This window comes from Streptomyces sp. NPDC088194, from assembly GCF_040702025.1.
Taxonomy (GTDB): Bacteria; Actinomycetota; Actinomycetes; order Streptomycetales; family Streptomycetaceae; genus Actinacidiphila.
Genome location: NZ_JBFBIV010000012.1, coordinates 57,672 through 115,342 on the forward strand (window position 1 = coordinate 57,672; position 57,671 = coordinate 115,342).

A 57,671-nucleotide genomic window follows, 5' to 3' on the forward strand; every position below is an offset into this window, starting at 1 on the left:
ATGCGCGTCATCGACGGTATGCACCGGCTGAGGGCCGCACAGCTCCAAGGGCGCACGGAGATCGAGGCCCGGCTGCTGGACATCTCGGACGCGGAGGCGTTCCTGCGCGGCGTGGCCGCCAACGTCTCGCACGGCCTCCCCCTGACCCTGGCGGACCGCAAGTCCGCGGCACTGCGGATCATCGAGTTGCACCCCGAGTGGTCCGACCGCGCGATCGGCGGCGCGGCGGGTGTGTCGGACAAGACCGTCCGGGCACTGAGGCACCGTCACGCCGAGGACCTGCCGGCGCAGACCCGGCGGATCGGCCTGGACGGACGGGTCCGGCCGGTGGACGGTGCCGCCAGACGGCAGACCACCTCCGAACTCCTCAGCGCGCACCCCCAGGCGGCGCTGCGCCAGATCGCGAAGTGGGCGGGGGTCTCGCCCGGGACCGTCCGCCGGGTCCGCGACAGCATGGACCGCGGCAAGCCCGCGACGGTGCGCGGCCTCGTCCCGCTCCAGCCGCGCACACCGGCGCTCGCCGAGACAGGCAAGGAGACCGGTGGGCCGCGCACGGCGGCGCGCGCCGGTGCGGCGTCGGCCGATGTGCCGGCGAAGGACGCCGAGTCGATCCTTCAGGAGCTGCGGCAGGACCCGACGCTCAGGTACCGCGCCAGCGGCCGCGACCTGCTGCGGCTGCTCGGCCTGCGGCCCGCGCTCGCGCTGCGCCGCAAGGTGATCGAGACCATTCCCGAGCACCGTGTGACGGCCGTTGCCACGCTCTTCAGGATCTACGCGCAGGACTGGCTGGATCTCGCGGGCCTGCTGGAGACGTCGGTCCGGACCGAGCGCGAGCCCGTACAGCGGCCGGCGCGGTGATGCGGTCGTCCTGCGGTGTGCAGCCGCGGAAAAGCCGCACTTGCACACCGCATACTCCAACGCGCGGCACCGGCAGGGCATTTCAGGTCCTTCGGGCGCTTCGGGCCCGCCGGCCGGACGTCTCAGCTGATCTCGATGGCCATCGTCGGACACTCGTCGGCGGCGCTGCGGGCGGCCGCCTCCTGGTCCGGGGTGGGCCGCTGCGCCAGCAGCAGCACCCGCCCCTCGGCCGGGTCCTGGTCGAAGAGTTCGGGTGCGGCCGCGGCGCAGTAGCCGGAGCCGCAGCAGCGCTCCCGGAAGACCTCGATGCGCATGGGTCACCTCCTGGGTCGTCGGACGGATGTCGGGTCGGGCCGTTCAGGACCGCTGCGGTGCCGTCTCGGTGACCGAGACCAGTCGCCGGATCGGCGAGAAGACCACCAGCAGGAGCGGCAGCGGCATCAGCAGGGTCACGCCGAGGATCGTGCGGTGCGCGCCGATCGCCGAGCCGAGCACACCCGCGAGGATCGCGCCGAGCGGTGTCACTCCCGCGATGAGCGTGATGATCGCCGCGTTGGCCCGGCCGCGCAGCTCGTCGGGAACGGCCACCTGCCGCAGGGCGGCCAGGCAGATGTTCGACCCGACGAGCCCGAGCAGCGAGACGAACCAGAGGACCGTCAACCCGGCGATCAGCAGCGGCTGCGGGCCGTGCACGAGGCCGACGCACAGCAGCCCGGCCCGCAGGCACACCATGAAGCCGAGGAACGCCCGCCCGTACCCGAACCGTTCGACCAGCCGCGGCAGCAGGAGGCTGCCCACCACCCCGCCGACACTTCCCCCGGCGAAGACCAGGCCGATCCATCCGCCGCTCAGCCCCAGGTCCCGCGTCGCGTACAGGACGAAGAGCGTCAGCACGACCTGGGTCAGGAAGTTGGACAGTGCGGCGTTCACCGTCACCGGACGCAGATAGCGGTTGCCGAACACCGCCGTGACGCCCTCCCTGATCTCGCGTATCACCTGCCGGGGCGCCGGCCTGGCGGGGCTCGGCGATCCGGACGGGTCGGCGGACCTGCGGCGGATCAGCACGAGGCTGAGCGCCGAGCAGAAGTACGACAGCGCGTCGGCGGCCACGACGAACGGGATGCGCATCACGGCGATGGCCGCGCCGGCCACGCCCTTGCCGGTCAGGCTCAGCACGTTACGGGTCAGTTCCATCCGGCTGTTGGCCGCGATCAGCAGCGACTGCGGCAGCAGGCGCGGCAGGTACGCCCCGTAGGAGATGTCGAAGACGGTGCTGAGCACCCCGATGACGAACATGCAGACGTACATCACCTCCACGCGGAGCAGGCCGGCGTAGGCCAGCACCGGGATGGCGCCGACGGCCACACCGCGCCCGAGGTCCGAGACGATCAGCAGTCTGAGCGGGTTGACCCGGTCGACCAGCACCCCGACGAAAAGCGACAGCGGGAGGGCGGGCAGCGTCTGCAGGAACGTCAGCACGCTGATCTGCATGGTCGAGGCGCCGAGCGTGACCACCGCCACCAGGGGCAGCGCGACGCTGGAGATGCTGCTGCCCAGCGTGGAGATCGACTGCCCCGTCCAGAGCCTGAGGAAGTCGCTCTGCCCGCGCAGCGATTCGACCGCCGGCTTCTCCCGCTGGGCTTCCCCGGTGGCCATCACGCGGCCTGGTCGTCGGCGGCCAGGCGGATGGGAAGGCGCTTGAGGCCCTGCTGGAAGTAGGACGTGATGCGGGTCGGCTCCGCTGTCGGGTACGGGCGCAGGCCGCGGTCGATGAGCGAGTTGAGCAAGGTGCCCATCTCCAGCCGGGCCACGTTCGTGCCCACGCAGTAGTGCGAGCCGTTCCCGAAGCTCAGGTGCCGGTTCGGGTGCCGCGTGACGGTGAACAGGTGCGGGTCCTCGAACATGCTCTCGTCGCGGTTGGCCGAGTACAGCCAGACGCTGACCCGGTCGCCTTTCTTGATCGGCACCCCCGCGACCTCCGTGTCGGCGAGCGCGACCCGGGCGAGGTTCAGGGTCGGGGTCGTCCAGCGGAGGATCTCGTCGATCGCCGTCGGCATGATCGACCGGTCGTCGACCAACTGCCGGTACTGGTCGGGGTGTTCCATCAGCGCGAGCAGACCGCCGCCCATCGCGTTGCGGTCGGCCTGGAACCCGCCGAGCGTCAGCGCGAAGCAGTTGACCGCGATCTCCTCGTCGGAGAGCCCGCCGCCGGCGGCCTCGCCCTGCGCGACCCTGGTCACCAGGTCGTCGCGGGGGCTGCGCCGCCGCTGGAGGACGAGGTCGCCGAAGTACGCGAGCAGTTCGAGGTTCGCCTCCGAGGAACCCTTCCTGCTGGTGGTCGGAGCGACCAGGTTGAGGTCCTTGACGCCGTGCGAGACGTGCGTGAGGTTCGTGACGAGCCGCCAGTCCTCCCGCGGCACCCCCATGAGCCCGCAGGACACGGCGATCGGCAGCCGCTCGGCGACCTGCGCCATGAAGTCGAAGGACTCACCCGTCGCGACCTCGTCCACGATCTCCTCGACGATGTCGTGGATCATCGGGCGGATGCTCTCGACCGAACGGGCGGTCAGCGAGGGCGTGAACACCGACCGCAGCCGGGTGTGGACCGGCGGGTCGGTGGTGAACGTCATCAGTCCCGCGGTGGGGTCACGGGTCACCCGGGTCGGCAGGATGTTGCCGAATTCGGAACTGAAGATCTCCGGGTGCCGCAGCACGTGGACCACGTCGTGATAACGGGAGATCACCCAGAATCCGGTTCCGCCGTCAGGCGCCCGGTGCCAGTGCACCGGTGCTTTTCTGCGCAGTGTCGCGAATACTTGCAGCGCACGGGGAGTGGTGAACATGGTCGAATCCATGAGATCGATGTCCTTGACGTCCATCGTCGGCCCTCCGGTCCGTAGCGGCAGTCGGACATGGCGGTCTTCCGATCGGGTCCACGCAGCTCAACAGGTGCCGGGGACCGGGGCGGAGTGCCTCGCCGATGCCGAACAATGCCACGAACACCGCCGGGTTGTCGTGCTCGGAACGGACACCGGGCGGGCCCGCCCGGATTCCACCGCGAGCCGGCGGCACGACGGTTGACCCGGCGATCCGGTGCCACGAACATGGCTGAAGTTGTTTTCCGGGGTCGATGATTTCTGGAGGCGATTCATGTTCGATGCGAAGACCACAGAGTTCTATCTCGTGGTACGCAACGACGAGGAGCAGTATTCGATCTGGTGGAGTGATCGCGAATTGCCCGCGGGATGGCACTCCGTGGGCGATCCGGCTCCACGCGAGGAATGCCTGGCCCGCATCGACGAGCTGTGGACCGACATGCGGCCGCTCAGTCTGCGCCGCTGGATGAGCGAGCACCCCGACGACTGACCGCCCACGGGGCGACGAACGCGACGGAGCACCCGGTGAGCACCGGTTCCCGGTGCCGCCGCCCGCAGCCGACTGGAACCGTGAGACGGGAAGACCATGCGAAGCGCTGACGCGACCGACCGGTACGACACCCCCGATACGTCCGTCCTGTCCTGGGCGGTCGAACTGACCGGCCCGCTGGACTCCCAGGCCCTGCAACGCACCCTGCGGGTGACGTTGCGGAACCCGCCCGTGGGGCAGCCGGCCATGACCCGCACGCTGGACCTGAGGCACCTGCCGGCCGCCGAGCAGGACGACGCGGTCGACCGGGTCCGGCGCGAGGAGAGCGGCGCGCTCGCGGGAGTGGCCGCCGAGGCCCCGGCGCGGACGGCCGTGTGCGTCCTCGCGCCGGATCGCCACGTGCTCGTCGTGGCCGCGCCCGGGGCCTGGGCACCGCGCCGCGCGAGCGTGCTGCGGGACCTGTCGCGCCACTACCGTGGAGAGCCCGCGGCAGGCGGCCCCGGCCAGCCCGGCGTCCCCCCGGAGCGGCCGGCCGGCCCCGGGACGCCGCGCTCCGCGGAGCCGGGCGGTGACAGCGGCGCCGAACAGGTGCGCCGGTGGGCGGAGGCGTTCAAGGGCGCCGAACGGCTCGGCCTTCCGGCCGAGCACGCCGGCACGAACGCCGGACGCACGGACACCCGCATCGTGACCCGCCCTCTGGCGCCGGACGTCTCCGCCTCGCTCGGCCCGGCCGCGGCCCGGCTCGGTGTCGACGAACCGGCCCTGGTGCAGGCGGCGTTCGCGGCCTGGCTGCACCGGCACAGCGGGCAGCGCGACCTGCTGTTCGGTACCGGCCCGTACCGCTGCGACGCCGGTTCACCGCGGGCGGACGGGCCGCGCGGCGGCGCCCCGCTCGTCGTCGTGCCGGTCCGGCTCGCGCTGACCGCCTCCGCGACGCCCGCCCAACTCGCCGATCGGTGCCGGAACGCCGTCGAGGAAGGCGCGGCCCTCGCCTCGCACGCCGGCACGCCGTCGGCGGCCTACCGGGACGCCGTCGGCGACCTCGCCCCGCGGGCCGTCGTCTCCGTCGTGCCCGGCCACGACAAAGACCCCTGGGTCCCGGGCGTGGCGGTCACCACCCGGCTGCCCGAGTACCACGACATCGGCGCCGACCTCACCCTCACCGTGGAGCTGGGTGCGCGGGACGAGGTGGCCGGGCGGTCCGGCCCGCTCCTCGCCCTGGCGTACCGCCCCGGGTCCCTGCGGCCCGGACTCGCGGAGCTGCTGCTGGAACGCTTCGAGCAGGTGCTGCGCCAGTCGTCGGCCGACCCGGCCGGGGTCCGGGTGGGCGAGTTGAGCATCGTCACCGCGCGGGAGTCGGCGCTGCCGGAGGTGGCCAGAGGTCCGCTCCGGGACTACCGGAGAGGCACCGTGCCGGAACGGTTCGCCGAAGCGGCCGGGCGGTACGGCGACCGGATCGCCGTGGCGGACGACCACGGCGGGACGTTGACGTACGCGGAGCTGGACCGGCGCACGAACGCGCTCGCCGCGCACCTGGTCGCCATCGGTGTCCGCCCGGAGCACCGGTGCGCCATCGTGTACGAGCGGGGGGTCAACGCGATCGTGGCCGTGCTGGCGACGATCAAGGCGGGTGCCGCGTACCTGCCGGTGGACCCGGCCATGCCGGTCAACCGGATGGAGGCGCTCTTCCAGGACGCGGACGTGCGCACGGTCCTGACCCACTCTCGGCTCGCGGAGCGGCTGCCCGGCCGGGCCGCGCGGGTCGTCGCCCTCGACCTCGTCGGGCCCGACCTGCCCGCGGGGGCGGGCGCCGGCCCCCGGGTCCCGCTGTCCGCCGCCAACCTGGCCTACGTCATTCCGACTTCGGGCAGCACCGGCCGGCCCAAGGCGGTGATGATCGAGCACGCCGCCCTGACCCATTTCGTCGACATGGTGCAGGACTTCTTCGAGCTGTCCGCCGACGACCGCATCGCCCAGTGCGCGGCGCTGTGGTTCGACGTGTCGGTCTTCGAGATCTTCGCCGCCCTGCTGATCGGCGCGAGCGTGCACATCGCGGGTGACGACACCAAGCTCACGCCCGGCGCCCTCCAGACCGTGCTGCGCGAACGCCGGGCGACGGTGCTGATGACCACTCCCTCGCTGCTGGAGACCCTGGACCCGGACGGCCTGCCCGACCTGCGGGTGATGTCGGTGGGCGGCGAGCCGTTCTCGGCGGAGCTGACCGCGAGGTGGGCGCCCGGGCGGCGGTTCGTGAACGGCTACGGTCCGGCCGAGGCGACGGTCGAGGTCGTGGCGAAGGTCTGCGCGGGCACCGGGCAGGACGACCCGCCCATCGGCCGCCCGCTGGCCAACCACAGTGCGTACGTCCTCGACGAACGCATGTGTCCGGTACCGGTCGGTGTGGCGGGCGAGTTGTACCTCGGCGGCGCGGGCCTGGCCCGCGGCTATCTCGCCCAGCCGGGGCCGACCGCCGCGGCGTTCCTGCCCGATCCGTTCGGTGCGGCCGGTGGCGGGCGGCTGTACCGGACCGGGGACCTCGTCCGCCGGCTGCCCGACGGCGACCTGCTGTACGTCGGGCGCACCGACCGGCAGGTGAAGGTCCGCGGCATGCGGGTGGAGCTGGGCGAGGTCGAGCAGGCCATGTGCCGGCACCCGGAGGTCAGCCGTGCCTGTGCCGTCACGGTGACCACCCCCGCCGGGGACACCGAGATCGTCGGCTACGCCGAGGTGCGCGGCGGCGGCGCGGCGGCCGACGGCATCCGCGCCTTCACCGCGGACTGGCTTCCCCCGTACATGGTGCCGGGCACGCTCGTGGTGATGGACAGCCTCCCGGCGAACAGCAGCGGGAAGGTCGACATGGCCGCGCTGTCCGCGCTGCCGTTCCCGCCCGCCCGCACGGTGCCGGGGCAGCCCGAGGCGGCGCCGCTGCCGACGGCGACCCAGAAGGCGGTGGGCGAGATCGTCCGGGAGGTGCTGCGGGTGGAGGACGCGCCCGTGGACGAGGACCTCTTCGCGCTCGGCGGCAACAGCCTCCAGGTGCTCCGCATCCTGTCCCGGGTGCAGTCGGCGTTCGGTGTCACCCTCACGCCGCAGGAGTTCTTCGAGGAACCCACGGTGCTCGGTATCGCGGCGGCGGTGGACGGCCGGCCGGCCCATGCGTGACGAGGGCGGCGGGCGGGCGCCCGGCTCCCGTCCCCTCGACACCGGCCCCGTCGACGCCGGCCCCCTCGACTCCCACCCCCTCGACGCCGGACCCGTCGACACCGGCCCGCTGTCCCCGCAGCAGCGCCAGATCTGGCTCGCCGACCAGAACGCCCCGCCGACCGGCCTGTACAACGAGGGCTGCCTGCTGCGGCTGAGCGGCACTCTGCGGCCCGAGCACCTGCACCGGGCCCTGGTCGCGCTCGTCGGACGCCACCAGGCGCTGCGCACCACCTTCCCGCTCCAGGACGGCGAGCCGGTCCAGGCGGTCTGGCCGGCGCCCGCGGCGGCCCGGTACGCCGACCCCTGGGGCGACGACCTGGTCGATCTGAGCCATGTGCCGCCCGACGTACGGCTGGAGCGGGTGCTCGGGCTCGCCCGACAGCGCACCGAGGCCGCCGTCGACACCGCGCGCGGACCGCTGCTGCGCTGGACGCTGTTCCGGCTCGGCCCCGACGACCACGCCCTCGTGCTCGCGGTGCACCATCTCGTCTGCGACGGCTGGTCGCTGCGCCTGCTGCTGCGCGAACTGGTGGAGTGGTACGCCGCTTCGGCCCGGGGCGCGGCCCCGCCCCCGCTGCCCGACGCGCCGTCCTACCTCGCGTACGCCCGCCGGCAGCACCTGCTCGGGGCGACCGCCTGGCAGGACGAGCTGGACCGCCGCGCGGACGCGCTCGCCGGGGCGCCGACCCTCGCCGAACTGCCCGCCGACCGGCTGCGCCCCGCCGTCAAGGACTTCCGCGGCCGGCGCGACGCCTTCCCGATGGACGAGGAGACCCGTCAGGCGCTGACCCGGCTGGCAGCCGGCTGCGGGGGAAGCCGGCTGGCGGTACTCGCCGCGATGTCCGGCGCGCTGGTCTACCGCTGTACCGGCCGCGGCGACCTGCTGCTGGGCACCGCCACCGATCCGCGGCCGGAGCGGTTCTCCCGCACCGTCGGGCTGTTCGCCAACCTCGTCCCGGTACGGCTGCGGCCCGACGGCGGCAGCACGGTCGACCGCCTCCTCGACGCCGCCTGCGACGCCGTCTTCGACGCCATCGACGCCGGCGCGGTCCCGCTGGAGGCGCTGGCGGCGGCCCTGCGGCCGGCCTACGACCCGAGCCATCCCCCGCTGGTCCAGCTCGTCTGCACCATCTGGGACCGCGACTACGCCCACCTGTCCTGCGCGGACCTCGACTGGGACGTGCTGGAGGTCCCCAGGACGCGGGCCCGCTTCGACCTGATGATGGAACACGTCTTCGACGCCGGCGCGTGGACGGTGCACGTCGAGTACGACACCGGCCTGTTCGGTCCTGACACCGTCGCCCGGTTCGTCGCGCACCTCGCGCGCCTGATCCGCGGCGCCGCGAGCGCCCCCGGCCAGCCGCTCGCCTCGGTGGCGATGCTCCCTCCGCCGGAGGTGTCCACCGCCCTGGCCGCGGACGAGGTGGTCCTCGACCGCGACGGCAACGTGCTGCCCGTCGGCGCGTGCGGCGAGCTGCACCGGCTGGCCGCGGGCCCCGACGGCCGGCCGGCGCCGACCCCCGCCGGACGCACCGCACGCCGCCTGCCCGACGGGCGCGTCGAGACGCTCGGACCGCTCCGGCGCCGGATCAGGCTGGGCCAACTCGACGTTCAGCTGGACCAGTTGGAGGACGTGGTGCGCGGCCTGCCGGCGGTCAGGGACGCGGCGCTCACCGCGCCCCACGGCGAGGACCCGCGACCGGTCGCGTACGTGGTGACCGAGACGCCGGCCGGCGCCGCGGACCTGGCCGGCCTCCGGCGGGACCTCGCGGCGGCGCTGCCGCGGATGTGGGGTCCCTCCGAGGTGACCGTGCTGGCGCAGATCCCCCGCCGGCCGGACGGAACCGTCGACGAGGCCCGGCTGCCGGCCACGCCGCGCGGGACGGCCGGCCCGCCGCCGTACACCGGACTCGAACGCACCCTCACCGACGTGTGGAGCCTGCTCCTGCCCGGCAGGACGGTCGGGCCGCACGACGACTTCTTCGCCCTGGGCGGCGGGTCGATGGCGGCCGCGCAACTGGCCGTACGGCTCACCGAGGCGCTGGGCGTTCCCGTCGGCGTACGGGACGTCTTCCTCCACCCGACGGTGCACGACCTCGCCGCCGCCCTCACCGCGCGGCTGCGCGACCGCACCCAGGACGTGGCGGGTGCCGCCCCCACCGCGCCTGCCGGGCAGCGACCGGACCGCGAGCCGGCGTTGTCCGCCGCCCAGCAGCAGATCTGGGTCAACGAACGCCTCATGCTCGGCGCCGCCGACGACTTCAACAGCGCGTTCGCGCACCGGATACGCGGCCCGCTGGACGCCGTCGCACTGCACCGCGCCCTCCAGCGGACGATCGACCGGCACCCCGGTCTGCGCGCCAGGTTCGAGGCGGTCGACGACATCCCCCGCCAGCACTTCTGCGACACCGCCACGGTGGCGATGCCGCTGCTGTCGGTGGAGGACCTGCCCGCGGCGGAGCGCGCCGCGCAGGCGGTCCGGCTGGCCCGCGTCGACGCCGGCACGAGGTTCGAGACGGGAACCGCTCCGCTGGTCCGCGCCACGCTGATCCGGCTCGGCGCCGAGGACCACCTGCTGTCCTGCACGCTGCACCACCTCGTCACCGACGGCACGTCGATGGGCGTCGTCCACCACGACCTGGGCGAGTTCTACGCCGCCCAGCTCACCGGCCGCGAGCCCGCACCGGCCCCGGTCGGCGCCCACTACGCCGACTACGTACGGTGGGAGCGGGCCTGGCTGGCCGGCGAACGCGGCGCGGCGGCCACCGCGTTCTGGCGGAGCAACCTCGCCGGTGCCGCCGAGCTCCGCCTTCCCACCGCACCGGGCCGGAAGCGGGCCACGCTGTCGGTCGCCTCCTGCCGCCGCACGGTTCCCGCGCCGGTGGTGCGGCGCCTGGCCCGCCTCGCGCGGCGCTGCCGCGCCACGGTGTTCATGGCGGTCACCGCCGCGCTGACGACCGTGCTCGCCCGCTGGAGCGGGCAGCGGGACATCGTGCTGGGCACCCTGGTCGACAACCGCCCGACCGCGGAGGTGCAAGGGACGGTGGGCTGCTTCGCCGGCTTCGTTCCGCTGCGCGTCGACCACGACCCGGAGCTGGCCTTCCCGGACCTGCTGGCACGGACCCGCGATGTCTGCCTGGACGCCTACCAGCACCAGCACCTGCCCCTCGCCGACATCGTGCGGGCGGCCGGGGCCAGGCGCAGTTTCGACCGCATGCCCCTCTTCCAGGCCACGGTGCAGCAGGTCCGGCCGGAGCTCCAGGCGCTGTCCCTGGCCGGCTGCCGGACGGAGCCGGCGAAGGTCACGGCGGACGTGAGCCGCTTCGAACTCACGCTCTTCGTGCAGGAGACGGCCGGGGGGCTGGTCCTCGACCTGGAGTACGCCACCGACCTGTGGGACGAGGACACCGTCAGGGCCCGGCTCGACCGTCTCGTCACCGTCCTGGACGCCGGCAGCCGTTCAGACCGCTGAGGACACGGACCGGTCCTGGGCCATCCGGTACCGGGGCGGCGCCATCCGCACCGAGCGGAACCACTCCTCCAGCTTCCGCCGGTGGTGCGCCTGCTCGGCCGGCGCGGTCGACGGCGAGGCGTTGAACGCCATCAGGCGGCTCATGGTGGTGTGGAGATCGACCAGTTGCGCCATCGTCAGGCCCTTGCCGAGCAGGTACGGCACGGCCCAGAAGTCGTAGTTGTAGCCGGGCATCCACACCGAGCCGGTGACCTCCCGGAACACGGCGTCCGCCGCGTCCGCGGCGCGCCCGGAGTCCATCGTGGCGTGCGACCAGTCGTAGCCCTGACCGGTGATGCCGAAGGTCTCCGCCTGCTGGTGGATCGGCGAACGGTGGTTGTAGAACCACAATTCGGACCGGTAGAAGGTCGGCTGCGTCTCGTTGATGAAATCCACGGTGTTCCGGACCGTCTGCTCGGTCTCCCCGGGAAATCCGCAGATGAACGACGCGAACGTCGCTATCCCCCGCGCGTGCAACTGCTCCATGGCGAATCGGTACTGGTCGCCGCTGCTCGACTTGACCATGTTGCGCAGTACCGAGTCGTCACCGGTCTCGATACCGAGGAAGACCGCCCGGCAGCCGCTGCGCCACATCAGATCGAATATCTCGGTGTCGCGGGCGGCCGAGCAGCGGAAGAACGAATACCACTCGAACGGGAAGTCGTTCCTGATCATCATCCGGCACAGTTCCTTGAACCGGCCGATCGGCACGTTGAAGGTGTCGTCCACGAAGACCAGGTGCCGGGTGCCCAGATCCGCGAGCTGCCGCAGTTCCCGCTCGACGGTCTCCACGGAGGCGACGCTCAAGGCGCCGGCCCGCACCGGGAAGTCGCAGAAACTGCACTTGAACGCGCAGCTGCGGGCGGTGCGGGTCTGCACGGTCGCGCCCAGCTCGCTCCGGTCGCACAGACCCCAGTCGATCGCGCACGCGTCGAGGCTGTTGGCCTCCGGCCGCGTGCGGGTGAACCGGAAGCCGGTGTCGGCCCGGGTGTACAGGTTGGGGACGCCCGACGGCTCCGTGCCCTGCCGCACCGCGCTGACCAGGCGTCCCAGGGACTCCTCTCCCTGGGACTCCCTGATGTACGAGTCCGCGCCGACCCACTCGAAGACGGTCGTGAGGGCTTCGGCCGACAGATCGTTGGCCAGGTTGTCCACCAGCGGGCCGCCCACGACGACATGGGCCTCGGGGTACCGCTCCCGGACGAACCGGCAGATCTCGTGCACCGGCCACGGCATGAGGTAGAACGTCGTGGTGATGGCCACCACCTTCGGCCGGCGATGCTCCAGCACCTCCTCCAGCCGGGAGGTCTCCGGCCGGAACAGGCTGATGTACTCGGCGTCGAATCCCTGCCGGCGAAGGTAGCTGGTGAGATACACGGCGGCGAGATTGGGAACTTCGCCCACGTGGTAGTACGGATCGGCGCCGACCGGTTGGAAACGTTCCGCGTAGTGGTTGATGACATCCATCGGAGCCAGCCGCGCTCCGTCCACCAGGAGGTGCTCACGCATGAACACCCGGCGTTCCGGGGATTTCGGTTCCTGAGCCATCAACCGGTGCTCGTGGAACGAGAGCGGCGGGTCGTTGTAGCCGATCACCATGCAGTCGAGACTTGAGTTCATCGTCAACCTCACTCACATGCGTCCGGGTGCGCCGGGAACAAGGGAACATGCCGACGGACAAGGCGGATGCCGAAGAGACCCATCCCGAAAATCGGTCACAGGCAGGAATCATCATGACGCCTCAACCCACCATCGCCGAGTCGGACGAAATGAAACAGAGCAGGACTCCGGTGCACCGGCTGATCGAGACGCAGGCGCGGCGGACCCCCGACCGCCTCGCCTTCACCGACGCCTCGTCGGAGCTGACGTACCGCCAACTCGACCTGCGCGCCGACGCGCTCGCCCGGGTGCTGCGCGCGGGCGGCGTCCGCCGCGAGACACCGGTCGGGCTGTACCTGGACCGCTCGGCGGACTTGCTGGTCGCGCTCCTGGCGGTGTTCAAGTCCGCCGGCACCGCTCATCTGCTGGACCCCCGGTGGCCGCACCAGCGCACCACGGCACTCCTGGCGGCGACACCGCCCCGGGTCCTGCTGGCCCGTCCCGCCGCGCTCCCCCCGGCCGCCGCGACCGCCCGCTGCGAGGTCCTGCCGGTCGATCAGGCGGCCTCGGCGATCGGCGGGCCGGAGGACCGGGCCGTTCGCGTCCCGGTGCATCCGGACAATCTCGCCTACGTCGTGCACACGTCCGGATCGACCGGCGAGGCCAAGCCCACCGGGATCACCCACCGATCCGTCAGCCACTGCGTCGCGACCCACGCGGCCGGGCACCGCGTGCACGGCTCGGACCGGGCGAGCTGGCTGGCCTCCCCGGGCTCGTCAGCGGGCGTCGGCGAGTTGTGGCCCTACCTCGCGCGCGGAGCGAGCGTGCACACCACCGACGCCGCCGTCGTCGCCTCCCCCGCGGAACTGCGCGACTGGCTCATCACGACGGGGATCACCAAAGCGTTCCTCAACTCCCTGACCGCCCAGGAGCTCATGGCGCTGCCCTGGCCGTCGGAGACCCCGCTGAGCCTGGTGACGGTCGGCGGGGACCGGGTGGCGCGCTGGGCACCGCCGCACCTGCCGTACGAGACCGCGGTCTCCTACGGGTCGGCCGAGGCGAACGGCGTCACCAGCGGCCTCGTCCCGTGGACGCGCAGATGCACCTCCCACACCGCCGGCCACGCCCGCAGGTCCGCGCCGCCGCCGGTCGGCCGGAGCTGGCCGGACGTGCGGGTGATGGTGCTGGACGACTCGATGCGGCCGATGCCGACCGGCGGGGTCGGTGAACTGTTCGTGGCCGGACCCGAACTCACCCGGGGCTATCTGGACCGCCCCGCGCTCACCGCCGAGCGGTTGCTGCCGCATCCCCGGCCCGCCGTCCCCGGCGAGCGCGTCTACCGGACCGGGGACCTGGCCGTCCTGGACCGCGACGGCATGCTGCATCACCACGGCCGGACCGGGGACCTGGTGAAGGTGCGCGGCCACCGGGTGGAGCCGGGCCAGGTGCAGGCGGCCGTCCTGGAACACCCGGACGTCCGGGCCGCGGAGGTCGTCGGCGTCCCGGATCAGGACGGCCGGACCCAGTTGGTGGCCTACGTGGTGGCCGGCACGGACGGGCCCGGCACGACGGTGCCCGCCGGACTGCGGCGCTTCCTGCTGCGACGGCTGCCCGAACACGAGGTGCCCGCGGTGGTGATCGGCCTGGAGCGGCTGCCGCGCAACGCGAACGGCAAGGTGGACCGGCGGGCGCTGCCGGTTCCGGTCCTCCCGCCGGCCGGCCCGCCGGTGCCGGATGCCGGGCGGCCGGACGGCGCCGGGAGCGGCCTCCCGGCCGGCGACCCGGAGGAGGACGACGCGGCCGCACAGGTGCGGCGGATGTGGACGGCGCTGCTGCGGGTCGACAGCGCCTCGGCGTCCGACGACTTCATGCTGTCCGGCGGCACTTCCCTGCTCGCGGGGCGGCTCGTCGCCGCCGTCCGCGACGACCTCGGCGTACGACTGCGGCTGCGCGACTTCAAGCACCTGGAGGGCATCGGGCACCGCCGTCGTGACTCCGTCGGGTACGCGGTGTTCAGTCGAAGAGCGCGTCCATGGTCTCGTGCGAGTCCGCGCTCTCCAGGTCGGCGGCGTTCGCCCAGGCCGTGTTGAGAATGATGCGGGTCGCGTCACGGTTGAGCGGGACCGTCCGGTGCAAGGTGGTGTCGGTCCGCAGAAAGTAGATGTCCCCGCTGCTGTGGTAATAGGTCTTCACCGGGTACTTGACGAGATAGTCGTGCACGCGCGGGTCGGACTTGTTCCAGTCGGTGTGCGGAACGCACTGGAGCATTCCGCCCGCCTCGATCTCGGGCGCCTCCACGATCCAGATGAGCGCGAAGGAGAAGTCGCCCCAGTGCCACCCGTGGGTGTCACCGACCTTCTCCTGCTTCGTCATGACGAAGCGCTCCGGCTCGTAGGGACACGGCAGCACCCTTTCCCCGGCCAGCCGGGACAGGAATTCCAGCAGCGCGGGCGACTCGTAGACCGCCGGCACCAGTTCGCTGTTGTCGGCGATGTGGCGGAAGCCGACCGTACTCATCCTGCGGGGCGTGTTCGACGTCTCCTTGAGTGTGGTGTCGATGCGTTTTGCCTGGTCCAGCAGCCGACGGGCGTCGTCGCCGATCGCGCGCTTGAGATCCGGCGGCACGATCCCGGACACCTTGACGTAGCCCTCGCGGCGGAAGTGCTGGGAGAGCCCGCGGACGGTCCAGTCGTCGTGGAATTCTTTGGCCAGGTGATTCCGCAGCTGTTCCTCGATGTCGTTCGCCAGCGCGTCGTTCTCGCCCACAGCACAACTCCCGTCGATCGGCCGGCTGAATGAGTCCGGGCAACATAACCCGCGCCGATTGCGGTCGACAACGGTGTACCGGACGCAAAGCGGCGGGACCGGAAAAGCGCGGCCCGGCCGCCTTCCGGCGTTACGCGCGGACCACCCCGAGCGGGGCTTGCGCACATTGCCGACGCACTGCACTGTGGTCTGCGAGTCCGGTTCGACGACCTTCGTGAGCACCTTCCACCTCCCGCGGCGCGAGGAGGTTCTTCGGCGTGCGGAAAGGCAGCGGCGATGACAGCAGTTGGCGCGCGTCCGGCGGATGCGGGCGGCGGTGCGGCGACCGGAGCGAAGCTCGCCCATCCACCGGAGTGGCCCGTCTACCGGGACGACACCATCGAGTCGGTGGCCCGAATGCTGCGCGCCGGCCGGTCGTTCGACTACGGGCACGGGCCGGAGATCGCCGCGCTGGAGGAGGCGTTCGCGCGCTACCACGGCCGCCGGCACGCCCTCGCGCTCAACTCGGGCACCTCCGCGCTGTTCGCCGCCTACTTCGCGCTCGGCCTCGGCGAGGGCGACGAAGTCGCCACGCAGGTCTACACGTTCTTCAGCGCGGTCAGTCCCCTGCTGCTGCTCGGTGCCGTCCCGGTGCTCACCGATGTCGCGCCCGCCACCGGCCAGGCCACCGCCGAAGGGCTCGCCGCGGCATTCACCCCCCGGACCAGGGCGATCGCCGTCACCCACCTGTGGGGGAACCCCGGCCCGATGGACGCGATCATCGCCCTTGCCCGGGAGCGGGGGGTCCCGCTCGTCGAGGACTGCTCCCACGCCCACGGCGCGCGGTACCGCGGCCGGCCGGTCGGGTCGCTCGCGGACATCTCCGTCTTCAGTATCGGCGGGCACAAGGCCGTCTCCGGCGGCCTCGGCGGCATGCTGCTCACCGACGACCCGGACCTCTACGCCCGCGCCTGCCTGCTCGCGAACTTCCGCCACCGGACGGACCTCACCATCCACGACGAGCGGTACGCGGCGCTGCTGCCGACGGGACTCGGCGGAAACCTCCGGATCAGCCCGACGGCCGCGGTGCTGGCCCTGGAACACCTGGAGAGCCTGGACGTCATGGTGTCCCGCCGGCAGGCGAACATGGGCGCGCTGGTCGACGGCCTCACCGCCCTGCCCGGCATCCGGGCGGTACCGGTGGAGCCGGGCAGCAGCACGGGCGCGTGGTACGACGGCGTGGTGGAGGTGGGCGACGACGCCCGCCTCGACCGGGACACCCTGGTCCGGCTGCTCCAGAGCCGCGGGCTGAACGTGCGGGCGCCCTCGACCCGCCCCCTGCACCACTACCCGCTCTTCCGCGGCAGCGCACCGGACTGGTCGCCCCGCACCGCGCGGGCCGCCCGCGCGGCGGCCCGGTCCGGTGCCCGTGCCTTCCCGCGCGCCGACCACCTCTTCGCCCACTGGCTCCGGCTGCCCGTCAGCTTCCTGTACGAGCAGGACAGTCCGCTGCCCGGACGCTACGTCGAGGAGTTCGCGGAGCTCCTCGCATGACGCGTCAGGCGCGCGCCACCTGGCGGAGTCCGGCGGAGCCCGGGCCCGCGGCGCCCTCGGCACTGTCGACGCTGCATGTGGTGGCCCCCGGCTCGCTGCTCGCCTGGCTGCCCTACTTCGTGGCCGACCCCGGTGGCCTTGACCAGGTCGTGCACGCCGGCACCGGCCCGGACCTGGCGTCCGAGGAGGCCCGGGACGCGCTGCGGGGCACGGACGCGGACCTGGTGGTGTTCCACTCCAGTCACGAGACGCTCCTGCGCGACAGCGCGCTCGCCGACGAGCTGCGCGCCCAGGGACGCACCGTGCTCGCGCAGTCGGCACGCGCGGCACGGCTCGGCGTCGACAAGTTCGCGATGCGCGGGCTCCTCGACGAGGAAGGGCTGAGCACGCTTCCCTGGTGGCCGGGCGACCGGCCGCCGCCGGCGCCGGCCGGCGACACGCCGGTCGTGGTGAAGTCGCGCTTCGGCACCCAGAGCGAGGGCATCCGACTCGACCTGGCGGGCGCGGCCGCGGCCGGTCCGGACGAGTTCTGCGAGAGCTATGCCGACGGCACCGAGTACTCCGTGCTGGTCTACCGGGACGCCGCGGGCGCCGCGGTGCTGCCGCCGGTGTGGAAGGGCGCCACCAGCCGCCACCTGGTCCCGCCCTGGCGGCGGTTGCGGCTGTGTCCCGACCCGTTCGGCGGCTCCGCCCTCGACCGGGTGCTGCGGGAGTACGGCCTGCGCACCGCGGTGGCCGCCGGCTCGATCGGCTGGGCGGAGGCCGAACTCCTGGTCACGGCGGAGGGAACCGTGCACGTCCTGGAGATCAACCCACGGGTGTCGGGCACGCTGCGGATCGCCGCGCTGGCCGCCGGGCTGCCGGTCTTCGACATGCACCGCAGACCGGGCGCCCGCGGAGACCTCCCGGCCCACGGGGTCGCTGCCGAACTGCCCTACTCCGGGCCCTCCTTCGCCGATCCGGAGCGCGGGGTCTTCGCCACGTCCCGGCTGACGGCGGTGGCACCGACCTACGGCGAGCTGGCGACGGTCGTCCAGCAGCGGGCGGGTGACTGCCCGGTGGTGGAGGGCACCGCGCGGTTCGGCCCGGTACTGGCGGGACTGGCGGGCGCCGAGCGGTCCGGACCCGGTACCCCCCACGCGGTCACCACCCCACGGAGGAAGCCAGTGCGCGATCGGACACGTGCGCGGAACCCGGCGCCCAGGACGGGCTTCTCGGGCTGGCCCGAGCTCACCGCCGAGCGCACCAATCTCGCCGTCGGGATCGCCCCGTCCCCGAAGTGGCTGTCCGCATGGGGGCTGCGGGACGACCCGGCCGGCGTGGAGGAGTTCTGCAAGCGCCTGCTGGACGCCGTGGAGAGCGTCGCCGCGGTCAAGGTGCAGACGCCGTTCTTCGAGCGGTTCGGCCCGGAAGGGCTGGAGCTGATGGCGGCGTTCCTGGCCGGTTGCGCCCAGCGCGGCACCCTGACCGTGGCCGACGCGAAGCGCTGCGACACCGCGGACACCATGGCCGCGTACGCCGATCTCTATCTGGGCCCGCAGAGCGTCCTGGGCGCGGACGCCGTGACGGTGGCGCCCTTCCTCGGTCTCGATGCCACCGCCGCGCTCTTCGACCTGGCCGCCGGCCGGCGGTGCACGGCGTTCCTGCTGGTGCGCACCAGCAACCATGAAGCGGGAGCCCAACTCGCCCGGAGCGCGGACGGGGTGACGGTCAGCGAGCAGCTCGCCGACGGGATCGCCGGCCACAACCGCCGTTTCGCCGCCGACGGTGCCCCCGGTCCCGCGGCGGCGGTGGTGGGCGCTCCCCCGCACGAGGCGGTGGCCCTGCTGCGGCGGATGCCCGGCACCCTGGTCTCGCTGCCCGGGCTCGGCAGACCGGGCCGCACCGTCGAGGAGTTCCGCGAGGTCGTCGGGGCGGCGGGGGCGTCCCGAGCGATGCTGCCGATCACCTCAGGAGTGCTCGAGGCGGGACCCGCCGCCGTGCTGGACCGGGTCCGCCACTGGCAGGAGGTGCTGCGGCCACTGCGCGGGTGAGCGAGGCCCTCGCCCGCTCGCGCACACGACCGGTCCCGCCGTCCAGATTCCGCTTTCCGGTGCCGCAGGAGGAGCCGATGAACGATCTGCCCCGGCCTTTCGCCCGAAACGGCCCCGAGCCGTCCGATCGCACGGTGATCGCCCGTACCCCGGTGTGGACGTTCCTGCCGCCGGCCGAGCCGGTGGGTGCTGTGCTCTTCCTGCACCACCGCACCGGGCTGGACGACTTCACCGCCGACATCACCGCCCGCCTGCTGGGGCTGGGATGTGCCGTCACCGTGCCGGAACTCTTCGCCGGGCAGCCGCCCGGCCTCGCTCCCGAGGAGCGCAAGAGCCTGCTGCGCGACGAGGAGTTGCTGGAGGTGATGGCCGGGGGGACGCGGCTCCTGCGCCGGACCGGCCGTGACGTGGCGGCGCTCGGCTTCTGCATGGGCGGCCGGCTGGCCTTCCTCGCAGCGGTCGCGGGGACCGGTGTCGACCGCTCCTGCTGCTTCTACGGCGGCGCCCTGGACCAGGGCTGGCACCACGCCGTCAGTCCGCTGGAGCGGACGAGCGCGGGGGCCGCACCCGTCCAGTTCCACCGCGGATCGCGGGACACCAACCCGGACGCGGGGCGACTGGCCCGCGCGGTGCAGGCGTTCGACGAGGTCGGCGGCTACCTGGAGGCCTGCACCTACGCGGGCGCCGGGCACGCCTTCGCCAACCGCTTCGCGGCGGACCGCCACCACCCGGTCGTGGCAGCGCGCGCCTGGGACCGTGCCACCGCCTTCCTGGGGCTCGCCGCGCCGGTGGAGCCGCGGCGGCACCCCGCGGGGGCCGCGGCCGGCCGGCCGGAGGACCCGCGATGAGCGTGGAGGGCATCTCGCGCCCCGGCGGCGGCTCCCGCGCTGAGGGTCCGCTGACCTACGCGCAGGAGGGCATCTGGCTGACCGAGCGGATGTTCCCGGAGTTCGCCACCTACACCGGGGTGCGGTGCTTCGCGCTGCGCGGCGACCTCGACCCCGGAGCCCTGACCCGGGCCGCGGCCCGGCTGGGCGAACGCCATGTGGCGCTGCGCACGGTGATCGACGTGGTGGGGGGCGTTCCGCGCCAACGGGTGTGCGTCGACCGGGTGCTGGCACCGGAGGAGGTCGATCTGCGGGGCGACCCGGACCCCGCCGGCGCCGCCGCGCGCCATGTCGACGCCGCCGCGGCCGGCAGCTTCGACCTGTCGCGGGGCCCGCTGTTCCGGATCGTCGTCCTGCGCACCGGCGAGGACCGGTGGACCCTGCTGCTGGTGGCCCACCACGTGGTCATCGACCTGCTGTCCTGGCCCATCCTGCTCGCCGACCTCGGCGCCCTGTACGGCGCCGAGACCGGCGGCGGCGACGCCGGTGAGGCCGCCGAGGCGGCGCCTCCTCTCCGCCCGGCCGACTACGCCGCCTGGCAGCGCGCCCGCGAGGACCTGCCGGAGGTGCAGCGGCAGGTCGCCTACTGGTGCCGCCGGCTCGCCGACTGCCCGCCCGTGCTGGACCTGCCGACGGACCGCCGGCGCGACAGCGACCGCGAGCGCGGAGGAGGCGTGCACCAGGTCACGCTGCCGGCGTCGGTGACCGGCGAACTGGCGGCGCTGACCCGCTCGGAGCGCACCACGCTGGTGGTGGCGTCCCTGTCCGCGCTCGGCGTCCTCCTGCACCGGTACACCGGGCAGGAGCACCTGAGCATCGGTCTTCCGGTCGCGGGCGAGCGCTTCCGTCCCGAGGTCGAGCGCCTGGTCGGGATGTTCGCCGGGTCGTTCCCGGTGCCCCTGGACCTGGGCGGCGACCCCTCCTTCCGCGAGTTGCTCACGCGGACGAAGGCCACCGTCTTCGGTGTGATGGGCAACCAGGACGCCCCGTACGAGTTGCTGCTGCGCACCCTGCGGCCCGACCAGGGCGTCAGCACCGTCGCCTACCAGCAGGTGAGCCTGAACATCAGGTACCCGGAGCAGGGTTCCTTCGCGCTGGGCGACCTGGCGACCGTCGCGGTGCCGCACCAGCGGTGGTTCCCGCTGGGCGACCTGACGCTCACCGTCGACGCGAGCACCGATCCGACCATCCTGTACTGGATCTACGACAGCGCGCTGTTCGACGCCGGGACCGTGGCCGCGATGGCCGACCAGTTCACCCGTCTCCTGGCCGACGCCGCCCGCCACCCCGATCTCCCCGCCAGCCGGCTGTCGTTGGCCGAGCCCCCGGCCGCCCTTCCGGCCGGCGCCGCCCCGAGCGGGACCGTGCACGCCCGCTTCGCCGCGCAGGCCCGGCGCCGCCCCGACGCGGTCGCCGTCGTCCACGGCACGCGGCAGATCGGCTACGGCGACCTCGACCGGCGTGCCGACGCCGTCGCCGGGTACCTGCGCCGGCACGGCGTCCGCCGCGAGGACACCGTCGGGGTGTGCCTGCCGCGCTCGGTGGACCTCGTCGTCGCCTACCTCGGCATCCTCAAGGCCGGCGGCGCCTACGTGCCGCTGGACCCCGACCACCCGGACCCCAGGCTCGGCGAGGTGCTGCGGCAGTCGGGTGCGCGGTGCGTGGTGACGGACGCCGCTGCCGCGGGCCGCGACTGGCCGCGGGGCCTCGGCGTCCTGCGCGTCGAGGAGGCGGCCACCGGGCACGGGGAGGCCGGCCCGCTCGCTGACGACGGGCACCCGGACGCCCTCGCCTACGTCATGTCCACCTCCGGGTCGACCGGCGTCCCCAAGGGTGTGGCGATCACCCACCGCGGTGTCGTCGGTCTGGTGGTCGACGCCAACCACGTGAGCATCGCACCCGGCGACAGGGTCGCGCAGACGGCCAACCCCTGCTCGGACAACACCACCTTCGAGATCTGGGCTCCCCTGCTCAACGGCGGCTGCGTGCACATCCTCGACCGCGACGTGATCATGTCGCCGCAGGCGCTGCGACGGGCCCTCACCGACGCGCGGATCGACGTGCTGTCGGTGCCCAGCGCACTCGTCAACCACGGGGCGTACACCGGGCAACTGGGCGGCGCACCGCTCAGGGCGCTGTACTTCGGTGGCGAGGCCGGCAGTCCGCACGCGGTGCGCGCGCTGCTGTCCACCGGCTTCGGCGGGCAGGTCGTGCACACCTACGGCCCGACGGAGACGACCATGCTCGCCACCTACGAGCCCGTCAGCCATGTCCCCGACCGGGCGGTGCGCCTGCCGGTGGGCCGTCCGGTGTCCGCGACGGACGTCCACGTCATGGACGACCGGATGCGGCCGCTGCCGGTCGGCGTGCCCGGGGAGCTCTGCGTCGGCGGGGACCGGATCGCCCGGGGCTACACCGGGGCCGCGGCCTCGACGGCGGAGCGCTTCGTCCCGCACCCGCTCGCCGGCCGTGAGGGCTCCCGGCTGTACCGCACCGGTGATCTCGCCCGCCGGCTGCCGGACGGCAGGTTCGAGATCCTCGGGCGGATGGACCGCCAGGTCAGCGTCCGTGGATTCCGGGTCGAGCCCGGCGAGATCGAGAGCGCGCTGGCGGCGATACCAGGGGTCGGCGAGGCGGTGGTCGTCGCGGCACGCGCGCGGGACGGCGGCGCGGACGGCGGCGCGGACGGCGGCGGCCTGGTCGGCTACGTGTCGCCGGGCGAGTCCGCGTCCCTCTCCCCCGCCGCGCTCCTGCGCACCCTGCGGGAACGCCTTCCCGAACACATGGTCCCCGCGCACCTCGTGGTGCTGCCCCGCATTCCGCTCACGCCGAACGGCAAGGTCGACCACCAGGCCCTGCCGGCGGTCACCCCCGGGACCCGCGTGTCGGGCACCCCGATCACCGACGCCACCGAGAAGGTCGTCGCGGACCTCGTGACCGACCTGCTGGGCCTGGAATCCGTCGGCCGGCACGACCAGTTCCCCGTGCTGGGCGGCAACTCGCTGTTCCTCGTCCAGTTGCTCACCGAGCTGGAGGCCCGGGGCCACGAGGTTCCGGTGCAGGTCCTGCTCGCCCGCCAGAGCGTCGCCGAACTCGCCGAGTGGATGGGCTCGCAGGCGGTGCCGGCCGACGTCACGCCCGGCGCACCGACCCTGGTCCTGATGGGCGTCGAAGGCGCCGGCCTGGGATACGGCCCCTGGCTGAGCGCGATCGGCGACCGCTACCCGCGCCGGCTGGTGGACGTCGTCGGCACCCGCGGCAGCCACCTGACGACCCTGGCGGCGGCGCAGGTGACGGCACTGCGGGAGACGCTGGCGACGAACCCGGTGGTGTTCGCCGGATGGTCGGCGGGCGGCGTGCTGGCACACGAGATGGCCCGGCTGTGGCACGAGAGCGTGGGCGGGCTTCCGCCGGTGCTGCTGATCGACTCGCCGGTACGCCCCGCACCGGCCGCACCGGGCTCGTCCGGCGTGCTGGCCGCCTTCCTGCACGATCTCGCGTTGCGCGCGGACATCACGCTCCCGCTGCCGGACCACGTCGACGAGCGCTTCCCCGACCGCGTGCTCAAGGACGTGGCGGCCGGGGGCCCGCTGGACGTCGACGAACTACTGGCGCGGTACGAGGCGTTCAGCGCCACCGTCGAGCTGGTTCTCGCACACACCCCGACGTACTACCCGGGCCCGGTGAGCCTGGTCCAGGCGGCGCGGTCGCGGTCGCTCGCGACGGACTGGCGCCCGCTGTGCGGGGCGCTGGAGGTCGTGGACCTGCCCGGCGACCACTACTCGGTGCTGCGAACGCAGCCGCGGCGTCTCGTGGAGCTGGGGGCCGCGCTGCTGCGGCGGGCCCGGGCCGAAGCGAGCGACCGCGAGGCACGTCCCAGGATGAGGTGATCACGTGGCGGCACTGCACAACACCGGTACCGAACCGGCTACGGGCATTCACGAACGGGTTCGGCAGTGGGCCGAACGGCAGCCCGACCAGATCGCGATCAGCGCGGAGGGCACCAGCCTCACCTACCGTCAACTGGTCACCCGGGCCGAGCTGCTGGCCGAACAGCTGAGCCGGTCCGGGGTCGGCCACGAGACGGCGGTCGGCGTCACGGCCCTGCGCTCACCGGAGTTCGCCGTCGGGGCCCTGGGCATCCTGATGGCGGGCGCCTACTACGTGCCCGTCGACCCCGGTCACCCGCAGGCACGGCAGGAGGCGACGATCGCGGAAGCGGGGGTGCGCCGGATGGTCACCCGCCCCGCCGACGTCGGCCGCTGGAACGCGCCGGGGCCGGCCGGCGTCGCCATACCCGGCGACACCGGCGCTTCACCGGCGCCCGCCGGCCCGCGCCGGGCGACCCACCCGGAGAACCTCGCCTACGCCATCTACACCTCGGGGTCCACCGGGCGGCCCAAGGGCGTCGCTGTCAGCCACGGCAACGTGCTCGACCTGATCGACGGCGACCCCCGGTTGCGCATCGCCCCGGGCGACGTCGTCGCGCAGTTCGCGCCCACCTCCTTCGACGCCTCGGTCTTCGAGCTGTGGTGCGCGCTGGGCAGCGGTGCGCGCGTGGAGGTCATCGCGCGCGACGACCTGACCATCCACGCGATGGCCGGCGGCATCCGCGCCGCGGCGCCGGACTGGCTCTTCCTGACCACCGGCCTCTTCCACGCGCTGATGGAGCAGGCCCCGGACGCGCTGGAGGGCGTCACCCGGGTCATCACCGGCGGCGACGTCCTGTCCGCCCGGCACGTCCGCGCCGCCACCGGGCGCTGCGCGCGGGTGTACGCGGCCTACGGACCGACCGAGACGACCGTCTTCAGCTCCCTGCACCGGGTCGACCCGGCCGGCACCGGTGAACGGGTCCCGCTGGGTACCCCGTTGGCCGGCCGGAGCATGGAAGTGCTCGACGCCGACCTGCGGCCGCTCCCGGACGGGGAGACCGGCGAGATCTACGTCGGCGGCGGCGGAGTCGCGCGCGGCTATCTGCACCGCCCACGCGAGTCCGCGGAGCGCTTCGTGCCCGATCCCTTCGCGGCGGCCCCCGGCCGGCGGATCTACCGCACCGGCGACCTCGGCCGCCGTCTCCCGGACGGCGCGGTCGAGTTCGTGGGCCGGATCGACCGGCAGGTGAAGATCCGCGGCTTCCGCGTCGAGCCCGCGGAGGTCGAGGCGTTCCTCACCACGTGCGAGGGGGTCTCCGCCGCGGCCGTCACCGTCGTGGGCGCCGCCGAGGAGGAACGGCGCCTGGTCGCCTACGTGGCGGCGGAGCCCGGGGCCACCCTCAGCCAGGCGGACCTGCGGTACCTCGCCGACGAGGGACTGCCCGGCTACGCCCGCCCGTCGTACTACGCCCTGCTCGACGAACTCCCCCTCGACCGGAACGGGAAGGTCGACCGGCGGGCACTGCCCGCGCCCTGGCGCTCGCGGGAACTGATGGGACTCGACGACTACGTCCCGGCGTGGACCGCGACCGAGAAGGCCGTCGCCACGACGCTCCAGGAACTGCTCGGCCTGGACCTGGTGGGGAGGGATGACGGCTTCTTCGCGCTCGGCGGCACCTCGCTGCAGAGCGTGCAGGTCCTGGAACGGCTCCGGTTGATGGGCTACCGGCTGTCGTCACGCGAGTTCTTCGCGCACCCCACCGTCGCGCTCCTGGCGGAGTTGCTGGACGGCCGCAGTGGCAGCACCTCCGGGGGGGCCGCCGAGTCCGCCGGTGCCGCCGGCGTCGTCGAGGCCGTCGAGGCCGAGACGGGACGGTCATGAAGATCACCTCGTCGACACCTGACGACGACGTCGACCTCGCCACGGTCGACCTCTTCGACCCCGGCCGCTACCGGGACGGCTGCCAGCACGCCGCGTGGCGGACGCTGCGCCGGCACGCCCCGGTGTGGCGGCAGCACGCGGCCGGCGGCACCCCGTTCTGGTCGGTCACCCGGCACGCGGACTGCGGCAGGGTACTGCGGGACACGGAGACCTTCAGCTCCGAACACGGCACGATCCTCGCGTCGGTGGGGGTCGGCGACCCGGCCGGCGGCCAGACCATCACCCTCATGGACCCGCCGGAGCACGGCGAGGTGCGGATGCCCGCGATGCGGCTGCTGAGCCGGTCGGGCGTCGAGCGGCGGACCGCCCGGATACGCGAGCGGATCGACGACCTGACCGCCTCCTTCGTGGCCGCGGGCGGCGGGGACTTCGCGGAGGTCGGCCGGCGGCTGCCGATGGCGATGTTCGGCGACCTCATGGGCGTGCCGGAACCCCTGTGGGAGGAGATCGGGCGCTGGGCGGCGGTGAGCATCGCGCCGGAGGAGCCGGAGTACGCCGTCGGCGCCACCGTGCAGGAGACCATGCTCAACGCCCACCACGAGTTGTTCGACCTGTTCACCGAGGCGCTGCGGCACCGCCGCCGCGACCCGGGCGACGACCTGCTCACGGTCCTGTCCTCCCTCACCGTGCGCGGGCGGCACCTGACGATGCGGGAGATCGTGCTCAACTGCTACAGCTACGTCCTCGGCGCCCACTCCACCACGCCGCACGTCGCCGGGCACGTCCTCCACATCCTCACCCAGCAACCGGAGTTGAGCGCCGCGGTGCGCGCCGACCACCGCCTGCTGCCCGCGCTCGTCGAGGAGGGCACCCGGTGGACGTCACCGACGCACCATCTGATCCGGCGCGCCACCCGCGACACCGAGCTGGCCGGCGTCCGGGTCCGCGCCGGCGACTGGGTCTGCGCGTGGGTCGCGTCGGCGAACCGGGACGAGGACGTCTTCGAGGACCCCTACCGGTTCCGGATCGACCGGCGCTCCCACGGCCACCTCGGATTCGGCGCCGGCCCGCACTTCTGCGTCGGCACGCACCTGTCGCGCGCCGCGCTCGTCATGCTCCTCACCCGGCTGCTGCGACCGTCGGCGGTCGTCGAGGCGGTCGGCGAGCCGACCCATCTGTACTCGAACTGGATCAACGGCCTGACTCACCTACCGATCGGCTTCCGGGGCTAGGACTATGCGGAACGCACTCACCACTGACGACCTGACCGTGCCGCTGGACACCATCGACCTCTTCGACCCCGAACGCTACGCGGGTGGCACCCAGCACCCCGCCTGGCAGACCCTGCGCGAGCGGGCACCGGTATGGCCGCAGACCGGTCCGGGAGGCGCCCGCTACTGGTCGGTGACCCGCTACGACGACGTCCTGCGGGTCATCAAGGACCACCGGACCTTCAGCTCGGAGCACGGCACGATCCTCGCCGTGCTCGACGGCGACCTGGCCGGCGGGCGCACCATCAACCTGATGGACCCGCCGCGTCACACCGCCGTGCGGGTGCCGACGATGCGGCTGCTGTCCACCGGCGCGATGCTCCGCCACGAGGACCGCGTCCGGGCCAACGTGCGGGCCCTGCTCGCGCCGTTGAGCGGCGGCGGGGTCGTCGACCTGGCACCGCTGGTGCTGCCGCTGCCGCTCGCGGCCGTCGGTGACGTGATCGGCATCCCGAGCGAGCACTGGGCCGACGTCGCCCGTTGGACCATGGCCGGAGTCGCGCCGGCCGACCCGGCGTTCCACGACGGAAGCGTGCAGGAGACCCTGCGGACCGCGCACCACGAGCTCTTCGCGCTCTTCCACAGCCTTGTCCGTGCGCGCAGGTCGCGACCGCGGGACGACATCATCACCAGCCTCCTCGCGGTCGAGGCCGACGGGCGCCGGTTCACCACCGAGGAGGTCGTCCTCAACTGCTACAGCTTCATCATGGGCGCGAACACCACCACCCCCCACGTGGCCGCCCACCTGCTGCTCGCCTTCGCCGAGCAGCCGGAGCTCTGGCACGCGCTGCGCGCCGAACCGCACCGGGTCGAAGCGGCGGTCGAGGAGGGACTGCGCTGGGCCACCCCCACCAACCACCTGGTGCGCCGCGCCAAGCACCGCACCACCATCGCCGGTACCGAGATCGCGCCCGCCGAACTGGTCTGCGCGTGGGTGGCGTCGGCCAACCGGGACCCGTCCCGCTTCACCGACCCCCACCGTTTCGATCCGCGGCGCACGCCGAACCCGCATCTCGCCTTCGGAAACGGCATCCACTTCTGCAACGGCGGTCCCGCCGCCCGCCTGGTCCTTCGCGTGCTGCTGGAGGAACTGCTCCCGGCGGTCGAGCGGTGGGAGCCGGCCGGCGAGGTACGGCACCTGCACTCGAACTTCATCAACGGGATCACCGGCCTCCCCCTGCGCGTGCACCTCGCGGGACGGGAGAAGGGCTCTCGCGGCCGGCAGGACCCGCGGGTGAGCGCATGACCGGCGGCCCGCGGTCCACCCGACCGGACGACGTGCCCCCGACCGACCGCTGGTTCATCCGGCCGGTCCCCGACGGTGAGGCGCTGCTGTTCTGCCTGCCCTACACCGGCATGGGCGCCTCGACCTACCACGACTGGCCCGCCTCGGGTCTCGGTGCCTTCCAGGTCGTGCCGCTGCAACCGCCGGGCCGGGAGGGCCGGTTCCGGGAGGAGGCGCACCCGACGCACGCGGCGTTCGCCGCGGACCTGGTGACGGCCATCGAACCCCACGTCCGCGGCCGGCGCTACGCCTTCACCGCGCACTGCGGCGCCGTCCCGTACGCCCTGGAGACGATCCGGCTGACCCGCGAGCGGGGACTGGCCCCGCCGGTACGGCTGTTCGCGTCGTCGTGGGGCGCCCCGCACCGCGGCCTGTACGGCCGGCTCAACCATGTCGACCTGGCCGCGTTCGACGCGGTCGCCGAGGTCAGGAGCATGGCGCGGCAGGTGGGCCGCCCCCTGCCCGACGACCTGGCGGAGCTGGCCGCCGAGGTGCTGGCGGCGGAACTCGCCGTCCAGCGCGGCTACTCCTACCGGCCGGCCGAGCCGCTGCCCTGCCCGGTGAGCGTCATCGGGTGGAGCCGTGACGACGTCGTCCCCGACCGTGAGGTGCATGACGGGTGGGACGAGTGCGCGCCGGTGAGCCACCACACGCTGGACGGTGGGCACCGCGACTACCTGCGCTGCCCACCCGCCCTGCGTGACCTGATCGCGCGCGCGGCCGGCCGGTGAGCGCGGCGGCGCCGCTGCTACCGGGTGGGCGGCTGGTCGAGGTGGTCACCCTGGCCGACGGCGTACGCCTCACCGACCCAGCCGGCGAACTCGTCGTCCAGTTCCTCCAGCGAGGTGACCCGGAAGTGCAGCACGAACAGCCGCTTGGTGTACGGCGCCGACCGGCGAATCCGCGGATCGGTGACGCTGCGCTGGAGGTCCAGGTAGCCGTCGAGCCGGTCCCGGCCCGGGCTCGCGCCGGCGAACCCCCGGCGCTCGCCCTTGAGGGTGATCGCCGACTTCGCCACGGAATAGGTGAACGACCCGCACGCTTCGGCCAGTTCGATGAAGCGGTGGTAGAGCGCGACGACTTCCGGCGGTTTGCCGACCAGGTGCCGCTCGACAGTCCATTCGTCGATTGCCATGCCGGCGATGGTAGCGACACTCCTGCACGCGTCCCAGCCCTCGCATGACCCACACCGACGAGAGGAACCACCGATGGACGGCGGATCAGACCACGCCTACGCCACCAGTGCCTGCGTGTGGGGCACCGACCCCGAACCCCTTCTGACGGAAACGGCCAGGGCCGCGCCGGTCTCCGGATGGCGCGTCCTCGACGCCGGCTGCGGGGAGGGCCGCAACACCGCCCACCTCGCGCGTCTCGGGGCCACGGTGCGCGCACTGGACATCTCCGCGCTGGCCATCGAGCATGCCGTGCGGACCTCCGGCGAGCTGCCCGGTGTCAGCTGGGAGCAGGCGGACCTCCGCGACGTCGAACTGCCCCTCGCCCACTACGACCTGGTCGTCGTCGACAGCGTCGTGCACTGGCTCGCCGACGCCGACGACGCCGTGCGCGTCATCACCCGGCTGCGGGAGGCGACGAAGCCCGGCGGCCGCCACCTCATGTGCTGCTTCAACGACCGGCACCAGGAACTGGACGGGCACCGGGCGCCGCCGCGCTTCATCCCCACCCATTCCTGGTGCCTCTCGCTCTACGACGGCTGGAGCGTCGAAGCGGTCCGCGACGAGACCTTCGTGTCGTCCCACGCCGGCGTACCGCGCGAGCACGGCCACTCCGTGACGAAGGTGGTGGCGCGCCGGCCCACGACGCCCGCGCCGCCGGAGGGGGCGTCATGACCACCGTGCAGAGTCCCGGGTCCGCCGCGGCCGCGTCGCGGCGGGTGGACCCGGACCCCTGGTGGAGCGACCCGCTGCGCGAACGGCTCACGGAGCTACGCGACATACTCGACCACAGCCGGTTCGGCTTCCCCGGTCAGCGCTGGGACATCACCGAGGGACCGGACCGGGGCCGGAAGGCCGTACAGACCTCCGGCGGGCACTTCGTCGGCCCCGAACTGCCCCCGGGCCGCACCGTGCGCATGCGCACCCGGCTGAAGGCGCCGCGGCGGCTGGGCCGGATCGAACTCGCCGGGGAGCGCCTGGACTGCCACGTGTTCAGCCGGTTCCCCTTCCGGCTGCGGTGCGACGGACGCGAGGTCGCGCGGTGCGACGACCCGCCGATCATCCGCGGCCGGATACTGACCGGCGTGCTGCCCGAGCTCGTGCCGGGCCGCGTCCACGAGCTGGACCTCACCATCGACGTCCCGGACAACCTGGTCGCCTACGGATTCCGGCTGGCGTTCTCCACGCCGCTGCTGCGCGAACGCTGGCACGACGCCGACCGCGCCTGGGCCCGGCTGCTGCTGGCGACGGAGCAGCGCCCGGACCTGCGCCCCGCCGTCCTGGCCGCCATCGACGAGCGCGCCGAGGAGTTTCCGGCCGCCACCGTCGACACGCTTCCCGACCTGCTCTCCGAGGTGCTCCCGCCGGTCCGTGCGGACCTGGAGCCCTTCCCCGAAGTCCACCTCGTCGGGCACGCCCACCTCGACCTGGAGTGGCTGTGGAACTGGGAGCAGGCCGGACGGGCCGCCAAGGCGGTCTGCGCCCGGGCTGTCGAGCTGCTGGACTCGCACCCCGACCTGTGCTTCAGCCTGAGCCAGCCCGTGGTGTACGAGATGCTCCGCGCGGAGGAGCCCGCCCTGATGGACTCCGTCCAGCGCCTGATCGACGGCGGGCGATGGGAACCGCTCACGGCCACCTGGGTGGAGCACGACATGAACGTGCCGTCGGCCGAGTCCGTCGCCCGCCAGCTCACCGAGGGGCTGCGCTACAGCGAGCAGGTGCTGGGGGTGCGCCCCCGGGTCTGCGTCGCCGCCGACACCTTCGGCCACCCCGCCACCCTTCCCGGTCTGCTGGCCCGGGCCGGCTGCACGGCGTACTTCCACACCCGCTGCCACCCGCTGCCGCGACACGGCGGACCCGCCTACCGGTGGACCGGACCGGACGGTTCGAGCGTGATCGGCGTGGTGACCGACGCCTACGACGGGGAGCTGCTCCACAGCCGGGTCGCCGAAGCGGCCGTGCAGGCACGCCGAGCGGGCCTGGACGTGGGGGTGCTGTTCTTCGACATCGACGGGCACACCGGGCAGGAGGTGCGAGAAGGGCTGGCCCGCCTGGCCCGGCACGCGTCCGGCAGCGGGCTCCCGGCAGCCCGCCCCTCCCGGTTGGACACCTTCGTCGACGCGGTGGCACGCGGGCCGCTGCCCGACTTCCAGGCGCTCCCCCCGACCATCTCGGAAGGCGCGTACACCACCCAGGCGGTGGCCAAGCAGAGCATCCGGCAGGCGGAGAGCGCCCTGTTGGAGGCGGAGGCGCTGTCCTGCATGGCGGGCCTGGACCAGCGCCGCGAGCTGCGCCAGGCCTGGCGCGCCCTGCTCTTCCGGCAGAACCACGACACAGCGGCGGGTACCGCGATGGCCGATGTCTACACCCGGCTCGCCGCCGACTCCGCCGCCTGGAGCCGGACCGTCGCCCGGCTGCGCGACGCCTCGCTGGCGCGGCTGCCCCTCCCGCCGGACGCCGACCTCGTGGTGGCCAACCCGACACCCTGGCAGCGCGAGGAGTGGATTCGCGCCGACGACGCCGTGCTTCGCTCCCACCGCGCCCCGACCGTGGCTGTCTCCACCGGCGGGGAGCGGTTCGCGCTGCAACGCACCGGCACCGGCACGGGGTTCCTGGCGCCCGTCGGGCCCTGGGAGGTCGGCGCGTTCCGCCTCGAGGAAGGCGAGCAGCCCCCCGCGCCGCCGGACGCGATCCTGGAGTGCGGCAGCCACGGCGCCCCCGAGGTCTTCGTCGGCGAGGAGAACCGCAAGGAGTTCTTCGCGGTGCGCAACCGGTTCTTCTCCTTGCTGGTCAGGGGAGACGCCGGCGCCATCGTCTCGCTGACCATGCGCGAGGGGCACCGCGAACTCGTGGCGTACGGCACCCGACGCAGGACCACGTTCCCCAACACGGCGCGCCCCGAGCTGGGGCTCAACGTCCTGCAGATCGCCCGCGAGCGACCGCACGCGATGTCCGCCTGGCACCTGCACGAGGTCCACCAGGAGGTGTCGCTGATCCACACCGGCCGTACCTCCTGGCGCGAGCAGGGCCCGCTGCGGGCCGTGCTGCGCACCGAGCACGCGGTCGGAGCCACCTCCGTCGTGCAGGACCTGACGGTCTATCGGGATCTGCCCCGCATCGACGTGACCCTGCACGTCGACTGGCACGAACCCGTCGGCGACGCGCACGGCGCCGCGGCGTTGAAGGTGGCGTGCACTCCCGATCTGCCAGCTGCCCGCGTGCACGCGGCGGCCGCCGCCGGTGTGGTCGAGGTGTCCGCCAACGGCCAGGAGCGCCCGATGCAGCGCTGGGTGGACGTCGGCGACGGCGCGCACGGCGTCGCGCTGGTGTCGGAGGACCGCTTCGGCTACGACGCGCTGGGGCCGCGCGTGCGCATGACCGTGCTGCGCAGTGCCTACGATCCGGCCGCCGGATCGGACCTCGGCTCGCACACCTTCCGCTACAGCATCGTGCCGCACCCCGGCACCTGGCAGGACGCCCGCCTTCCGTTGCTGGCCGAGCGGTTGGTCCGGCCGGTCGTCGTCGGCGCGCCGGGCCGGCCGGCCGCGCAGGCGCAGGGCCGGCGACCGGTGCCGGTGCCGGTGCCTGTGCCGCTGCCTGTGCCATTGCCGGTGCCGACCGCGGACAGCAGCGGGCTGGTCGGCGCGGTCAAGCGGGCCGACGGCGGCGACGGCGGCGACGGCGGCGACGGGCTGATCTACCGCGTCGCCGACTGGTCCGGCCGCGGCGGCCGCACCACCCTCGAAGGGCTGCCGCCCGACGTGGAGTGCCGGCGGACGACGCTCACCGAGCAGCCCGGGGAGCGCCTGCCGGTCGACGCGGGCCGGCTCACCGTGACGTTGGCACCGTGGGCGTTCGAGACGTTCCTTCTCCGCTCGCCCTCGTTCTCGCCCGCGGCACCGCCCCGTCCCGACCCGCGTGACGCACCCCGAGGGTGACCGCGCCACCAGAAGGAGTCCCACCGATGACGCCTATGCCGATCGTGCTGGACAGCGATCCCGGTCTCGACGACACGGTCGCGCTGCACTACCTGCTCACCCGACCGGAATGGGATCTCCGGGCCTACACGGCGGTGGGCGGAAACCTCCCGGTGGACGGCACGTTCCGCAACGCGCGGGCGATCGCGGCCGCGTTCGGGATCGACGCGGACGTGCCCGTCCACCGCGGCGCCGGACGGCCGATCAGCCGGGTCACCGTGCGATCGGACTTCCACGGTCCCGAGGGCCTGGGCCGGCAGACGCTTCCCGACTCGCGCGTCCGGCCGCCCGCCGAGGACGCGGTGTCGGCCCTGCTGCGCCTCAGCCGCCGCTTCGAGGGCGAGTTGACGGTCGTGGCCACCGGACCGCTGACGAACGTGGCCGCCGCGCTGGTCCTGGACCCGGGGTTCGCCCGGCGGGTGCGGGCCTTGGTGTTCATGGGCGGCGCGGCCCGGGTGCCCGGGAACATCACCCCCGTCGCGGAGTTCAACATCTGGGCCGATCCGGACGCCGCCGACATCGTCGTGTCCAGCGGGATCGAGTTCACCATGGTGGGGCTGGACGCCACCCAGCTGGCCGTCTTCGACCGGTCCGACCTGGCGGTCATGGAGGAGCACGGCGGCGCCGGAACGGAACTGTCCGCACGCGTCCTGCGCGACTACCTCGCCGCGTACGCACGGTTCACCGGTCAGGAGCACTGCTTCCTGCACGACCCGCTCGCGGTCGCGGTCGCCACCGATCCCCGCTTCGCGGCGCTGGAACACGGTGCCGTCGTCGTCGGCTGCGACCTCGGGCTGGGCCGGGGCCGCACGGTCTTCGTGCCGGAGGTCGAGACGAACAACCCCAACCTCCCGCCGGGCATCAGCGAACGCCTCGACATGTGCGGCCGGGTGGCCGTCGGCGCCGGCACCCGCGACTTCGTCCCCGACTTCCTCGCCCGGCTCACCGGTGGCGCCCACCCCTCCTGATCCCGGTACCGGCCCCTCCCGATCCCGGAGCCCGGCCGCGCGCCCGCCGTGCACACCGCGGACGTTCCCACGCCTCCCTCGATCCGACGACCCCGCGAGGTAACCAGTGGCTCAGAACCCGACCCAACTCCTGGCCGAGGCCATGGCCGACGTCTCGGTGGTCCTGCTCGTCAGTGCCGCCCTGACCCCGCTCTTCCGGCGGCTCCGGCAGCCCCAGGTGATCGCCGAGATCATCACCGGCATCGCCCTGGGCCCGAGCCTGCTCGGGCTGCTGCCCGGGAACCTGCCGCACCGGCTGTTCCCCCCGGCCGTACGACCGGACCTGGCAGCCATCGCCCAGGTGGGCATCCTGCTGTTCATGTTCCTCGTCGGCTGGCAGATGAACGCCGCGGAGATCCGGCGCAGCAAGAACGCCGTACTCGGCCTCTCGCTCGCGTCCATCACGCTGCCGTTCGTCACCGGACTGCTGCTGGCGACATGGCTGTTCCACGACCACGCCGAAGTCGCCGGCCACCATGTCGGCGAGTCGGCCTTCGTGCTCTTCGTGGGCACGGCCATGGCCATCACCGCGTTCCCGGTACTGGCCCGGATCATCCTCGAACACCGTCTGCAGATGACCAGGGCGGGCGTGCTCGCTCTGGGCAGTGCGGCGATCGGCGACGTCCTCGCGTGGTGCATGCTCGCCGTCGTCTCCGCCGTCGCGGTGTCGGACGGCCCCGGGAAGCTCCTCGGCATCGTCGGGTACTCCGCGCTGTACGTCGTGGTGCTGGTCGTTGCCGTCCGGCCGCTGGTCAGGCTGCTGGTCGTCCGCGCCACCCGCAACGGCGACGTCTCCCCGCTCCTCCTCGGCGTGTTCGCCAGCGGCGCGTTCCTCGCCGGCTACGTCACCAACCAGATCGGCCTCGACGCCATCTTCGGGGCGTTCTCCTTCGGCCTGATCATGCCGCGCGAGGCGCACCGCTCCCTGCAACTGCGGGTCCGGATACCGATGGAGCACGTGACCGCGCTGCTCCTGCCGGTGTTCTTCGTCAGCACCGGCCTCGCCGTCGACGTCACCCGGCTCGGGGGCGGCGGAGTGCTCGAACTGCTGGCCATCTGCGGGGTCGCCAGCCTCGGGAAGCTGCTCGGCGGGACCGGCGCGGCCCGCCTGTCGGGCCTTTCCTGGCGGGAGTCCCGCACGGTCGGGTTCCTGATGAACACCCGCGGTCTGACCGAGCTGATCGTCCTCAACGCGGGCGTCACCATGGGTGTGCTGGACGGCCGCATGTTCACGATGATGGTCATCATGGCGCTGGTGACCACGGCGATGGCCGGCCCCTTCGTCCCGCACCTGCCCTACGCCCGCGCGGACGAACCCGTCACCGCCGAGCCCGCCGAGTCCACCGAGCCCGCCGAGCCGCTGAAAGGGAGCGGACGATGACCGCCCGCCCGACGGGTGATCCTCAGGTGTCGGTCCCGCCCGTCCGTGGAGTGCCCTCGTCCGGGGGCGGGTTCGGGGGGCCCGCCGGTCGCTGGTCGTGGTCCTGCTGCGCCCGTACGAAGTCCTCGGCGACCATCGCGGAGAGGTCGAAGTACGCCTCTCGGGTCTTGGGTCGCAACCTGTCGAGGTCGACCTCGGCGCCGGTGGCGAGGTGTTCGTCGAAGGGGACGACCTGGACTCCGCGGCAGCGGGTCCGGAAGTGCGCCACGATGTCGTCGACCCTGATCATCTTGCCGGTCTCGCGCACCCCGGAGATGACGGTGACGCTGCGGGCGACGAGTTCGGCGTATCCGTGGGCGGACAGCCAGTCGAGGGTGGTGCTGGCGCTGGAGGCGCCGTCCACGGACGGCGTCGAGACGACGATCAGCTGGTCGGCCAGGTCCAGCACCCCGCGCATCGCGCTGTAGAGCAGCCCGGTGCCCGAGTCGGTGAGAACCAACGGGTACTGGCGGCCCAGCACGCCCATGACCCGGCGGTAGTCCTCGTCGTTCAACGCCGACGAGACCGCCGGGTCCACGTCGTTGGCGAGGACCTCCAGACCGGACGGCGCCTGCGAGGTGAACCGCCGGATGTCCATGTAGCTGGTGAGGTACGGGATGGCCTGGACCAGGTCGCTGGTCGTCGCACCGGTCTCCCGGCGCACCCGGCGCCCCAGCGTGCCCCCGTCCGGGTTGGCGTCGAACGCCAGGACCTTGTCCTGCCGCTCACTGGCGAGCGTGGCACCCAGCCCGACGGTGGTCGTCGTCTTGCCGACACCACCCTTCAAGCTGATGACCGCGATCCGACAACACGCCAGCACCGGCGTACGGATCAGCTCCAGCTTCCGCCTCCGCTCCGCCTCCTGCTCCTTCCTGCCGCCGATCCTGAACCGGGACGGCTGCGTGTTGGCACCGGGTCTCGGCCTCGGCTGGTCGCGCAGCAGCCGGTCGGAGGACAGCTCCACCGCCGCCGTACGACCCAGCGGCGCGGCGCCGCCGAGGGGGGACAGGGCCGGCTCGGGGCGCCCCCACCCCGCCGGCGCGGGATGAGCCTCCAGGGATGCCGCGAAGGCGTCGGCGAGCGCGCGGGCGGTGGGCCGTTCCCGCGGGTCCTCGTGGACGCAGCGGTCCAGCATCCGGCGCAGCTCCTGGGGCAGGCTCGCCATCTCGACGAGATCGATCGCGACACGGCCCTGGAACTGGCGCAGCGCCCGGCCGGCGCACACCTCCTTCAGCAGGAGTCCGAGCACGTAGACGTCGGTCGCGGAGCCGTACACCGTGCCCAGGTCGCCGAATTCGGGGGCACGGTACCGGGGCGGCCCGCGATGCGCGGACAGCGGTCCGGGCGGCCGGCCGTCGATCTGCGTGCGTGCCCAGCTGGTGATGTACGCCGTGCCCCGCGCGACGGTGATCGACCTCGGGTTCAGGCCCAGGTGCACCATGCCCTTGAGGTGACAGATACTCAGCGCCTCCGCCAGATGCCAGCCGAGGGTCCGGAAGCGCCGGCCGCCCCCCATGGGGCCCTCGGCGGCGACCAGCGCGGTGAGCGAGGGCGCGGGGTCCATGGCGTCGTCGGTGATCAGCTCGGTCGCCAGCCACGGTGGCCGCTCGTCGATCCCCTGGGTGAGGATGCGGGGGGCGTACCGCCCGTTCATCCGTCGCAGTGCCTCGGTCTCGACGGACATGAGTTCGCGGGCGAGGGCGACTTCCGGGGTACGCGGCACGCGGACCAGGGCCGACCCGCCCCGGGCGTCCCGGCCCAGGTAGTTCACCGCGAAGCTGCCCCGGTCGTTGCGCCGCAGCAGCCGGTACGGCCCCAACTGCCGCAGATCTTGGGCCCGCAGCTCCTCCCAGTCACCGCTCGCGGCGGGGGCCCCCGCGGTGGGGGCCGGGTCGAGCCGTGAGGGCACCGGCGCCTCCGGCCCGCCGGGTCCGGCCGCCTCTCCTTCGGGTTCCCGCACGTCCGGGAGGCTCGCGCCCATCGTCCGCAGCAGGCCCGGGCCGAGTGCGGTGAACGGGCGCGCGCCGGCGGACAGCCGCGCGCTGCCGCCAGGATGCGGCAGCCACGCGGGGAACCGGTCGGGTCGCGGGTCGAGGGCGGCGAGCTGTTCGGCCACCGCACGGCTGGTGGCGGCGAGTTCGGCGGTGGGCACGGTGTCGAGGAGGATCTGCCGGGCGGCCGGGTCGAAGCGGAAGCTCTGCCGGTGCGGTGGCTGCCCGTCGGCGACCGGGCGCATGAGCCCGCCGAGGAAGACCTCCACGAGGTGCGCCGTCTCGCACGTCCACGGCACGGCCTGCTGGATCAGCCGCATGACCGGCACCGAGACCGTGCCCACCACGGCCAGGTGGGCGGCGAGGCGGTACGCCTCGGACGACGCGGCGTCCCGGAAGCGGAGTACGGCCTCGGCGGGATCGGTGCTCCGGGTGGGCGCCGGGTTCCGCCGCTGCGGGGCGTACTGCGGTGCCAGCAGCGGCAGGACCGCCGTGGCGCCGCCGGAGCCGACCAGCCGTGCCCACGCGGCGACCGACGCCGGCTCGGGCCGGAGCACCGGCACCGGCACGTCGTCGAAGTCCACGGTGCCGGGCGGCAGGAGCGGATCGTCGACGGTCCACGTCCCGTTGGCGGCGGCGGCCTGACGGGACGTCACCCGCCACGGGTCCGCGCGGATGCCGGAGCCCTGCCACAGGCGTGGCGGCAGCACGTGCATCACGGCTGTCGGCCCCACTCCCGCCCAATGGTCGAGGACGCCGCGCATCCGGCCGTCCCGCCACGCCTCGCCGACCCCGTCGCTCACGACCAGGACGAGGCTGCGCCCCGACGGGTCGGCGGCCACCGCGGCCGGCAGCCGGGCGCCCGGCGTGAAGGGACGGGACGACAGGTACGGCGCGTCGGCGCCCCGGCTGCCCAGGCCGTGGACGCGCACGGCGCGGAACGCCCCCAGGCGCTCCAGCAGCATGCGCAGTTCGGCGCCGAGCCGACGCCACAGGAGCATCGACAGGCCGTCGTCCACCACGAGCACCAGGTCCAGCCCGCGCTCCCGCGCGGGCCGCAGCACCACGTCGGGCAGCCCGGTCTCCGCGTACGCGGCGGCCGTCGCCGGCTCGTCCAGCTCGGTGCGGCGCGCGGCCGGCCGGCTGACCCGCAGCGGCCTGAGGGCTCGTCCCAGCGGGAGCGTGCCGGCGCCCAGCGCCCGCTCCCCGGGCAGGCCGACCGGCAGGGCCCGGGTCCCGGGCGCGGTCGCCTCGGCGTCGGGCCGCCGGCCGCCGGCGTGCACCGGCACGGTCGCCGGCTCCGGAACGGGCGCCGGGGAGTCCGCCGCCTCGGGGTCCGCCGCCGCCTGCTCCGGCTGCACGGCCGGTGCCGGGACCGCGCCCACCGCCTCGGCCAGCGGGGCGCGTGCGCCGCGCGGCACCCGGCGAGCCAGCCACAGGACGTCCAGCAACTCCTCCGGGTCCAGGGTGACTCCGCAGGTGTCGAGGACGCTCAGCAGCCGCTCCACCGGGCCGTCACACCGTCCGGCCCAGGCGGTGGAGCACCGCGTCCAGGAGGCCGTCCGCGTCGGTGTCCACGCCGCCGACGCGCAGGAAGACCGCGTTCAGCAGCTGGTCGGTGGCCAGTTCGCCCGCCACCCGGCGGTTCTCGAAGACCTCCAGCAGGTCCTCGGCCTGGGCCAGTCCCTCCGCACCGAGGTGGGCGGCGACGATGTCCCGGAGCCGGTCGCGGTCCGGCTCGGGCAGGTCCAGCCGTACGCAGCGGCGCAGGAACGCGGGCGGGAAGTCGCGCTCACCGTTGCTGGTGATGACCACCACGGGGAACTCGCGGCAGAACGCCCGTCCCCGTTCGACCCGCACGTGCTCGCCGTTGTCCTCGGTCAGCACGTCCACGGCGGACTGCTCCTCGGGCAGCCGGGCCAGTTCCGGGATCTCGAACTCGCCGTCCTCGAAGGCGGCCAGCAGGTCGTTGGGGAGGTCCACGTCCCCCTTGTCGAGCTCGTCGACGAGCAGGACGCGTGGCCGTCCCCGGTGGGCGAGTGCCGTCCCGAGCGGCCCCAGCCGTATGTAGGTGCCGATGCCCGGCTCCGCCTCGCCCCGGTCGCGGCTCAGCGTGGTCTCCCTCAGCCGTCCGATCGCGTCGTACCGGTAGAGCGCGTCCTGAAGGGTGGAGCGGCTGTTGATCGGCCAGCGCAGCACGCGCCCCAGGCCGAGTTCATGGGCGAGGGCGTGCGCCAGCGAGGACTTGCCGCTGCCCGGATGGCCGGTGACCAGCAGCGGGCGGCGCAGGTGGAGCGCCGCGTTGACGATGTGCGTCTCCCGCGCGCCGATCAGGTACGGCCGGCCGCGCGCACCCTGCTCGCCGCTGAACCGGCGCCAGGGCGGGGCGGTCGGCAGGTCCGGCCGCCGGGCCTGCCCGTCGCCCTTGAACAGTTGCCAGTCGTGGTCATGGATGTCGGTCATCGGTCCTCACGCCTCGGTGCCTTCGGGGTCGGCGAGCCAGAGCCCGTCGGGCAGTTGCCGGTCCGGGTCCTCCCAGACGAGCGCGGGGCGGGCCGGGTACTTCGCCGGGTCCGCGTAGGCGTCGACCCGGAAGCGCCGCACCCTTTCGTGCAGGCCGTCGAGCGGCCCGGCGGGGCCGACCGGATCGAGCCTCGGCGCGTGGTCGTACCCGTCCGCGTTCCGGTCCCACAGCACCACCGGCACGCCCAGTACCAGGCAGGCGCGCAGCACCGTGTCGCGCTGGCCGCGGGGGCCGTGGATCACCACCCGTCCGCAGTCCCGGTCCTGCTTCAGCCGGACGATCGCCGACTTCGGGTCGGTGGCGCGCCCGTCGACCACCAGGGGTTCGGCGAGCGCGCGGTCGGCCCAACGGCGGGCGAGCGCCGAGGCGTTGCGGCGTACGGCCTTGCAGCGCAGCACCACGTGGTGCTCCTCGCCCAGCGGTGCGGCCAGGCCGTCGCCGGGGTCGGCGCCGTCCCACTCGTCCACGGGCAACTGGAGCTGCGCGTCGTCCACCCACACCTCGACCAGTGCCGTGTCGCCCTCGCCGCCGTCCGCCGCCTGCCGGACGAGCCGGGCGATCACCGCGGCGGGCAGGGCCCGGTCGGGGCCGGTCTCCACCCGCGCCGGGGTGCCGTCCGCCCGGGTCCGCCACAGCGCGCAGCGGAAGTGGTGGTCCGGGTCGCCCTCGCGCCGGTCCAGTTCCACCACGACGGTCCGCTGGTGCCCTTCACGCTGCCGGGCCGCCCACTCGGCGGCGTCCTGCCGGCGTTCGGCCAGCGCCGCGCCGGGGATGCCCAGCCGGCGCGCGACCCGGTCGTTCCAGGCGCGCAGCGCCGGCAGGTCCGCGCCGTTCGTATGGAGCGCCGCCACGTACTCGACCACGCGCAGCAGCGCCGGGACCCGGGGCGTGTCGTACGGGACGCGGGCGCTGTCCCCGCCGAAGGACTCCAGCGCCCGGACGGCCTCGTCGAGCGCACCGGACGGCAGCCGGGAGGCGCGCAGGACCGCGGGCAGGCGCGCGTACGGCAGGGCTCCCTGCGTGGCGCGGGGCAGCAGCGTCCGATCCGCGTCGCAGCGCCCGCCGAGGTGTTCCAGCAGTTCGTGGTGCTCGCCGGCCGACAGCAGCAGGGCGGCCCCTTCGCCGTGGGCGAGGCCGACCAGTTCGTCCAGCGCGGCCCGCCCGGCCCGCGTGGTCAGGGTCGGCGCGTGGATCTCCGCGAAGTCGGCGGTGCCTCGGGGGTGCCGCAGCAGGAAGGCGGCCAGTTCCTGGTAGGCGGGCGCCGATCCGTCTCGCGGGCGGTCCAGCCCGTGGAGTTCGGCGAGTTGGCCGGCGCGGTCGGCACGGAGCACGGGGTCGCCCAGCAGGACGGCCAGCGGCTGCGCCATGCGCGCCACCAGGTGGCCGTACGGTGCCGGCGGCGCCGCGGTCAGCGCGCTCATCACGCGATCGGGCACTCCGGCCGCGGCCAGTTCGGCGCGTACCGCCTGCCACGGGATCGCGATGCCCCGGCGGATGACGTCGCCCGGCGAGAACGGTCCCGCGGGCGCCGGAAGGTGCGCCACCACCAGGCCGACGGCGGTCCCGTCCGGCAGGCACAGCGGGCCGCCGCTATAGCCGGGGCCGAGGGCCGCGCCCGCCAGGGTGCCGTCCAGGTAGCCGAGCGGGCCGTCGCAGGAACCGACGTCCACCTTGGCGTAGCTGTACTCCTGACCGGTGCCGTACCAGGCCACCAGGTGCTGCCCCGCCACCATGTTCCGCCAGGCGGGCGGCCGGGCCGCCGAGGGCGGGTCATCCCGCAGTTCCAGCACCGCGAGGTCCGCGAGCCAGCCCAACGCGCCGGGCTCCGCGGCACGCCGCGGTATCCAGTGCCGTACCCGTGCCCGCCGCCGCCCCGTCCCCGGCAGCGCGGCGAACGCCACGTCGACCCACGCGTCCGCGGGTTCGGCCACGGACTCCAGCGGCAGGCCCAGGGCTTCGTTGACCACGTGCGCGCACGTCAGCAGCCAGCGGCCCGACATCTGCACGGCGGCGCCCGCGGTCCGCCCGCTCTTCGCGGCGAGGACCGTGATCACCGCTTCCCGACCATGCCCGCCGCCACCGTCCACGGGCGGCCCGAACCACCCCATGGGCTATCGCGCCCCCGGGCCGGGCGCCGCGGGCGGGGTCTCCGCTCCGGACGCGGCGGGGGCGGAAGCGGGCGCGGGCACGGCGGCGGGCGCGGGCACGGCGGCGGGTGCGGGCACAGGACCGGGTGCGGGCACAGGACCGGGTGCGGGCACAGGACCGGGTGCGGGCACAGGACCGGGTGCGGGCACGGCGGCGGGGGCCGGGACCGGCCGCCACGTGGCGCACACCTTCATACTCGCCTGACCGTTCGCTCCGACGATGCCCAGCTTGAGGTCCTGCCCGATCTGGACGCCGAGTTCGACGCTCACCTCCTGCGGAGGGTGGTCCAGCGCACTCAGGCTGTCCTGGACTTCCTGGAGCACCAACCCGATCGGCCGCAGCACCCCTCGCAGCGTGCCGGCGGCCAGCCTGGCGGCGCCGGCCCCCCGTCCGACCGGGACGGGAGCGCTGAAACCGTCGGGCAGGTCGTCCGGCTCCCCCTCGCCCGAAGGGGGCTGCCCGACCGGGGCAAGCTCCACCCGGACCAAGGAGTCGTCGGCGAGGCGGAGTTCGGCGAAGTCAGGCACTCCCCCATTGTGCCGCGAGCCGCACCGCCGCGCTCCGGAACCGGCGCGCAAGCGGTCAGCCGCCCTGGCCGGCGCTGCCGATCGGGCCGACCTCCACGCCGTGGCCACCGCTGTCCGTGCCGGTGGGCAGCGAGGCCTGGCCCGGCCAGCGCAGGGTGACCGACTTCGTGTCGTCGGGCGCGGTCACCCGCAGCCCGGTGATCCGGGCCCCGGTGCCGCCCGTCTTGTTGAGCGGGTAGTTGACGTTGAAGTCCACCTCCTGCCCGTTCTTGAGGCTCATCGTGGTGGCCGGCGCACCGACGCGCTTCGCGGACACCGTCCCCACGTTGGTCGTCAGGTCGACGCCGGCGAACCCGGCGAGCGTGCAGGTCCGGCCGCTGTCGTTCTTCAGCCCCACCGCGACGCTGCCGGCCGCGTCGCCGTCGATGAAGGTGTCCGTCGCCGTGATCTTCAGGTCGCCGGTGCGGCACTTGCCGACCTTGCCGCTCGCGTCGGACCCGGACCCGCCGGCCGTGCTCTGCCCGCCGGAGCCGGTCGTGGCCTTGCCCGAACCGCCCGAGCCCGAGCCGCCGCCCGAGGACGACGTGCCGGTGGCCGTGCTCTGCCCGCCGGAGCCCGTCGCGGTCTGGTCCGAACCGCCCGAGCCCGAGCCGTCCGAGTCCGAACCGCCGCCCGTGGACGTCACCGTGGACGAGGACGTCGGGTCACTGTGCGCCGAGCTGTCGTCGTTGTTGCAGGCGGTGAGCGAGAGTCCCGCGGCGACGATCACGGCGGCGAAGGTGAGCTTGTGGACGCGCATCTTTTCTTCCTCGGTGTCGGTTGGAGGCTCCGGTTGCCCGGTGCGAGTCGATACGGACCGGTGCGAGTCCGTACGAGTCGATACGAGCGAGCGTTCCTGATCACCAGGACTCGGCCGGCCTGGCCGGCCGTTCCACCCAACTGCCCGCTAGGACACCCCTGTTACACACCCATCCCGGGCGCCCCACGCGCCACCACCGGCGACATCCCGCGCGCGCCGCGCCTCCCGCGCCCCTCCCCCGCCCCCGTCCGGCGCGGAAAACCTGTCCGCACGCTGTGTGCCGCGACGCTCCGGCGCGCGGCCGTCGACGGCCCGAGTCGGCGGTTCCCGGCCGGAGTTCCGCACCTGGCCGCGGCCGCCCCCGCTGGGACAGACCCGTGACCTGACGAATCTTGACCTCGACGACGGGGAATGCCCGCCGGGCGAAGCGCACCACCCCCGCGCCGGGCGACGAGCGCTGCGGCTACGGCTACGGCTACGGCTACGGCTACGGCTACGGCTACGAGTGCGGCTGCCAGTCCGCGCCGTCGGCCGACAGCCGCCGGGTGATCCGGTCGAACAGCTCCGTCAGCGGCTCGCCGACGTCACGGCCGAACTCGGTGAGCCCGTAGGTGACCTGGGGCGGCGTCGTCGGCTCGACCTCCCGCCAGACCAGGCCGTCCCGGACCAGCACGCGCAGCGTCTGGGCGAGCATCTTCTCGCTGATGCCCTGGATGCTCTCGCGCAGCTCGTAGAACCGAAGGGCGTTGCTCCGCAAGGAGATCAGCACCCAGATGCCCCACCTGCTGGTCACGTGGTCGACCATGTCGCGCGCGGGGCAGTCGGTGTGAAACACGTCATACGGCTTCCCTGCCCCGGCCTGCCTGAACTGCGCGCCTCCCGCCATGTATTGAGCTTACCTCAAGGTATGTCCTTACCAAAAGTTAGCCCAGGCTCCTAGCGTGAAGGCCACACAGGACATCCGACAAGGAGCTCGAAATGATCGTGGTGACCGGGGCCACCGGCAACATCGGCAGGCCGTTGACGCGGGAACTGGCCCAGGCGGGCCGGAAGGTGACGGCGGTGTCACGGCACGCGGCGGCGGTGCCGGACGGCGTCCGCCACGTGGTGGCCGACCTCGCCGAGCCGGCCGGCCTCAAGCCCGCGCTGGAGGGCGCGAAGGCACTGTTCCTGCTGCTCTCCGGCGACCTGCACGCCGGCGGAGCCCAACCCGCCGACATCATCGGCGAAGCCGCGGCCGCCGGGGTCCGCCGGGTCGTGCTGCTCTCCACGCAGGGCGTGGTGACCAGGCCCTCCGGCCCCACCCGGATCGCGATGCGCGCGCTGGAGGACACGCTGCGGGAGTCCGGGCTGGAGTGGGCGATCCTGCGGCCGGGCGGCTTCGCCTCCAACGCGCTGTGGTGGGCCGATTCCGTCCGCACCGGGCAGGTCGTCGCCGCGCCCTTCGGCGACATCGGGGTACCGATCATCGACCCGGCGGACATCGCCGCGGTCGCGGCGGCCTGCCTGCTGGAGGACCGGCACGCCGGCGGCGTCTACGAGTTGACCGGCCCGGAGGTGATCACTCCGCGCCGGCAGACCGAGGCCATCGCCGCCGCGCTCGGCTCGCCGGTACGGTTCCACGAACTCACCCGCGACGAGGCCAAGGCCGCCATGGCGCGGAGCATGCCGGCCGAACTCGCCGACGACACGCTGGACATCCTCGGTTCCCCGAGCCCGGCCGAGCTGCGCGTCAGCCCGGACGTCGAGCGGGTGCTCGGCCGTGCCCCGCGCCCCTTCGCCGACTGGGCCGCCCGCCACGTCGACGCGTTCCGCTGAGCCCGGTCGGCGGCGCCGAACCGCCCTTCGTGCACGGCGATTCACGGCGACCCCCGGCCGCGGGTCTACCGGCCCTCCCAGCAGACGGAGTGGTGCGCGGGACGCCCAAGGAGGAGATCCGCGATCTCGTCGGGACGCCGTGGCGGCGGACCAGGGCACGGGCCATGATCGCTTGCGTATGCGGGCGGAGCTGCCGCTGATCATGTCGTGCGGGTCGGTCCTGCACGGTGGGTTCCGGTCAGCAGAGCTTCGGCATGCTTGCGGAAAGCGGTGACCAGACGGCTGCGGTCGCCGGTGCGCGTGGCGAGTACGACCTGGCTCGGTTCGACCCCGTGCAACGGGACGGTGGTGAGGCTGGGATGCAGGCCGGTCGCGTGGTCGAGGGGCGGCCCGATGGCCACGGCCTGCCCGGCGGCGATGAGTTCGTGTTTGTCCTCAAGGGCTTCGACCAGGGGGCCGTCGGGCGCGGGCCGCCCGTCGGGCCGGGGATCGAGCCGCCAGTAGGCGTTCAGCAACGGGTCGGACTGGCGTACGTGGGGGATCGGCTCGTCGGCGATGTCGCCGAGGGTGACCGACTCCTTGCCGGCCAGACGGTGGTCCCGGGGCACGACCAGTACCCGCGGTTCGTCGTAGAGGACGGTGACGCGCAGCTGGTCGGTGGGGAACGGCAGGCGCGTCACCACCGCGTCGACGCGGTGCTCCAGCAGCGCGCCGCGCGAGTCGTTCCAGGCGAGCAGGCGGGTGTGGACCTCGGCATCGGGATTGCGGTCGAGCAGGGCGCGCACGGCCGGAGTGATGACCAGCCCCTTGGTGTAGCCGATGGTGATGCTGCTGGGCCGGGCCGCGGCCCGGGTGCGGGCCATCGCCTCGACCGCGGCGCGCAGCACCCCCTGGGCCCGGGGCAGGAAAACCTCGCCGGCCTCGCTGAGCCGGGTGCCGCGCGTGGTGCGGTCGAGCAGGCGGACGCCCACTTGCTGTTCGAGGCGGCGGATCTGCCGGCTCAGCGACGGCTGGGTGGTGTGCAGCGCTTCGGCGGCATGGCCGAAGTGCTGGTACTCGGCGACCACCGTGAAGCACTGCACCAGCCGGAGGTCGAGGTCCACGGGTGCGGGGAAGCGTTCGGACACCACCCCACTCTAGCTGGCCTTATACGCAGCCCGTATGACATGTGTCGGAACAATCATTGGACTGCGCGCTCGTCGCGGCCGCACCGTGGTGACCATGACATCGGACCGCGTGACACCGTTTCGTATCGACATTCCGGACAGTGCCCTGGAGGATCTGAAGGACCGGCTCCACCGGGTACGCCTTGCCGGCCGGGAGACAGCGCCGGACAGCAGCCAGGGGGTGCAGCGGGAGCGCCTTGAGGGGCTGCTGGAGTACTGGGCCACCGGGTACGACTGGCGCGATCTGGAGCGGCGGCTCAACGAGCTGGGCCAGTTCCGCACGACCGTCGACGGTCTCGGCCTCCACTTCATGCACGTACGCTCACCCCGCCCCGACGCCACCCCCCTGTTGCTGCTGCACGGATGGCCGGGCTCGTTCCTGGAGTTCCTCAAGACCGTCGGCCCGCTCACCGAGCACGGCTTCCACCTCGTCGTCCCCTCGATGCCCGGCTACGGCTTCTCCGACCAACCCGCCTCGACAGGCTGGGACCCGGACCGGATCGCCCGCGCGTACGGCGTGCTCATGTGGCGCCTCGGTTATGACTCCTACCTGGCCCAGGGCGGCGACTGGGGCGGTGTCGTCGCGACCCGCATGGGGGCGCAGCGCCTGACGGGCCTGCGTGCGATCCACGTCAACTTCCCTGAGTTCCTCGCCGCACCACCGGTCGGCGACGCCCCGACCCCTGAGGAGAAGGCCGCACTCGAACAGGGCAGCCGCTTCTTCGCCGTCCATTCCGGATACCACGTCGTGCAGCGCACCCGGCCGCAGACCATCGGCTACGCCCTGACCGACTCCCCGGCCGGGCAGGCCGCCTGGATCTACGAGAAGTTCCTCGACTGGGCCCGGCCCGACGCCCTCACCCCCGACGAGATCCTCGACCACATCTCCCTGTACTGGTTCACCGGCACCGCCGCTTCCTCCGCCCGCCTGTACTGGGAGTACGCCCGGCAGCCGCTCGCTCTGACCGAGCTGGACCTTCCCGTTGGGGTCAGCGTCTTCCCGGACGAACTGACGCGTACCCCGCGCGTCTGGGCCGAGCGCGCCTATCACGACCTGCGCTACTTCAACGACGACATCCCCGCGGGCGGCCACTTCGCCGCCCTGGAGCAGCCTGGGCTGTTCGTCGAGGAGATCGTCAAGTTCGCGCGGACGGTGGCCGCATGAGGACGGTCGTGATCACCGGGGGCACGGACGGCATCGGGCGCGGCCTCGCCCGTATCCACCTCGGGCGTGGGGACCGGGTCGTGGTCGTCGGGACGGACAAGGCCAAGGCCGAGCCCGGCGCCGTGCGCGAGGGAAGCGCCGTCCCCCGGGACCCTCAGGCATCCTCCCTCGCCGACGCGCGGCGGCTCTACGACCACACCCGGGAGGTGCTTGCCCGATGAAGTGGGTCAGCTACCGCTCCGCCGACGGCTCCACGCGCTGCGGCGTGGTGCACGACAACAAGATCCACGCCGTGGGCTCGGGCCTGTTGAAGCTGCTGCGCGCCGAAGGCGGGCTGGAGGCCGCGGCAACCAGAGAACCGTCTGAGATCGTCGAGTTGGCCACGGCCGACCTGCTGCCGCCGATACCGGTGCCCCCGGCGATCCGGGACTTCGCCGCGTTCGAACGTCACATCAGCAACGCGGGTAAGGCAGCCGTCGGCGACGGCAGGGTCAGCCCGGTCTGGTACGAGTATCCGCTCTTCTACTTCTCCAACCCGGCGGCGATCAAGGGACCGCACGACGAGGTCCCCATCGCCCCGGGCGCTCAGTTGTGGGACTACGAGGTCGAGGTCGCCGCGGTGATCGCCGGGGACTGCTCGAACCTTGACGCCGCCACCGCGGAGAATCACATAGCCGGCTACCTGGTCTACTGCGACTGGAGCGCACGCGATATCTCCGCGAGCGAGATGGGGTTCGTGTACGGCCCGTCCAAGAGCAAGGACGCCTCGACCAGCCTCGGCCCGTTCCTCGTCACCCCCGACGAACTGGAGCCCTACCGCTCGGGCAAAGGCTATGCCCTGCGGATGGACGGGTACGTCAACGATGAGCATTACGGCGGCGGCAGCTGGGACGAGATCCACTGGTCGTTCGGCGAGATGCTGGCGCACGCGTCGCGCGGTACCTCGCTGCGAGCCGGTGACATCCTCGCCAGCGGCCCCGTGGGCACCGGCTGCATCCAGGAGTTGTCCGGCCGCCGCCGCTACCTGGCACCGGGAGACACGGTCCGGATCGAAGTGCAGGAACTCGGCGCGATCTCCGCGCGGATCACCGCGCCAGAGCCGTCCTGACGTACCGGACGCACCGGACGCACCGGACGCACCGGACGCACCGGACGCACCACAAACGATCTTGCCCCTTCCACTTGTCGGGAGACCACCGAGATGCGTCTCGCCAGCACCTTCGCTCGCGCTGACATGGATCTGAACGCCGTCCGCGAGGTCAGCCTCACCATCAACGCGACCCACCTGTTCGTCTACTTCATCCCCGAGGCACCGGAAGAGGCCGCCAAGCTGGGCGTAACCGAGTACGCACCGGCGTACTTCGCGTTCCGGTCAGCCCCGATGGGCGCGGTCCCATGGCAGGTCACACTCGCGGCCTTCTACAACTTCAGCCCGCGGTCGGTGCGGGTCATGGCAGGCGTGTGGGACACGGCGACGCCAGAGGAGTGGCAGGCCGCCCGCTTCGCAGCCGTCGATCGTGCGTTGCGGCGCGTCGACGTGCGCCTCACCGCCGATCAGATCGCCGAGGCACGATCGCTGATCGCCCCGGTCGTCGCGAGCGCCGACTACGCCGGGAAGACGATGGCTGCCGCCAACGCCTCGGTCCCCCTCCCAGCCGATCCGCTCGTCGCGCTATGGCAGCAGATCACGGTGCTGCGCGAGTGGCGCGGCGACGCGCATGTCACCGTGCTCGCCGCCAACGACCTCGGGCCGTGTGACTGCAACGTGCTGCAAACCGCGACAGGTCACTTCCCGGAAGCGATCGCGCGCGCCACCCGGCTGTGGGAGGACGAGGAGGTGGCCGCGGCGACAACACGCCTCGTTGCTCGCGGCTGGCTCAACGCCGACGGCACCGCTACCGATGCCGGCATCGCGGCGCGCGAGCAGATCGAGGTCGAGACCGACGAGCACTGCGCGGCGCTGTGGACGCCGATCGGCGACGCCGACATCCGTCGTCTCACCTCGCTCATCATGCCGATCCACGACGCGTTCACCGCAGCCAGGACATACCCCTTCCGCGTGGAGAGGGGAGACACGCACTCCGCCGATCCGGAGCCCGCCAGGTAGGCCCCGTTCTCGTGCAACCGCACCGACCGCAAGGCGCCGGCCGGAACGGAACCCGCGCCGTAGCCGCACCGCGCCGCGCTCCGCACGTCACACGGCCGTACGCCCAGCGCTCGGGGCCAACCGGACGGGCGGCGGGGCGGGAGGCGGGCGGGCGCGGGGGCGTACAACCGTTCGCGGCGGTGGCCGGTCTGACGGGGCGGCGGGCGATCCGGGGTCTCCGGAGGCCGTCAGGCTGAAGGGGAGTGCGTATGTCCAGACCCAGACGTTTGTCCAGACCCGGACGTTTCCGTGTCCACTCGATGACGCTGGCGGCCGCGGTCGCCGTGGTGAGCGCCGTCGTCGCCCCCGGCACCGCGGCCCACGCGTCCGCCCCGAGCACCCGGGTCCCCCCGGTGGTGGACTTCAACGGCGACGGCCACGCCGACCTGGCGGTCGGCGCCCCCGGCGGCACGGTCGGCGGGGGCGCCGGCGCCGGCTACGTCTCGGTGGTCTACGGCGCCACCGGTGGCCTCGACGCCGCCACGCACGCGAGCTTCAGCCAGAACACCGCGGGCGTGCCCGGAGGAGCCGAGGCGGGCGACCACTTCGGCGCCAAGGTCCTCCCGGTGGACCTGAATCGGGACGGATACACGGATCTGCTGGTGGGCGCCCCCGGCGAGGACGTCGGCAGCGCGGTCGACGCCGGCATGGTCACCGTGCTGTGGGGCGGCGCGAAGGGCCTGGCCGGCGGGACCGCGGTCGACACCGGCGCCGTCGCCGGCCGGCATACGGGTCAGACCCTCGCGGCCGGCGACTTCGACGGGGACGGCGGCGTCGACATCGCGTATCTCACCGGCGCCGACATCCAAGTCCTCTCCGGCGTCGGCACGGACGGGCGCCCGGACCACCACGGCACCATCGTGACCTGGGAGGCGATGGGCAACGCCGGGATCATCACGGACGACCTGGCCGCGGGTGACGTCAACGGGGACGGCGTCAGCGACCTGGCCGTGATCGGCAGGGACGTGGAGACCCTGGACGACGGGCAGGCCCCGCTCTTCCTCGGCGGCTCGCACACCGGCGACAGCGTCGGCGGCCTCGCCTACCGGAGCAACCTCGTGGACGCCAAGGGCCACTGGCTGGAGGGCGACTCCGTGGCCATCGGCGACCTCAACGGCGACGGCTACGGCGACGTGGTCGTCGGCCACACCCACGAGGGCTACTACACCGACTCGCTGATCCCGTCCAAGGGCGGTGCGATCGGGGTGGCCTACGGCGGGCCCGACGGTGAGAGCACCACCGTCGCGCCGGTCTGGCTCAACCAGGACAGCGTCGGCGTGCCCGGCGTCGCGGAACCCGCCGACGCGCTCGGCACGGACGTCGCGGTCGGCGACGTCAACGGCGACGGCTACGCGGACGTGGTGGCCGGCGCGCCGGGCGAGGACCTCGACGGCGTCACCGACGCCGGCGACTTCCTCCTCTTCAAGGGCTCGGCCAAAGGTTTGACCGGCACCGGCTCGCAGGCGTTCAGCCAGGACTCCGCGGGCGTACCGGGCGCCGCGGAGGCACACGACCGGTTCGGCCGGACCGTCGCCGTCCTCGCCGCCACCGGCACCGACCGCGCCCAGGCAGCCGCCGGCGACCCGAGCGAGAACGCCGGGAACGGCGCGGTATGGGTCCTGCACGGCACCGCGGCCGGCCTGACCGGCAGTCACCCCGCGAACTTCGGCGCGGCGACCATGCACACACCCGTCACCGGGTCCGCCTTCGGCAGCACCCTCGGCTGACCGCCCCCGTCCCGGTGCGGGCGGGGTGGAAAGGGGTGTGCGGGGGCAGGGGCACCCCTGGCGGCAGCGCGGCCGGGCGGGCGGGCGAGCCGTCCCTCGCACGTGTCACCCCGCCGGATGCCGTGACCGTGTCGGGCGCGCGCTTGGAAAGCGCGTCGGGGGCACCCCCTCACGAGTTCGAATCCCGCATCCCCCGCCGGCGCCTCACCGGGCACGGCATCGTTGGCCCCCGCTGCTCGCAGCGGGGGCCACCCACGTTGTCTCAGCCCTCGTTGTCCTGCGTCTTGTCCACAGCGGCTGTCGGGCGAGCTCCCCCAGATCGCTGGACCGATCTTCCGGGCCACCTCCTTGAGCAAGTGGTCCGCAGCCCGACGCGATTCATAAGCGGTTGGCGCGGCGGCTTCGGTTCTCACAACCAGCACAGAATGCCGGATTCCGCGGCAGGTCTCCTCGCCGAGGATCATGTCCGATCGCCGACTCAGTACCAGATGGCCACGAGTCGGCCGGCGGCGTCCCGTTCTGCGGTGGCGGGCATGCGTTGCGCGGTCCCGACAGCGATGCGGTGCGCGGACCAGGCCGCCGCGGCGGCATCCAGTACATCGTCGGTGGGGACGGAGTCGGCCTCGCCGAGTTCGTCGCTGAGCGGAATACCCGCGGCGGTCAGGAGAGCGCGGCGTACGGCCTGACCCCGCCAGCTCCTCTTGCTGTGACTCAGCGGAGTACCGCCGGCCATGGCCTGGAACGAGACTTCGGGATGCACCTCATGAATGCGATCCGGATCATTGATCCAACACATGTACGCCTCACGGCGTTTGGAGGCCAGCGCCCATGCTTGCTGGCTGATCTTCTTCCCCGTGATCGTCAGGCATGCGGTGCTGGCAGCCGCGTAGTCGGCCTCATCCCAGACCGCCTTCGGGGCGGTGAGGAACACGCTGCTCCGGCGGGCCCCGAGATACGCGCGAGCTTGGATGTCTGCGGCGCGCCAACCCCTGTCGAGCAGTCCGAGAGGCATGTCGACCACGACGACATCGCACTCCCCCACCCGCGCGATGAGTGCCTTCAGGATGGCCTCGACCAGGCTGCTGTCAAACACACCGGCCGCCAGACGAATGCCGATCCAGCCCTGCTTGCCACAAGCATCGATTCCCAGGACGTTCATGGTCTCCTGCTTCAACATCGCGGACAGCGGCAAGCTCACAGTGTCCGGCAACGCCCGAGGGACCGGCCATCGCCCATTCCGTGGACGAGCAAGACCGCGCGACCGCTAGTCGAATGCCTTTGCGCGGGAGGAGCGCCGGCAAACCGGGGCGACAGCGTGGGCCTCCTCCAGACAGAATCCAGGCATGTCCACCGACATGAACGGGATGGTCGAGTGCCGACCGGGTGCCCGGCTCTGGGGGCCCGACGATGAGGACTCCGTGTGGCAGGCCGGCATTGACCTCTGGCTCCTCAACACGGGCAACGCCTACGACGCTCTCGCCTGCCTGTTCGGTGTGCGCAACACGTTCGGCTTCCGTCCCCTGTCCGAGGGCCGCGGTATACCGGCTGACGCGTCCGACCGCTTGCGTGGCGAGTTCGCCACATACGGCGGTTCCGGAGACTTCCATGGGACAACGTGGATCTCCTGGGCAGAGCTGGCCTCCGCTGACTGGCAGGAGACGGACCTCTCCGGCACCCGCAGCCGCCAGTCAGTCGCGGGAAACGCTACGCACTGGGGCCCGGTTTGGAAGGTGATGAGCGTGCTAAGCGAAGTCCACGGCCCAGAGAGTGTTCGTCTCGTCGTCTGGTTCTTCTGACGTGACGCCCAACATCCCGGCCTGTCGTGTGATCAATGTCCGGCCTGCACTCTCGGAGCACACACGAGGACGACCGCATCGAGGACCCCATGCCTGACCAGCAGAAACTCAATGCTCAAGTTCGGAAAGAGGACAGCACCACCGTCTTCCGAGCCGGACTTCACATCGCTGGCGTCTTCATCTGGCCGGACACTGCCCCTCCGCCTTTGTGAACCCGCAGGAGGCTGTCAGTCCTCCTTATTAGGGTGCGGTGCATGCAATCGCTGATCACCGCCGTTCGCACGCACGACGATGCCGCCGCTTTCCTGGCCTGGCCAGGTGACTTCGACCTGGACCGGGGTGACCACGGCGAGGAGGTGCACCTTGCCTCAGGCGCGGCGCTGGAGGGCTTCGCCGGTCACGGGGCCGGGGGCACGTACTTCTTCTGCGGTGAAGGCGGCGAGGAGCGACCGATCCTCTTCGCGGACTCCGAAGGCCGTGCAGCTCTGGTCGCTGTCGGACTGCCCGAGCTCATACGACTGCTGCTGGTGGCGCCGTGGTGGCAGGACTGCCGGACGTTCACCGCGAAGGAGAGCCGCGAGCTGGCTACCGAGTATCTGGAAGACACACCCGACCTCTGGGCTCGACGAGACCGGGCGGCAGCCGCCCTCGGTCTCTCGCTTCCCACGGAGGCAGCTGCGTTGGCCCGGCTACGTGAGGCCGTCACCGTGACGGGCAGGGATTTCGTTCTGGTCTTCGCGCCGGAGAACGAACCGTACGACGCGCTGTTCAAGGACTTGGCATGACCGGGAGGCAGCGGGTCCTGGCACTGTCCGCTGACGAGGAGGCCGAGCGGCACGCCGCTGTAGCCGACCTGGTCGCACTTGGTACCGCGGCACTGCCCGCCCTCATGGACGAACTGCGCGACGACGCCTCGTCGGTGACCGAGACCGCTCTGCTTTCGGTGCTATGTGGCATCGGCGCCTCGGCCTTCGATCCTGTACTCGGTGTCCTGCAGAGCGCGGTGCCGGGATCGCATTGGCGGGCGCTGCGTGTGTTCACACGACTGGGAACCCCAGTGCTGCCGGGATACCTGCGGGCACTGGCCCACGGCGATCCTTTCGTACGCCGGGCAGCGGTCATGGGCGTCGACGGCTGCGGCGAGGACGCGCTGCCCGTAGCGAATCTGCTGGTTCCGCTGCTGGGTGACGGCGACGAGGAGGTGCGCCGGGTCGCTGTCCGCGCCTTCTGCTCGTGGGGAGCAGCTGTAGTGCCGCTGCTGCAGTCGGTGCGCCGTGACGGGCCTGGTGCGGCGCGCGGGGGAGCCCTGGAGTGCCTGGCGGAGATCGACGGCGAGAATGCGATCAGTGCGCATGACCGAGCAGCCCTGGAGCGTCTTGTCCAGCTCAAGCTGATGGACGACATACCGGTCCCCATCTTGTGCTGCTTTCTCTCCTGGATCGCGGTGAGCACCGGCAACCAGGCCGGCGTCATGGAGATGCTGGGCCTGTCAGCCGCGTATCCGGTGCCGTTCTCCGTCGGGGTCAACGCTGCGGACTACGACAGCCACGGCGGACTCGACGACGACCCGCACGACCGGTACCGAAGGGTTTTCGTCACGCCCGAACTCGCGGGCTGGACCCTGGTGGTCGGCTCCTGGTGCGACCCCAGTGCGGCTGAGCGCGAGGCCGCAGTGCTGGAGGCGTGCGAACGCCTCAGCGCCCGGTACGGGCGTGCCCAGGCGTACTGGTACGGAGCCCAGAACGACGGCTCGGCCGTCCTGGTCGCCGAGCGCGGCGAGACCCTACGCCGCCTCGCCTACATCCCGGGCGACGACACACAGCACCTGGAGCTCGGGGTCCCACTCGCGTATGAGCAAGAGCGGCGGACCGCTCTCGGGCTGCCCGCATTGACGGCGGAGCAACTGGAAGTTGACCAGGACGATGACGAGTGGATGTGGGAACTGCTCGAAATGGCCACCGAGCTGGCGGGGGAGCTGAGTATCGACCCCCTGTCGATCGACACCGGCACTCCGGTTCGGGGAGTCGGCCTCCTGGCCCTCACCGAATACGGCCGCAGCCTCGGCGCCCCGTGCGGAGCGCTGCGCCTGGAGGAGAAACCGGTGCTTCACGCCTTCGCAGTCAGCTGATCCGGGGTGCCAAGGGGTTGCCCCCTTTGTTCGACTCCTTGACCACTTGCCAGACAGGAGCGCCGACTTGTGTGCTGAGGGGCCGCTGCGCGGCCTCGCGGGCCGAGTCCCAGGGGCTCGCCACCCCTGTCAGGACCACGGGTCGTCGCAGCAATCATCCGTGTCGTGCGTGTCATGCGTGTCGGGGTGGAGCATCGCTTGCAGACAGCGGTGCAGACCGTCGGCGACGGCGCTTGCGGCCACACGCATCCACGGCAGCGATGCCACCCGCTGGGCTGTCTCGCCGGTCGCCAGGTCGTCCAGGATGGTGCGCAGGTCGTCCGGTATCGGCTCGTCGGTGAGGCACATCCACCCCAGTGCGGCGCTCGTACGTACCTCGGGTGGCTGTCCGGAATCGGACCAGCAGGCCTGAATCCACGCCGTCGTCTTCGAATCCTGGTGCGCCCGGGCCAGTTCTGCGATGGCCAGTACCAGTCCCGCGCGTACGTCCGGGGCGTGCTCGGCGAGCAAACAGGTGTGGAACGCGGAGAGGATGTCCTGAGCGCGGTCGGAGGCAGCGGCCAGTGCGTAGGCACTGGCGATGCGCACTGCTGTGTCGGGATCGCCAAGGAGAGGAAGAATGAGGTCGGTGTCTGCGGCGATCGCGTAGCGGGCGGCCTGTACTGACCAATTCTGCAGGTATCCGGTCGGCTCGAAGTACCATTCGTCGTCGTTACGGTGCCGCAGCATGTCAGCACGCGTGCAAACGCCCTGATGCCCCATGCGTGCCCCTTCGGCCACCACGGCCAGCACCTCGGCGCGGTCAGTGCCGCCGGACTGGGTTCCGATTCGGATCAGGAAGGGCACCGCCAGCGCCACCGCCACCCTCATGTCGTTGGCGCACCGGCCGATAAGCATGCCGAGAGCCCCGCGGACGGCGGCTGGGTCTCCCGAACGCAGCCGCTCCATGTCCTCGCGGACGCGGATGCCGTCCGGGAAGCGGTCCCAAGGCACCTCCTCCAGCAGAAATTCGTCCTTTGCATCGGGACGGATCCCGGCCACCGCCACACGGATGTCGAGAGGGCCTCCCGCCTGATCCAGCGGATCCGCGTCCACGAACCCCCGCACCACCGCCTGGTACGCCGGATCAACCTCCCACTGGTGCACCTGACAACCTCCGCGGCAGTTCATCCGGCCCGACGCCGTGACGCTGAAGACAATCGATCGGACATGCGGCTGATAATGCCAGCCATTCTCAGAGGGCTTCGATCTCAACCATTGATCCGTCCGGACCAAGCCTGAACATGCGCGGCGGTCCCATCTGCGCGACGGCTGCAGCAATCGCAGCCTGCCGCAGCGCAGGATCCGGTGCCTGCGGGTCCTGGAGGCGAAAGCCTCGGAGCCCTACCTCGTAGGGATCGATGTCTTCCGGCGAAGGCCGGCCCTCCAGAACAAACCCGAAGAACTCACGCAGAGCTTCTTCGCCGAGTTCGAGGGGGTGGAACGGCAGCGGGTACGGGCCCTGCGCGGGCCAGCCTGCCACTCGTTCCACCGGGTGCTCGCCCGCCCAGTAAGAAGCCTCGAACGCGAAGCGCTCGCCAATATCCTCCATGACTCCGCTGTCCGGCGAAAGGCTGAGCGAACGGACCAGCTGACCGTCCTCCCACACGGCGAAGGCGCAGAAGTCCACCACGATGTGCATCCAGTGCACCACCATTCTGCGCCCGACACTTGCATCGATCAGGTGCTGTGGCAGTCGGGTCGGGTAGTCGCCCATCCAGTGCCGATCGCAGACGATGTCCGTCCCCGGAAAGCTGCCGATGTAGGCAGTCCCCTCCAGGGGATAGGTCGCATCGCCGAGCCCGCAACCGGATGTGCCTGCAACCTCCCAGCCGGGATACAGGCGACGGACCAGCTCCCGAGTCCGCTCGCTGTCCGCCGTACCTGTCATCCGCGGCGCACCGGACACTCCGGCATCCATGTACACGAGCAATGCCGTCTTGGCACCCATGGCCAACCTCTCGAAAGCATCGGATGTTCGATCGTCGTTCGAGCGGAAGGTAGCAACCGCGTATGACAGTCGGCCTCAGCGAGGCCACCAGCTGGCTGAGCCC

Annotated in this window: 42 protein-coding genes (1 of these 42 only partly in view); 26 read left to right on the forward strand and 16 right to left on the reverse strand. The window is 72.8% G+C overall.

Annotated elements, in window-relative coordinates:
* Positions 1–858: the 3' portion of a ParB/RepB/Spo0J family partition protein gene (locus AB0399_RS09055; RefSeq protein ID WP_366410788.1), read on the forward strand. Its footprint begins 300 nt before the window's first position; 858 of the gene's 1,158 nt are visible here — the last part of the coding sequence; the start codon falls outside the window, past its left edge; its stop codon occupies positions 856–858.
* Between the two features lie 122 nt (positions 859–980).
* On the opposite strand, the gene AB0399_RS09060 is transcribed toward AB0399_RS09055, so the two are convergent.
* Genes AB0399_RS09060 through AB0399_RS09070 form a run of 3 tightly spaced genes read right to left on the reverse strand, consistent with a single transcriptional unit; the run spans position 981 to position 3,713 of the window.
* The gene (locus AB0399_RS09060; protein WP_329363094.1) at positions 981–1,172 is read right to left on the reverse strand and encodes a ferredoxin; all 192 of its coding nucleotides are present in this window, start codon (positions 1,170–1,172) and stop codon (positions 981–983) included.
* Between the two features lie 43 nt (positions 1,173–1,215).
* Positions 1,216–2,514 carry an MFS transporter gene (locus AB0399_RS09065; RefSeq protein ID WP_329363095.1) on the reverse strand — a complete coding sequence of 433 codons (1,299 nt, stop codon included), beginning with the start codon at positions 2,512–2,514 and terminating at the stop codon, positions 1,216–1,218.
* Positions 2,514–3,713 (reverse strand): cytochrome P450, encoded by a 1,200-nt coding sequence (locus AB0399_RS09070; protein ID WP_329363097.1) that lies wholly within the window; start codon positions 3,711–3,713, stop codon positions 2,514–2,516. The genes AB0399_RS09065 and AB0399_RS09070 overlap by 1 nt, the downstream gene beginning before the upstream one ends.
* Positions 3,714–4,008: 295 nt before the next feature.
* Between AB0399_RS09070 and AB0399_RS09075 the strand changes: the two genes are divergently transcribed.
* The 3 genes from AB0399_RS09075 to AB0399_RS09085 all read left to right on the forward strand — a co-directional run bounded on the left by AB0399_RS09075 (position 4,009) and on the right by AB0399_RS09085 (position 10,900).
* Positions 4,009–4,224, forward strand: coding sequence for an MbtH family NRPS accessory protein (locus AB0399_RS09075; protein WP_366410789.1), 216 nt, complete (start codon positions 4,009–4,011; stop codon positions 4,222–4,224).
* Positions 4,225–4,320: 96 nt separating this feature from the next.
* Entirely contained in the window at positions 4,321–7,386 is a 3,066-nt protein-coding gene (locus AB0399_RS09080) for an amino acid adenylation domain-containing protein (RefSeq protein WP_366410790.1), read from the forward strand.
* Positions 7,379–10,900 carry a condensation domain-containing protein gene (locus tag AB0399_RS09085; RefSeq protein WP_366410791.1) on the forward strand — a complete coding sequence of 1,174 codons (3,522 nt, stop codon included), beginning with the start codon at positions 7,379–7,381 and terminating at the stop codon, positions 10,898–10,900. Before AB0399_RS09080 ends, AB0399_RS09085 begins: the two co-directional genes overlap by 8 nt.
* On the opposite strand, the gene AB0399_RS09090 is transcribed toward AB0399_RS09085, so the two are convergent.
* Positions 10,889–12,559, reverse strand: a complete 1,671-nt coding sequence (locus AB0399_RS09090) for a PhpK family radical SAM P-methyltransferase (RefSeq protein ID WP_366410792.1) — start codon at positions 12,557–12,559, stop codon at positions 10,889–10,891. The genes AB0399_RS09085 and AB0399_RS09090 overlap by 12 nt on opposite strands.
* Before the next feature lie 113 nt (positions 12,560–12,672).
* Here AB0399_RS09090 and AB0399_RS09095 point away from each other — a divergent pair, with 113 nt between their 5' ends.
* On the forward strand, positions 12,673–14,628 hold the full coding sequence (locus AB0399_RS09095) for a non-ribosomal peptide synthetase (RefSeq protein ID WP_366410793.1): 1,956 nt from the start codon (positions 12,673–12,675) through the stop codon (positions 14,626–14,628).
* On the opposite strand, the gene AB0399_RS09100 is transcribed toward AB0399_RS09095, so the two are convergent.
* Positions 14,552–15,304, reverse strand: coding sequence for an ArpA protein (locus AB0399_RS09100; RefSeq protein ID WP_329363111.1), 753 nt, complete (start codon positions 15,302–15,304; stop codon positions 14,552–14,554). The two genes, AB0399_RS09095 and AB0399_RS09100, sit on opposite strands and share 77 nt — an antisense overlap.
* A gap of 276 nt (positions 15,305–15,580) precedes the next feature.
* Between AB0399_RS09100 and AB0399_RS09105 the strand changes: the two genes are divergently transcribed.
* The 8 genes from AB0399_RS09105 to AB0399_RS09140 all read left to right on the forward strand — a co-directional run bounded on the left by AB0399_RS09105 (position 15,581) and on the right by AB0399_RS09140 (position 28,798).
* A complete protein-coding gene (locus tag AB0399_RS09105) occupies positions 15,581–16,837 on the forward strand; it encodes a DegT/DnrJ/EryC1/StrS family aminotransferase (RefSeq protein ID WP_366410794.1) in 1,257 nt (418 codons plus the stop codon).
* A complete protein-coding gene (gene pyrF / locus AB0399_RS09110) occupies positions 16,834–18,870 on the forward strand; it encodes an orotidine-5'-phosphate decarboxylase (RefSeq protein WP_366410795.1) in 2,037 nt (678 codons plus the stop codon). The genes AB0399_RS09105 and pyrF overlap by 4 nt, the downstream gene beginning before the upstream one ends.
* A gap of 77 nt (positions 18,871–18,947) precedes the next feature.
* Positions 18,948–19,718 (forward strand): dienelactone hydrolase family protein, encoded by a 771-nt coding sequence (locus AB0399_RS09115; RefSeq protein ID WP_329363117.1) that lies wholly within the window; start codon positions 18,948–18,950, stop codon positions 19,716–19,718.
* Positions 19,715–23,647 carry an amino acid adenylation domain-containing protein gene (locus tag AB0399_RS09120; RefSeq protein ID WP_366410796.1) on the forward strand — a complete coding sequence of 1,311 codons (3,933 nt, stop codon included), beginning with the start codon at positions 19,715–19,717 and terminating at the stop codon, positions 23,645–23,647. The genes AB0399_RS09115 and AB0399_RS09120 overlap by 4 nt, the downstream gene beginning before the upstream one ends.
* 4 nt (positions 23,648–23,651) lie before the next feature.
* Entirely contained in the window at positions 23,652–25,511 is a 1,860-nt protein-coding gene (locus AB0399_RS09125) for a non-ribosomal peptide synthetase (RefSeq protein ID WP_366410797.1), read from the forward strand.
* The gene (locus AB0399_RS09130) at positions 25,508–26,743 is read left to right on the forward strand and encodes a cytochrome P450 (RefSeq protein WP_329363124.1); all 1,236 of its coding nucleotides are present in this window, start codon (positions 25,508–25,510) and stop codon (positions 26,741–26,743) included. Before AB0399_RS09125 ends, AB0399_RS09130 begins: the two co-directional genes overlap by 4 nt.
* Before the next feature lie 4 nt (positions 26,744–26,747).
* Positions 26,748–28,028: a cytochrome P450 gene (locus AB0399_RS09135; RefSeq protein ID WP_329363126.1), complete on the forward strand. Its 1,281-nt coding sequence runs from the start codon at positions 26,748–26,750 to the stop codon at positions 28,026–28,028.
* Positions 28,025–28,798 (forward strand): thioesterase domain-containing protein, encoded by a 774-nt coding sequence (locus AB0399_RS09140; protein ID WP_329363128.1) that lies wholly within the window; start codon positions 28,025–28,027, stop codon positions 28,796–28,798. Before AB0399_RS09135 ends, AB0399_RS09140 begins: the two co-directional genes overlap by 4 nt.
* Positions 28,799–28,815: 17 nt before the next feature.
* Here the strand turns inward: AB0399_RS09140 and AB0399_RS09145 are convergent, their stop codons facing one another.
* Entirely contained in the window at positions 28,816–29,202 is a 387-nt protein-coding gene (locus AB0399_RS09145) for a DUF5655 domain-containing protein (protein ID WP_329363130.1), read from the reverse strand.
* Between the two features lie 73 nt (positions 29,203–29,275).
* Here AB0399_RS09145 and AB0399_RS09150 point away from each other — a divergent pair, with 73 nt between their 5' ends.
* The 4 genes from AB0399_RS09150 to AB0399_RS09165 all read left to right on the forward strand — a co-directional run bounded on the left by AB0399_RS09150 (position 29,276) and on the right by AB0399_RS09165 (position 35,604).
* Positions 29,276–29,914: a class I SAM-dependent methyltransferase gene (locus AB0399_RS09150; protein ID WP_366410798.1), complete on the forward strand. Its 639-nt coding sequence runs from the start codon at positions 29,276–29,278 to the stop codon at positions 29,912–29,914.
* On the forward strand, positions 29,911–33,177 hold the full coding sequence (locus AB0399_RS09155) for a glycoside hydrolase family 38 C-terminal domain-containing protein (RefSeq protein ID WP_366410799.1): 3,267 nt from the start codon (positions 29,911–29,913) through the stop codon (positions 33,175–33,177). Before AB0399_RS09150 ends, AB0399_RS09155 begins: the two co-directional genes overlap by 4 nt.
* A 26-nt stretch (positions 33,178–33,203) precedes the next feature.
* Positions 33,204–34,184, forward strand: coding sequence for a nucleoside hydrolase (locus tag AB0399_RS09160; RefSeq protein WP_366410800.1), 981 nt, complete (start codon positions 33,204–33,206; stop codon positions 34,182–34,184).
* Positions 34,185–34,290: 106 nt separating this feature from the next.
* Complete coding sequence (locus AB0399_RS09165) at positions 34,291–35,604, forward strand: cation:proton antiporter (RefSeq protein WP_366410801.1); 1,314 nt, start codon at positions 34,291–34,293, stop codon at positions 35,602–35,604.
* A 22-nt stretch (positions 35,605–35,626) separates the two neighbouring features.
* On the opposite strand, the gene AB0399_RS09170 is transcribed toward AB0399_RS09165, so the two are convergent.
* From AB0399_RS09170 to AB0399_RS09195, 6 genes are all read right to left on the reverse strand, one after another.
* Positions 35,627–39,142 carry an SAV_2336 N-terminal domain-related protein gene (locus AB0399_RS09170; protein ID WP_366410802.1) on the reverse strand — a complete coding sequence of 1,172 codons (3,516 nt, stop codon included), beginning with the start codon at positions 39,140–39,142 and terminating at the stop codon, positions 35,627–35,629.
* A gap of 7 nt (positions 39,143–39,149) precedes the next feature.
* Entirely contained in the window at positions 39,150–40,097 is a 948-nt protein-coding gene (locus tag AB0399_RS09175) for a MoxR family ATPase (protein WP_329363141.1), read from the reverse strand.
* Between the two features lie 6 nt (positions 40,098–40,103).
* A complete protein-coding gene (locus tag AB0399_RS09180) occupies positions 40,104–42,212 on the reverse strand; it encodes a trypsin-like peptidase domain-containing protein (RefSeq protein WP_366410803.1) in 2,109 nt (702 codons plus the stop codon).
* Positions 42,213–42,269: 57 nt separating this feature from the next.
* The gene (locus tag AB0399_RS09185; protein ID WP_366410804.1) at positions 42,270–42,833 is read right to left on the reverse strand and encodes a CU044_2847 family protein; all 564 of its coding nucleotides are present in this window, start codon (positions 42,831–42,833) and stop codon (positions 42,270–42,272) included.
* A 55-nt stretch (positions 42,834–42,888) separates the two neighbouring features.
* Positions 42,889–43,632 (reverse strand): DUF4232 domain-containing protein, encoded by a 744-nt coding sequence (locus tag AB0399_RS09190; RefSeq protein WP_366410805.1) that lies wholly within the window; start codon positions 43,630–43,632, stop codon positions 42,889–42,891.
* 499 nt (positions 43,633–44,131) lie between these two features.
* Positions 44,132–44,518 carry a helix-turn-helix domain-containing protein gene (locus AB0399_RS09195; protein ID WP_329363148.1) on the reverse strand — a complete coding sequence of 129 codons (387 nt, stop codon included), beginning with the start codon at positions 44,516–44,518 and terminating at the stop codon, positions 44,132–44,134.
* Between the two features lie 92 nt (positions 44,519–44,610).
* Here AB0399_RS09195 and AB0399_RS09200 point away from each other — a divergent pair, with 92 nt between their 5' ends.
* Entirely contained in the window at positions 44,611–45,450 is an 840-nt protein-coding gene (locus AB0399_RS09200; protein ID WP_366410806.1) for an NAD(P)H-binding protein, read from the forward strand.
* Positions 45,451–45,650: 200 nt separating this feature from the next.
* Here the strand turns inward: AB0399_RS09200 and AB0399_RS09205 are convergent, their stop codons facing one another.
* Positions 45,651–46,577, reverse strand: a complete 927-nt coding sequence (locus tag AB0399_RS09205; protein ID WP_366410807.1) for a LysR family transcriptional regulator — start codon at positions 46,575–46,577, stop codon at positions 45,651–45,653.
* A gap of 94 nt (positions 46,578–46,671) precedes the next feature.
* Between AB0399_RS09205 and AB0399_RS09210 the strand changes: the two genes are divergently transcribed.
* The 5 genes from AB0399_RS09210 to AB0399_RS09230 all read left to right on the forward strand — a co-directional run bounded on the left by AB0399_RS09210 (position 46,672) and on the right by AB0399_RS09230 (position 51,654).
* Complete coding sequence (locus AB0399_RS09210; protein WP_366410808.1) at positions 46,672–47,781, forward strand: epoxide hydrolase family protein; 1,110 nt, start codon at positions 46,672–46,674, stop codon at positions 47,779–47,781.
* Entirely contained in the window at positions 47,778–48,002 is a 225-nt protein-coding gene (locus tag AB0399_RS09215) for a hypothetical protein (RefSeq protein WP_366410809.1), read from the forward strand. Before AB0399_RS09210 ends, AB0399_RS09215 begins: the two co-directional genes overlap by 4 nt.
* On the forward strand, positions 47,999–48,889 hold the full coding sequence (locus AB0399_RS09220) for a fumarylacetoacetate hydrolase family protein (protein WP_366410810.1): 891 nt from the start codon (positions 47,999–48,001) through the stop codon (positions 48,887–48,889). Before AB0399_RS09215 ends, AB0399_RS09220 begins: the two co-directional genes overlap by 4 nt.
* 126 nt (positions 48,890–49,015) lie before the next feature.
* The gene (locus AB0399_RS09225) at positions 49,016–49,888 is read left to right on the forward strand and encodes a hypothetical protein (RefSeq protein WP_366410811.1); all 873 of its coding nucleotides are present in this window, start codon (positions 49,016–49,018) and stop codon (positions 49,886–49,888) included.
* 266 nt (positions 49,889–50,154) lie between these two features.
* Positions 50,155–51,654 carry an FG-GAP repeat protein gene (locus AB0399_RS09230; RefSeq protein WP_366410812.1) on the forward strand — a complete coding sequence of 500 codons (1,500 nt, stop codon included), beginning with the start codon at positions 50,155–50,157 and terminating at the stop codon, positions 51,652–51,654.
* A gap of 478 nt (positions 51,655–52,132) precedes the next feature.
* Here AB0399_RS09230 and AB0399_RS09235 read toward each other — a convergent pair whose 3' ends face one another.
* On the reverse strand, positions 52,133–52,846 hold the full coding sequence (locus tag AB0399_RS09235) for a DUF429 domain-containing protein (RefSeq protein ID WP_366410813.1): 714 nt from the start codon (positions 52,844–52,846) through the stop codon (positions 52,133–52,135).
* A 151-nt stretch (positions 52,847–52,997) separates the two neighbouring features.
* On the opposite strand from AB0399_RS09235, the gene AB0399_RS09240 reads away from it, so the two are divergent.
* The 3 genes from AB0399_RS09240 to AB0399_RS09250 all read left to right on the forward strand — a co-directional run bounded on the left by AB0399_RS09240 (position 52,998) and on the right by AB0399_RS09250 (position 55,578).
* Positions 52,998–53,450: a hypothetical protein gene (locus AB0399_RS09240; protein ID WP_366410814.1), complete on the forward strand. Its 453-nt coding sequence runs from the start codon at positions 52,998–53,000 to the stop codon at positions 53,448–53,450.
* Between the two features lie 254 nt (positions 53,451–53,704).
* Positions 53,705–54,235, forward strand: a complete 531-nt coding sequence (locus AB0399_RS09245; protein ID WP_366410815.1) for a hypothetical protein — start codon at positions 53,705–53,707, stop codon at positions 54,233–54,235.
* A complete protein-coding gene (locus AB0399_RS09250; protein WP_366410816.1) occupies positions 54,232–55,578 on the forward strand; it encodes a hypothetical protein in 1,347 nt (448 codons plus the stop codon). The genes AB0399_RS09245 and AB0399_RS09250 overlap by 4 nt, the downstream gene beginning before the upstream one ends.
* 129 nt (positions 55,579–55,707) lie before the next feature.
* Here the strand turns inward: AB0399_RS09250 and AB0399_RS09255 are convergent, their stop codons facing one another.
* Together AB0399_RS09255 and AB0399_RS09260 are read right to left on the reverse strand one after the other, a co-directional pair.
* Positions 55,708–56,724: a hypothetical protein gene (locus AB0399_RS09255; protein ID WP_366410817.1), complete on the reverse strand. Its 1,017-nt coding sequence runs from the start codon at positions 56,722–56,724 to the stop codon at positions 55,708–55,710.
* Between the two features lie 88 nt (positions 56,725–56,812).
* A complete protein-coding gene (locus AB0399_RS09260) occupies positions 56,813–57,568 on the reverse strand; it encodes a hypothetical protein (protein ID WP_366410818.1) in 756 nt (251 codons plus the stop codon).
* Positions 57,569–57,671 lie beyond the last annotated feature (103 nt).

What these genes read in the sequence shown, in the direction of transcription:
- AB0399_RS09060 (WP_329363094.1), bottom strand. Translation starts at nt 1,172, where the DNA reads ATGCGCATCGAGGTCTTCCGGGAGCGCTGCTGCGGCTCCGGCTACTGC.
- AB0399_RS09065 (WP_329363095.1), bottom strand. Translation starts at nt 2,514, where the DNA reads ATGGCCACCGGGGAAGCCCAGCGGGAGAAGCCGGCGGTCGAATCGCTG.
- AB0399_RS09070 (WP_329363097.1), bottom strand. Translation starts at nt 3,713, where the DNA reads ATGGATTCGACCATGTTCACCACTCCCCGTGCGCTGCAAGTATTCGCG.
- AB0399_RS09075 (WP_366410789.1), top strand. Translation starts at nt 4,009, where the DNA reads ATGTTCGATGCGAAGACCACAGAGTTCTATCTCGTGGTACGCAACGAC.
- AB0399_RS09080 (WP_366410790.1), top strand. Translation starts at nt 4,321, where the DNA reads ATGCGAAGCGCTGACGCGACCGACCGGTACGACACCCCCGATACGTCC.
- AB0399_RS09085 (WP_366410791.1), top strand. Translation starts at nt 7,379, where the DNA reads ATGCGTGACGAGGGCGGCGGGCGGGCGCCCGGCTCCCGTCCCCTCGAC.
- AB0399_RS09090 (WP_366410792.1), bottom strand. Translation starts at nt 12,559, where the DNA reads ATGAACTCAAGTCTCGACTGCATGGTGATCGGCTACAACGACCCGCCG.
- AB0399_RS09095 (WP_366410793.1), top strand. Translation starts at nt 12,673, where the DNA reads ATGACGCCTCAACCCACCATCGCCGAGTCGGACGAAATGAAACAGAGC.
- AB0399_RS09105 (WP_366410794.1), top strand. Translation starts at nt 15,581, where the DNA reads ATGACAGCAGTTGGCGCGCGTCCGGCGGATGCGGGCGGCGGTGCGGCG.
- pyrF (WP_366410795.1), top strand. Translation starts at nt 16,834, where the DNA reads ATGACGCGTCAGGCGCGCGCCACCTGGCGGAGTCCGGCGGAGCCCGGG.
- AB0399_RS09115 (WP_329363117.1), top strand. Translation starts at nt 18,948, where the DNA reads ATGAACGATCTGCCCCGGCCTTTCGCCCGAAACGGCCCCGAGCCGTCC.
- AB0399_RS09120 (WP_366410796.1), top strand. Translation starts at nt 19,715, where the DNA reads ATGAGCGTGGAGGGCATCTCGCGCCCCGGCGGCGGCTCCCGCGCTGAG.
- AB0399_RS09130 (WP_329363124.1), top strand. Translation starts at nt 25,508, where the DNA reads ATGAAGATCACCTCGTCGACACCTGACGACGACGTCGACCTCGCCACG.
- AB0399_RS09135 (WP_329363126.1), top strand. Translation starts at nt 26,748, where the DNA reads ATGCGGAACGCACTCACCACTGACGACCTGACCGTGCCGCTGGACACC.
- AB0399_RS09140 (WP_329363128.1), top strand. Translation starts at nt 28,025, where the DNA reads ATGACCGGCGGCCCGCGGTCCACCCGACCGGACGACGTGCCCCCGACC.
- AB0399_RS09145 (WP_329363130.1), bottom strand. Translation starts at nt 29,202, where the DNA reads ATGGCAATCGACGAATGGACTGTCGAGCGGCACCTGGTCGGCAAACCG.
- AB0399_RS09150 (WP_366410798.1), top strand. Translation starts at nt 29,276, where the DNA reads ATGGACGGCGGATCAGACCACGCCTACGCCACCAGTGCCTGCGTGTGG.
- AB0399_RS09155 (WP_366410799.1), top strand. Translation starts at nt 29,911, where the DNA reads ATGACCACCGTGCAGAGTCCCGGGTCCGCCGCGGCCGCGTCGCGGCGG.
- AB0399_RS09160 (WP_366410800.1), top strand. Translation starts at nt 33,204, where the DNA reads ATGACGCCTATGCCGATCGTGCTGGACAGCGATCCCGGTCTCGACGAC.
- AB0399_RS09175 (WP_329363141.1), bottom strand. Translation starts at nt 40,097, where the DNA reads ATGACCGACATCCATGACCACGACTGGCAACTGTTCAAGGGCGACGGG.
- AB0399_RS09190 (WP_366410805.1), bottom strand. Translation starts at nt 43,632, where the DNA reads ATGCGCGTCCACAAGCTCACCTTCGCCGCCGTGATCGTCGCCGCGGGA.
- AB0399_RS09195 (WP_329363148.1), bottom strand. Translation starts at nt 44,518, where the DNA reads ATGGCGGGAGGCGCGCAGTTCAGGCAGGCCGGGGCAGGGAAGCCGTAT.
- AB0399_RS09200 (WP_366410806.1), top strand. Translation starts at nt 44,611, where the DNA reads ATGATCGTGGTGACCGGGGCCACCGGCAACATCGGCAGGCCGTTGACG.
- AB0399_RS09210 (WP_366410808.1), top strand. Translation starts at nt 46,672, where the DNA reads ATGACATCGGACCGCGTGACACCGTTTCGTATCGACATTCCGGACAGT.
- AB0399_RS09215 (WP_366410809.1), top strand. Translation starts at nt 47,778, where the DNA reads ATGAGGACGGTCGTGATCACCGGGGGCACGGACGGCATCGGGCGCGGC.
- AB0399_RS09220 (WP_366410810.1), top strand. Translation starts at nt 47,999, where the DNA reads ATGAAGTGGGTCAGCTACCGCTCCGCCGACGGCTCCACGCGCTGCGGC.
- AB0399_RS09225 (WP_366410811.1), top strand. Translation starts at nt 49,016, where the DNA reads ATGGATCTGAACGCCGTCCGCGAGGTCAGCCTCACCATCAACGCGACC.
- AB0399_RS09240 (WP_366410814.1), top strand. Translation starts at nt 52,998, where the DNA reads ATGTCCACCGACATGAACGGGATGGTCGAGTGCCGACCGGGTGCCCGG.
- AB0399_RS09245 (WP_366410815.1), top strand. Translation starts at nt 53,705, where the DNA reads ATGCAATCGCTGATCACCGCCGTTCGCACGCACGACGATGCCGCCGCT.
- AB0399_RS09250 (WP_366410816.1), top strand. Translation starts at nt 54,232, where the DNA reads ATGACCGGGAGGCAGCGGGTCCTGGCACTGTCCGCTGACGAGGAGGCC.
- AB0399_RS09260 (WP_366410818.1), bottom strand. Translation starts at nt 57,568, where the DNA reads ATGGGTGCCAAGACGGCATTGCTCGTGTACATGGATGCCGGAGTGTCC.